Genomic DNA, 57671 nt, shown 5'->3' with positions numbered 1-57671 from the left:
GTATAACACTTATTTTAAATGCAGTATCATCTAGATCAGAAAAAGCATTTAAAATAATAGGATTTAGAAGTTACGTAGTATTATCAGGAAGTATGGAACCAACATTTTATCCAGGGGACTTAGTAGTTACACTTCATAAAGATAGAACTAATTTGAAAGTTGGAGATGTAGCTACATTTGTAAGTGATAAAGAAATAGTTACTCATAGAGTAGTAGAAAAAACAAATGAAGGATATATAACAAAGGGCGATAATAACGATGTAAAAGATATGGATATTTTAACTAATGATAATTTAATAGGAAAACAAGCTCTAATAATACCTAAAGGTGGACATATAGTTAAATTCTTATCTAATACAAAAGTAGTAGCCGCTGAAGTAATGTTAGCAGGAGCATTAGTAATACTTTATAACGTAAGAGGAAACAAAGATGAAGAAGAGGCAGAGTATGAAAAAAATACTAAGTAGACTTTTAATAATACTAGGTCTAGGAACAATAATAATTACAGCATATTTAAATCAAAACGTAAAACACAATAATGATAATATAGTAAAAAACTATGAAGAAGGAATAAATAATCCAAGTAAAAACCAAGAAGAATTAAATAAAAACATAGTAGGAATACTTCAAATAAAAAATATAGATTTAAAGGTAGCAATAGGAGAAGGAACAGATGAAGACACATTAAAATACGCAGTTGGTCACTTTACTGATACAAAAATGCCAGGAGAAGTTGGGAATTTTGCAGTAGCAGGACATAGTGCGTATACGTATAATAGATTTTTTGCAAATTTAGAAGATATAAAAATCGGGGATGAAATAGATGTAAAAACAAAAAGTGGAGATTATACATATAAGGTAAAAAGTACAGAAGTTGTAACACCTGACAAAGTAGACGTGTTAAATTCATCGGATGATAAAAAAAATATAACTCTTATAACTTGTACACCTAGGTTTATAGGTAGCCATAGACTAGTTATAAAAGGGGAAATTTAACCTTTTTTTTAAAGAATAGGTCTAATATACATAAGTATAAAAATAATGAACATAACATAATAGGGGGGATAAATCATGAAAGTTTTAATAATATCAAAATCATTTATAGTGAAAGAAGCAATAGCAGTATTGTTTAGAGATACTTTTAATATAAAATCAATAGAAATTATATCAAATTTAGAAGAGATAAAAAAAGAAGAATTAAATGAATATAATTTTATTTTTATAGAAATTGATTTAGAAAATAAAAAGGAAGCTGAATTTATATGTGATAACCGTAAATCTAGAGATGATACAAGGATTATGGCATTAGATTTATCAATAAATGAGAATTTATTTGTAAAACTTGTAAAACATGGAATAGATGGATATATAACTAATGTTTGTAATAAAGAAGAGTTTGACTTTATAGTTAAAAATATTTCAAAGGGTAAAAAATACTATGATCCTGGTCTAATGGAGTTAGCTATAAATAGTAAATCATGTATAAATCACAATAAGCTAACAAAACGAGAAAAAGAAGTTATGGAAAAAGTATCGAAAGGATGTAATAACAGAGAAGTTGCAGAAAGTTTATGTATAACAGAGTATACGGTAAAAAAACATATAAGTAGTATATTTAATAAGCTAGATTTAAGAAGTAGACAAGATATTATAATTTATGTAAAAGATAATTATAAAAAAATAGAGAATCTATAAAAGTAGAAGGCTTATAAAGTCTTCTACTTTTTATTATACCAAAGTATACCATATAACCCCCTAAAGTATTATGAAAATGGGCAAAAAAGATGGCCATTTAGGAGAATATGTTTTTTGTTAAGAATAGATTAACATATAACTATAAACACACCATAAGTATAGCATAGTGTTAAGAAATAATATAAAGGGTAATATTGGGGGGAAAGATATGAACGTAATGATTATGTCAGATTCATTTATGATAAAAGATTCATTAAGTAATTTATTTAGGAGTATATTTAAAACATCTTTTATAAACACTGTTTCAAGTGTTTCTGAACTAAATGAAACAGATTTAACAAATTTAGATTTCATTTTTGTGGATATAAAATCTAAACAGATAAATTTATTAGATAAACTTAGTGAAATAAAGAAAATATCAAATAAGTTAAAGATAATGATATTTGATTCAGGAAAAAATAAGAAAATACTTTTAAAAACAATTGAACTAGGTGTGGATGGATATATTTTAAGTATTTCAGATAAAGATGAATTTATTTATATAGTAAAAAGAATTTTGAGAGGACATAAGTTTTATGATGTTGATTTACTACCAGACGTTATTAGTTACAAATCAATAGACAAAGTAGGCAACTTAACTAAAAGAGAAAATGAGGTAGTAGAAAAAGTAGCTAAAGGAATGAACAATAAAAATATAGCAGATGATTTATATGTAACAGAGTATACAATTAAGAAACATGTAAGTAGTATACTTAATAAATTAAATTTAAGAAGTAGAAAAGATATAATAATTTATTACAAAGACAATGGATTAACTATATGATTTTGCTGATTTCAGCGAAAAATGTTGGTGAATTTTAATATCAAATGGAGGATTAGCTTGTAATGGGAGAAATTTTAGGAATGAAGGGATATTTAATAGCAGCGATAATTTTAGGACTAATAATGAGTATATTTATATTACATTTATTTGAGTATAAAGATACCAAAATTAAGAATCCAGAAGATATTATAAAATACTTAGGATTGCAAGTTTTAGGAATATTACCTTTCAATAACTTAAGTGAAAAAGATGAAATAATTGAGGCATATGGATCTGTGAGAACTAATATTAAATTTTTAGGTTCAGTTAAAAAGATGAAGACAATATTAGTAACAAGTGCTACTAAAAATGAGGGGAAAAGCTCTGTTGTTTCAAATTTAGCTTATAGCTTTGCAACACAGGGAAAAAAAGTATTAATAATTGATGGAGATTTAAGAACTCCAACTATACATAAAATTTTTGAAATTGATAATAAATTTGGGCTTACAGATGTTTTAATAGGATATAAAAAGTTTGAAGATTGCGTTGATAGGGAAAAAATCGAAAATCTACATATTCTTACATCTGGTAATGTACCACCGAATCCTGATGAGATGCTTGATTCTAATAAAATGAAATATTTTATAAATAAAATAAAATTTAAGTATGATTATATATTTATAGACTCACCGTCTATATCAAAAGTTAGAGATGCAGGGATTATTGGTAGATTAGTAGATGGAACTATTTTGGTTACCGCATCTAAAGAAGTAGATATTAATTTATTACAAAAGGAAAAAAATAAATTAAATGGTGAAGGAGTAAATATCATAGGTGTATTGCTAAATAAGCATATAACAAAAGCTAAAGCCTATACATATAGATATATTTATGCAGTTTTAACTAGAAATATGAAAATTAAAAAATATGAAAATCAACAAAAAAATCGTAAGAAGAAAAAAGAGAAAAGAAAAAGAGACATAATTAAAAAAAGAAAAAAAGATAATAAACTTAGACAAAAACAGCAGTCTGTTGGATTGGTAACTTGTATACACGATAAATAAGTCGATTAATTTCATTTATAAATTTAATCTATATAAATACAACAAATTCAATAGTAAAGGGGATTGAGTAAGATGAGAAAAAATACAATAGTATTAAAGTACAAAAATGAACATAGCAGTACATTTAAAAAAAGTGAGATAATGAATTTTGAAGAATTAAAAGATTGGGTAGAATCTATTCTAAATGGAAAACATACGATAGAAAACATGATAATAAAATTTGCAGGAAGACCCAAAATGGTATTGGTAGATAGATCAGAAATAAGACAAATTGAAATATTAGAAACTAGACAAATTGATGTTTTAGTATAAAATTACAAATTAGTAAAAATAAAACTTTTGACACGTATATTAATTTATGATAATATATGTGGAGTCAACTGAATATTAAGTAAGTCAGATAATCGCGGGCAGCATTTTGCTGCGTGAGGAAAGTCGGAGCTCCATAGAGCAAGGGTGCTAGGTAACGCCTAGTGGGAGCGATCCTAAGGACAGTGCAACAGAAAATTACCGCCACTTAATTGTGGTAAGGATGAAAAAGTGAGGTAAGAGCTCACTATGGGCTAGGTGACTAGTTTCATGTGTAAACCCCACCCGGAGCAAGACCAAGTTAGGATAAAAAGAGTGCTGCTCGTACTCTCCGGTATGGTAGGTCGCTTGAGCCTATTGGTGACAATAGGCCTAGAAAGATGATTATCTAATACAGAACTCCGCTTATAGATTTGCTTAATTTTTTAAGTTGCTAACACTAGGTGATCCTGGTGTTTTTTTTATGTATTTATTTAGTAAGTATATTTATAAACTCAGATGATACAGAGGTCATATTAGAATCTTTTAATTTTATCCACCCCAAAGTTATATTAGGCAAATCATATATATCTATATATCGACCAGTATTAGAATTACCAAAAGATAATTTTGTTTTACTATTTTTAAGTTTAAGAATAAGAGTAACAGCATTTAAAGAGTTCATTGTATAAACAAGAGCTCCATAATCAGAAACTAAAATCTTATTTTTAAATGGCAGTAATTCATTCTTAAAAACATCGCTAGAATACAAAGAATTATAATCATCATGATTGCATGTAACTAATGTATAATCAAACAAGTCATCTAAGACTATTTTTTCTTTAGAATATAAAGGATGAGTATCTAAGATATACCCTTTTAGGCATCCAGAGGTAATTGGATTAAATTCAATATTTTTAGAGTTAAATAACTTTTGCCATAAGTTAATATGTTCATCAGATATAGATACTATACCTATATCAGCATTTTTTCTAACGACATCATCTAATACCTCAAAATAATGTGAGTGTTTTATCTTAAAGTGAGTTAAGTAATTTTTATAAGAAGAATGTAAGCTTAAAAATTTATCCATAATAAATGAGAAAGACTGAGTGGATAATGAAAAGCTTACAGGTGATAAAGTATTATTATTTAAACTTATTGAATTTATATTTTCTATATTTTCATAAATTGATTGTGCGTATTTCAAAAACTCTTTTCCTTTAGATGTAACAATAACACCCCTAGGTATTCTTTCAAATATTTTAAAACCAACTTCATCTTCTAAATTTTTCATAGAAGCACTTAAGTTAGGTTGGGTTAAGAGTAGGTTCTTTGCAGCTCTTGATATAGAACCGACACTAGCAATTTCTAATGCATAAATGACTTGTTCAAGTTTCATTTTAAGCCTCCTTAAATTATATTAATAAATTACATATAAAGAATATTTATGGATATATATAAATATTATAGATTTTTAAAATAATTCAATCGATAGTAAAATTTAATCATACAATAAGTATAACTCAAATTAAAATTAATTAAAGATTATATGACTTATAAATCTAGGAGGCAAAATTGTGTTAGAAAGTGCAAAGAAATTAAATGATTATATGATGAAATGTAGAAGAGATTTACATCAAATACCAGAGATTGGGTTAAATTTATATAAAACAATAGAATATATTAAGAATGAATTAACTAATATGAATATAGAATTTAAAGAGTTTAAAAATTGTACAGGTATTAGTGCTATTATAGGAAAAAATATAAATGGAAAAGTAATAGCGTTAAGAGCTGATATGGATGCATTACCTATAAAAGAACAAACTGATGTTGAATTTAAATCAAAAAACGGAAATATGCATGCTTGTGGTCATGATGTACACACAGCTATGTTACTTGGAGCAGCTAAAATTTTAAAAGAAAAAGAAGAAGAATTAAACGGAAGAGTTAAACTTATATTTCAACCAGGAGAAGAAACTGGGGATGGAGCTAAGTGTATGATAGAAGAAGGAGTTCTAAAAAATCCAAAAGTAGATGCAATGATTGCACAGCATGTGATTATGATGCCAAATTTAAGAGCAGGTCAACTCGTAGTTAAAAAAGGTGGTATGATGGCATCTTCAGATAAATTTTATATAAAGATAATAGGAAAGGGAGGGCATGCATCAACTCCTGAATTAACAAAGGACCCTATATTTATGGCAAATCAAGTTATGAATATGATTCAAGGAATATTGACTAGAGAAAATGACGTACAAAATCCTATTGTTTTAAGTATATCAAATATTAAGAGTGAGCAACCTAAATCTGCTGTTTCAAACATAATTCCTAATTACGTTGAAATAATCGGAACAGTTAGATGCTTGGAAAATTATTCTAGAAACTTTATAAAAAAAAGACTAGAAGAAATTATTAAAGGCGTTACAATAACTATGAATGGAAGATATGAATATAAATATAGTTTTGGACATCCAGCTCTTTATAATGATAATGAAATGACAGATATGATTATAAATACATCTAATAATATACTTGGAAAAAATTCTATTATAGAAAATTCTAAAGGTGCTATGGGAAGCGAAGATGCAGCGTACTATTTTGAAAAAATTCCAGGAGTATATTACGCAATAAATACTATATATGAAAATGAAACAATATATCCTCTTCATAATTCAAAGGTACATATTAACGATGAAGTATTATACAAAGGATGTGCAGTGATAGCTCAAGGAGCTATAGATTTTTTAAATAAATAATTTAAAAATAAATAATATAAATCCATGAAATAGCTTAAATAGTAATTTCATGGATTTTTTATATTTACGATAAAATTTTTATTTGGATTTTGTGGTATAATAAGTAGATGTAAAATGAAAAGTAGTTAAAAAATATAAAGAAATATGATATATTAAGTTGATAAAACTTAAAAATGGAGGAAAGATAAAAATGACAGTTAAAAAGGCGATAATACCAGCAGCAGGGCTTGGGACAAGATTCTTACCAGCAACAAAATCTCAGCCTAAAGAAATGCTTCCAATAGTAGATAAGCCAACTTTACAATATATAATAGAAGAAGCAATAAATTCAGGAATAGAAGAAATACTTATAATAACAGGTAGAAATAAAAAATCGATAGAAGATCATTTTGATAAATCTGTTGAATTAGAGTTAGAATTAGAGCAAAAAGGAAAAACAGAAATGTTAGAAATGGTAAGAGACATATCTAACATGGTAAATATACATTATATAAGACAAAAAGAACCAAAAGGTTTAGGTCATGCAATATACTGTGCAAAGAGCTTTATCGGAAATGAGCCTTTTGCAGTTTTACTAGGAGATGACATAGTAGATTCACAAACACCTTGTTTAAAACAACTAATAAATGCATACGATGAATACAAGACTTCAATACTAGGAGTACAAGAAGTAGCTAAAGAAGACACATGTAAGTACGGAATATTAGATGTAAAGCACATAGAAGATAAAGTATATAAAGTAAAAGATATGATAGAAAAACCAGCAGTAGAAGAAGCTCCATCAAACATAGCAATATTAGGAAGATATATAATAACACCAGAAATATTTAATATATTAGAAAATCAAGAACCAGGAAAAGGTGGAGAAATACAATTAACAGATGCACTAAAAACTCTAGGAGAAAGAGAAGCAATATATGCATATAACTTCGAAGGAAGAAGATATGATGTTGGAGATAAACTAGGATTTTTAGAAGCAACAATAGATTTTGCATTAAAAAGAGATGAGTTAAAAAATGAACTAATGGAGTATATGGAAAAAGTAGTACAAAAAAATATATAATGTCTAATATAAATAGTAAGTATTATAAACAATAAGATAAAAAACAATTTAAAAAGCAGAAAGAAGGGAAAGATATACTATGGCAGTGTTAGTAGCTGGAGGGGCAGGATATATAGGAAGTCATACTAGTATAGAACTTTTAGAAGAAGGATATGAAGTCGTAATAGTAGACAACCTTTGCAATAGTAATAAGGAAGTAATAAGTAGAATAGAAGAATTAACAGGGAAAAAAACGAAATTTTACGAAATAGATATAACAGATAAAGAAAAATTAGATATTGTATTTAAAGAAAATAAAATTGACTCTGTAATACATTTTGCAGCATTAAAAGCAGTAGGGGAGTCTGTTACTAAGCCATTAGAATATTATAGCAATAATTTAATTAATACATTAGTTTTATTAGATTTAATGAAAGAGAATAACGTTAAGAAGTTTGTTTTTAGTTCTTCAGCAACAGTATATGGAGATCCACATACTTGTCCAATTTTAGAAGATTTTCCATTATCAGTGACAAATCCTTATGGAAGAACAAAACTTATAATAGAAGACATGTTAAGAGATATAGCTAAAGCAGATAAAACTCTTGATATAGCTATCTTAAGATACTTTAATCCAGTAGGAGCGCATAAAAGTGGTAGAATTGGAGAAGAACCAAATGGAATTCCAAACAACTTAATGCCATATATAACAAAAGTTGCAATAGGTCAATTAAAAGAATTAAGTGTATTTGGAGATGACTATAATACTCATGATGGTACAGGAGTAAGAGATTACATACATGTGGTTGATTTAGCATTAGGTCATATAAAAGCATTAGAAAAATTAGAGCAAAATCCAGGGTTAGTTACTTATAACTTAGGAACTGGAAATGGATATAGTGTACTTGATTTAGTAAAAGCATTCTCAAAAGCAAGTAATAGAGAAGTTCCATATAAGATAGTAGAAAGAAGAGCAGGAGATGTAGCTATGTGTTATGCAGACCCATCTAAAGCTGAATTAGAACTAGGATGGAAAGCAAAATATGGAATAGATGAAATGTGCCAAGACTCATGGAAATGGCAAAGTATGAATCCTAATGGATATGATGAAAAAATAAATAACGAAGTAGCAGTAGATAAAGAGTAGATATAATATTGTGATTTCGCTCAGTCTGAAATAAAATATTTCTTTCATGTAGGCAAAAGGCGCCTACAAATGAAAGGAATATTTTTTTTTCATACTTTCGCTAGCTTACAATTTAATATTTTGGGGAGTAAAAAATAAATTTAGGTAGAGTTATTGACTTAGTTAACTATTTTGATTAATATAAATATAATTATAATTATATTTAAAATAAAAATTTATGTAATTATATAAAGCACTTCAATTTGTAATACAGAGTAAAAATAAAAATTTTGGGGGACTGACAAATGAATAAAAAGCAAAAAAAGGCAATAGCTATAAGTGCAGTAGTTGCAATAGGAGCAGGAAGTTTACCTGTATCAACATTTGCTAATGAGACAGACACAGTAAATGATGTTAAATTAGCAGGTGAAGACAGATACGAAACAGCAGTAAATGTAAGTGAATATGGATGGGATAAATCTGATGAAGTTGTACTTGTAAATTCATCATCAATAGCAGATTCTTTAAGTTCAACAGCACTTGCAGCTCAAAAGAATGCTCCTATACTTTTAACAAGTAATGGAAAGTTAAATGAAAAAACAAAAAAAGAAATAAAAAGATTATCAGCTAAAAAGGTATATATAATAGGTGGAGAAAGTGCTATAAGCAAATCAATAGAAAAAGAATTAAATTTATTAAAAATAACTATAGAAAGAATATCAGGAAAAGATAGATATGAAACTTCTTTAAATATAGCTAAAAAAATAGATGAAAAGAAAGCTATAAAAAAAGTAGCAATAGTAAATGGAATAAAAGGATTAGCAGATGGAGTTTCAATAGGTTCTATTGCAGGTATGGAAAATATGCCGATAATTTTATCTCAAAAAGATAGCTTAGGTGATAGTGAAAAGTGGATTAATTCAAAATCTATAGATAACGCATACGTAATAGGTCAAAATGGAGTTTTATCTGATATTTTACAAAATAAATTACCTAATTCAAAAAGATTAGGTGGTCAAGATAGATACGATACTAACGCTAAAATAATAGAAGAGTTTTATAATAATCAAAATTTAGAAAACGTATTTATAACTAAAGGTGGTATGAATAAACAAGATGAACTTATAGATGCATTATCAGCAGGAGCATTAGCTGCAATCAAAAAAGCACCAATAGTATTAGCAGGAAATGCATTAAGTGATAATCAAAAATTCATACTTTTAGACAAACAAAAAGGTAACATAGTTCAAGTTGGTGGAGGAATAAGCCAAACTTGTGTAGGTGAAGCTAAGAGGATAGGTTCTAAAGAAGACAAAATAAAGATGAAACTAGATGAAATTGAAAAAATAAATGACAAAATAAAAAATAATAATAGATCAGAAAAAGCAAATAGTGAAACAGTAGACAAAGCTATAAAAGTAATAGATACAGGCTTGAGAAATTCAGGAATACAAAGAGAGATAGGTTTACAAACTTATGAAATAGAAAAAGAAGCTAGAGAAGCTGTAAAAGTAGCTCCAACTAATATGGTTTTATCAAGTAGTTTAGATAAATTAGTAAATACTATATCAATTGGAAAAGATGGCGAATACAGAGTAGATAGACTTGAAAGAGCTTTAGTTATAGCAAGTGAAGCTCAAACGATAATAGATAGTATGGATGATGGAGATAAAAAGGAAAGCTTAACAAAATCAATAGAGAATATTAAAACACAAATAGATAAATTAATTTTAATAATAAATAATACTGAAGCTACAATAAATAAAATTGATTTATTAAGACAACAATTAGAAGCTTATAAAGGTGGATTATTAAATACTGATCAAATGGAAACGCTATTAACTCAAATAAGTCAAATGGCAGAGAATATACCATTAGATAAAATAAAAGAAGATTTTGAAAAGATAATGACAAAAGTAACACCAATGATAGAGACATTAAAAAAAGCAAAAGATACAATAGATGGAATATCAAATAAAGTAACTGAAATAACTGCTACGTTAGATGCAATAAATCAAAAAGTTAGCGAACTTAAAGGATTATTAGATAAGTATAGTAAGGGAGAACTTACAAAAGAAGAAGCATTAAAGGTAATGAGTGATATAAATAATAAAATTAATAGTTTACCAGAAGGAACAGATAAGGCAAATTTACAAAAATTATTAAAGACAATACAAACTGTTATTTCACCTTTAATGGTATAAAGTTTCGACAAAAAACGACTAACAAGATTGTTGCAAAATCAAATAATACAGGAAAATATCTAGATGCAATTGTCGAAAAAAGAAGAATGAATTTTATTGTGTAAATTCATATTTGAAAATATAATTGAAACATAGAAATCACACGTGTAAATACATAGATAGATGTATCTTAATGATTTTTGCTGGGGAGTAAATAATCTTAGGGAAATAAAATTTGAACGAAACGAAAACTATGATAAAAAGAAGTTACCTTAATAAATAGCTAAGAGCTATTTAATATAGGTAACTTCTTTTTTTATATTAGCATATATGATATACTAAAAAATGTTGAAAAAACTTGTATAAGGAGGTTTAAATGACACTTTTTGAGAAGTATAAAGAGACGATACTTTATTTAGTTTTTGGAGTATTATCAACTATAGTTAATATAGTAACATACTTATTTTTTACAAGAATAATAAGGTTAGATGTCTTAGTAGCAAATTCTATAGCATGGCTTGTAGCAGTGTTATTTGCATATATAACAAATAAATTTTTTGTGTTTGAAAGTAAGGAAACAAATTTTAAATTCCTTATAAAAGAATTCACATCATTTGCAAGTTGTAGAATATTATCTGGAGCTACAGAGATGGGGCTTATGTATGTAATGATAGATTTAATGGCTATAAACGATTTTATAGTAAAAATAACTACTAATGTAGTTGTAGTAGTACTTAATTTTATATTTAGTAAATTAATTATTTTTAAAAGTACGGTAGATAATAAATTAAATGTAGATAATAAGTTAGATAAAGAAGGGAGATAACTATGAAAAAAATAGCTGTTTTAGTACCTTGTTATAATGAAGAACTTACAATAAAAGCAGTTGTAGAAGATTTTAAAAAAGTAATACCTCAAGCGGATATTTATGTATATGATAATAATTCAAAAGATAATACAGCTCAAATAGCAAAAGAAGCAGGTGCAATAGTAGTACCAGAATATCGTCAAGGAAAAGGCAACGTAGTAAGAAGTATGTTTAGAGATATAGAAGCAGACTGCTATATAATGGTTGATGGAGATGATACATATCCAGCAGAAGATGCTTATAGAGTTGCAAAAGTCGTATTAGAAGGAAAAGCTGATATGGCGATAGGAGATAGATTATCAAGCACTTATTTTGAAGAAAATAAAAGACCATTTCACAACTTAGGTAATAAATTAGTCAGAATGCTTATTAACAAAATATTTAAAAGTAATATAAAAGATATAATGACAGGATGTAGAGCTTTTAATAGAACATTTGTAAAATCTTTCCCTGTTTTATCAAAAGGATTTGAAATAGAAACAGAAATGAGTATTCATGCATTAGATAAAAAGTTTTTAATAGGAGAAGTTCCAATAGCATATAGAGATAGACCAGAAGGTAGTGAATCAAAATTAAATACATTTGCAGATGGATTTAAAGTATTAAAAACTATATTAAATTTATATAAAGACTATAAACCACTTTCATTCTTTGGAATCATATCTTTAATATTACTTTTATTAAGTGGAGGAATGTTTGCACCTATATTAATAGGATTCTTTAAAACGGGACTTGTACCAAAATTCCCAACACTTATAGTGGCAGTAGGATTCTTAGTATGTGCTTTAGTATCATTTGCATGTGGACTTATATTAGATACTGTTAAAAAACGTTCAGATCAATTTTATGAAATTGCTCTTAATATGATAGAAAGTAACAAAAATAGATAGTTAAAAATAGGAGGAAAATAATGAAACAAAATAGTAATGTATTAAAATTCACAAAAAAGAGTTTTAATTTATTTATAATATATGTATTGTTAATAGCCACTTTTTTAACTACTATGTCTATATCATATTCTATACCAAATAAAAGAATAAGATGGCATGTTGGTGAATCTTTAGAACAATTTCAAACAGAAGGAATTTATCCAAGAGTATTATCAACAAGCGTAGCAAATCAACTAGATAATTTTACAGATGCATGGATGTTAAATTTAGCATTAGCAGCAGATAATAATAGTCCTATTAAATCAGCTTTAGAAAATCCTCATACAATAGTAGGAAGACCTGGAGAAAATGATAAAATACAAAATCTAGAAAAATCTATAACAATGCCAGGACACACTACAAAAGAAAGTTATAGTAGATACTGGCATGGGTATTTAACTATTTTAAGACCGTTATTATTATTTTTTAGTTATTCAGAAATAAGATTTATTAACACTTGTGTATTATTTTTATTGTTTATGACTGTAAGTTACTTATTAAAGAAAAAACTAGATTTAAAAATCATGCTAAGCTTCTTTCTTTCCATGATGCTAGTTATGTTCTCTATAGTACCTTTATCATTACAATTTTCAAGTATGTTTTATGTAATGTTTATAGCAATGATAACCGTATTATTATTATATGAAAAAATTGATGAAAACAAGTTATCAGTATATCTATTTTTTATAATAGGTTCAGTAGCAAGTTTTTTAGATTTACTAACAGTACCGCTAATAACATTAGGCATACCACTTACTACTTATATATTGCTAATACAAAAATCTAAGAAAAATAAATTAAGATCAGGAATGTCTAATTTATTAGAAATAATTAAATCTTCAATAATATGGGCATTAGGTTATGGAATAGTATGGGCGAGCAAATGGGTAATTGCAAGTTTAGTTTTAAAACAAAATGTAATTAAAGATGCTATAAGTCAAATATTAGTAAGAACATCAGCAACAGGTTCAAAAGAAGTTCTTACAACTATGGATGTAATTAAATTTAATTGGGAGTTAATATTTAATGATTTTACTATGAAAATATTTGTTGTAATATTAGTAATATGGGTAGTTATGATGATATTATTTAGAAAAGATATAGAAATGATAATAAAATGCTTACCAATTTTATTAATAGGATTAATGCCTTTTGTATGGTATGCAGTATTAAAAAATCATTCTCAACTTCATTGCTGGTTTACGTATAGGAACTTATCTGTAACAGTATTTTCGATAATATCATTTATGATGTATAGCATAGACGAAGAAAAAATAAAAAACATAATAGGAGGAAAACATTGGAATATTTAAAAATAATGTTTTTATCAATGCTTCCTGTAACAGAGTTAAGGGGTGCAATACCAATAGGTATAGCTATGGATTTAAATCCTATAGGGGTATATATAGTCAGTGTTTTAGGTTCAACGTTAATTTCGATACCTTTAATATTAACATTTAGACATATATTACAATATTTAAGAACAAAAAAGAAATTTCAAACGTTAGTTGGAAAAATTGACAAAAAAATAAAATCTGGAATAAGAAGATTAAAAAATGTATCAGTATTAGGGATAATATTATTTGTGGGAGTACCACTTCCAACTACAGGTACATGGACAGCATCTGCAATAGCATCAATTCTTAGAATGAGAATAAAAGATGCACTAATAGGTGTATTATTAGGAAATATGTTGTCGGGAGTTATAGTATCGGCACTATCACTTCATATAATATAAAATATAATTCGTTACTAAAAATTTCTTGTATCTAAAAAGGTATTAAGATATATAGTGACGAATTATTTTTTTTATAGTATTAATTTGATACTATAATGATTTAATGGTATAATTAACTCTCAATTGTAATAATTTTACAATTGATAAGTTAATAAATAACCAATTTATAATTGTTTATTAATTATTATCTTTATTAAAAAAATATAGTATATATTTTTTATGGGGGAGAAAAAATGTTTAAAAAAGTAAAACAATTTTTAACAGCCTCAATGGCTGTTTGTTTAATTCTAGGAGGGGCATCAGGTCTATCATATGCTGATAGTCAACATCTACTAGTAGTAAACTCTAAGAAAAATACAATGGGACACTATGTAAACAAAAAGCTTGTAAAAGAGTATAGAGTTTCAACAGGAAGATTGAGTTCACCAACACCACAAGGAAAAGTGAAAATAGTAAATAAAATAGTTAATAGACCTTATTATTCAGGTGGAATAGCTGGAGGAAGTCCTAATAATCCTTTAGGAAATAGATGGATGGGACTAAATATAAATGGAACACATGGAACAACATATGGAATTCATGGAAATATAAATGAAAACTCAATAGGTAAAAATGTAACTGAAGGATGCATAAGAATGCATAATAACGAAGTAAGAGAATTATATAGTAAAGTTCCAGTAGGAACAGAAGTAATAATAAACTTCAGTGATGATACAAATGCTAAAATAGCATCTAAATATGGTATAAGTATAGAAAAAATACCAGCAGGATGGAAAAAAATAAATAACGAATGGTATTATTTAAATGATAATGAAAGTTATCAAAAAAATGGATGGTCTAGAATAAGAGGAGAATGGTATTATTTCAACTCAAAAGGCGCAATACAAACAGGATGGAATAAACAAAATTCAAACTGGTACTATCTACACAAAGATGGAAAGATGGAAATAGGTTGGGAAAATATAAATAACAACTGGTATTATTTCCATAATAATGGAGTAATGGAAGTAGGATGGGAACAAATAGGTTCAAATTGGTATCATTTCAATAACAGCGGACAAGTTGAAATTGGATGGAAGATGATAAATGGAAACTGGTATTATTTCAATAACCAAGGAATAATGTCAACAGGATACCAAACTATATATCAAAATAAATACTACTTTGCTGACAATGGAATAATGGCTCATGATGTAGTTTTAGGTGATGGTTCAGTAGTTGGATCTGATGGTATAATAAAATAGTAAATTAGTAAAGAGTTAAATCTTAGATTTAACTCTTTTTTTGCTAGAAACCCTGATTTAATGCGTAATCTAACTAAAAAGCGACTAATTTTATTACAAATTTATTACAAATTAAAACATAACTTAACATATATTGTAATGACTATTTAAATGATATATAATAATCAATATATAAATAGGAAATAAATAACAAATAACATATAAAAGGGAGAAAAAGCATGATAAAGAGAAAAAAGGTTATATTGAACTTAATAGCTACAGCAATGATCGTATCTACATTTACTGTAAGTGCAAATGCAGCTTCTGTATCGAATAATTCATTAGCAGGGTCTGATAGATATGAAACAGCTATAAAAGTAAGTGAAAATGGATGGAGTAGTGCTACAAATGCAGTATTAATAAACGGGGATAAGGGATTAGTAGATGCATTAACTGCTACACCATATGCTTCATTAAATAATGCTCCAATACTTGTAACAGAAAAAAATAAATTAACAGCATCAACAAAAGCTAGATTAACTAAAATGGGTGTTAAAAATGTTACTATAGTAGGTGGAACAGCAGTTGTTTCTGATTATGTTGTTTCAGAATTAAAAGGAATGAAAATATCAGTAACTAGAATATCAGGAACAGATAGATATACAACAGCTTTAGAAGTAGCTAAAGCTATGGATAAAATATCTGACGTATCTCAAATAGCTGTAGTTAACGGAGCAACAGGATTACCTGATGCAGTAAGTATAGCTGCACCAGCTGCAAACAATAAAATGCCAATATTACTATCAGATCCTAGAAATGGAGTATCTGTAGCAAAGAGCTTTATAGATAGTGAAAGTATATCTAAATCATATATAGTAGGGCAAACATCTTCAGTATCTGATTCAATAATGAATAGCTTACCAGGAAGTAAAACAAGACTTGGTGGAAGTGATAGACATGATACTAATGCAAGAGTTATAAGTGAATTCTATACAAATAAAAACTTAAATAATATGTATATAGCTAAGTCTGGATACGTTAAAAATAATGAAGAGTTAGTAGATGCTTTAGCTGTAGGTGTTTTAGCTGCTAAAAACAATGCGCCATTAGTTATAGTTGGAAACAGCTTATCAAATAGCCAAAAATCTGTATTAGCAAATAAGACATTTACTAATGTAACACAAGTAGGTAACGGAATACCAACTCAAAGTGTAAATGATATAAAAAATACTCAAGCTGATGTAGAATCAAAAGTTTCTTCAGTATCAATGGTAAATTATAAGACTATAGAAATAAAAGGAACTGATTTAAATAAATTAAGTTCATCAAATATAACAATAAGTGGAAATTCAGTATCTTCATATACAGTAAATTCTTCAGGAACTACTGCTACAGTAGTGTTTAATAGTGCATTCTATGATGGAACTAATACTGTTAAAGTAAATAGTAACTTAGGTAATACGACTAGCCATACATTTACATATGGGGCAGCTATAACTGGTGTTGAGGCTATTACTAAAGAGATTGCTAACAATGGAGTTCAGTACTTAGAATTAACAGTAAATAATGGTCAAAAGAGAACTTTAACTGAGTTAAAGGATTTGGGATGGACAGTTGAATTTAAAGCTAATGAACCTATATTCTATAATGATGGAGTTACACCTAAATCAACTTCTTCAGATGGTAAATTAAAGACTTCTGGATTAAAAATTAATGATATATATAGTTATGAAGTTACGCTTACAAAAGGTTCAACTACATTAAAAAGTTTAAAACAATACGTTGAAGTAGTAGATAAATCGAATCAATATAAAGATATAACATCTTTTAAATTAAATAATGGAAACGTAACATTAAATGGAACTAAATTAGTTGAAGGTGAAAATGCTACTATAGTTGATGTTAAAGCTACTGATAGCAGTAATAATAACGTAGATGTAGCTAATGCAGCTATGAAAGGTGCAGATAGTAAATTTACTGTTAAATCATCAAATGTAGCAGTAGTTAGTGTAGATAGTACTGGAGCAACTAAAAATACATTAAGAGCTAATTCAACAGGAAGTGCTACAATAACTATATCTAATGGAACTGTAAATAAGACATTTACTGTTACAGTTGTAGCTGATGCTCGTGAAGCTTCTTCAATGTCTTTATCACAATCAAGTGTTGATTTAAAGAATGGAACATCTTTAAATTTAACAGCTACAGTTAAAGATCAATACGGAGATCCATTTAAAGCACATAACTTTAACATGGCTGATAAAGCTGTTATCACTACGGGAACTAATCCTCTTGAAATAGCTAAAGTGACAGCAAATGCAGATACAAATGAAAAAGGAGAAGTTAATGTTGTAGTAACATCTAATGCAATTAATGAAGGAACTTCATCAATACAATTTAAAAATGGAACGACAGTATGGTCAACATTATATATAAGTGTAAAAAAAGTAACTGAATCAACTTCATGGAAATTAGAATTAAAAGACAAAGAAAAAGATACAACTTTAGATGTTTACAGCGGAGCAACTGATGAAACTGTTACATTAAACTTAAATGGTTATAATGGATCTTATTTAGTTGAAAATATAACAACTAATTTAACTAATCCATCTACGCTTACAAATAGTGGATATGAAATAATGTCAGATGATGTTAAAATAGCTACTGTTAATAAAATATCTGGTGGGGATATAGAAATAAAAGCAATTAAACAAGGAAGTACAACTATAAAGGTATACTTTAATGGTGTTTTAAAAAATTCTATATATATAACAGTTAAAGATACTACGCCTAAAATAACAGATATGAGTTTGAAAACTATAGAGGATGTAAAAGAAGTTAATGCTACATATAATCCGATACAAGAAATATTTAATATAACTAATGATTCAGGTAAAAATATAGTAGAAGGATTAACTATAACTGGTTCAGGAGGAACTGTTCTTTATACGCCAGGAACAAGTTCAGATAAACCTAAATTTACAATAGAAAATGGTACAGGAACACTTGCTACTATAGAAATTAGTACAGACTTTGGAGCTACTATTACAAATAACACAACAGTAAATGTACCAGGAGAAACAGAAGGGCATATATTAGTTAAAGTAATAAGTGGAGATTACAAGAAAGTAATAACTATTAATGTAAATACAAAAAAATAGAAAACAATATGAAAGCTATCTTAATTTTAAGATAGCTTTTGAATTTATAAATATAATATAAAATTTAAAATAATATATTGATATATTGGAAATAAGTAAATTTTAATAAATTATGGAGAAATATGTTATCTATAATATAAAAAAATGTCTTTAAATAGAAAAAAAGCTAAAACAAATAGGATTTAATTCTATTTGTTTTAGCTAAATTGTGAGAAATACGTTAAAGAGATGTTTTTTAATTCTCATAACGTAATTAATATTATACAGTAATGTCGAAAAAAAATGAATAGGAAAATAAAAAAATAAATTAGATTTTTCTGGAATGAATAAAATGTTTTAAAAAGGTAGGAAAATGTTGTAAACAAAAAGGATTAAAAACATATTTTTAAAAACAAAAATGCTAAAAATATACTTTATTAGCGAAAAATGTCGAAATGTGTAGGAAAAAAGTAGCAAGAAAATTGTATAAAATGATTGAAATTAAAATTATAATATATTATCATAAAGGAGTGAGAAATACGATTATAACGGTTAATTTACATATAAGAGATGTAATTAATATAATATAGGGGAGGAAATACAATATGTTAAAGAAAAAAAACATAGCAATGGTTATGGCTGCTGCTACAGTTGCAACTACAGTTGCACCAGCATTCGCTGCTAAACTTGACACAGAAACAGTTACAGATGAAGCTAAATTAATAGCTGAGGTACAAGAAAAATTAAACACTAGATACACAAATTCAAGAGAAGATGGAGAAAATGGTAGAGCTACAGAAGACTTCCAAAACTCTGTTTACAAAATAACTGCAAATGGAACAACTGTAATAGAAAACGTATCTCAATTAAGAACTTTAATAGAAAATAATAAAGTTGATGGTGTTGCTTTAACTTTATCTATAGTAGATAAAGGACATAAAGTTTTATCAAACGGAGATATAGTTGCTACAGAAGAAAATCAACATGTTAAATATACTCCTGCTGAATTAGCTGGTTTAACATTTGCTAATGCTAATATAGCAACAGTAGCTCATGCTACTAGTTCAGCTACTATAACATTAACAAACACTGATGTAGATCCAATAGAATTAACTACAGATGATTATAAATTAGACTTAACTCAACCAGTAGATAAAGACGGAAATAAAGTTTCTGCAGATGCTAACGCTGAAGTTGGTAAAAAAGTTGTTGGATTCAAAACTTTAGAAACTGGTAAAGTTGTAGAAAATGATATACCATCTGAAGAAATAGCTAAATATGAATTCCATGGAAATGGAACTACTACAGAAAAAGATGCTTCTGCATATATAACTGATGGAATATACACTGTAGAAGGTGAAGATTTAGTTAACACTATAGTAAAAGCTCGTAATAATTCAAATACAACTGAATATACTGCAAATGGTAAAACTTATGTAGTAACAATTGATGCAAATACTGTATCAGCTATAGAAGTTGTTAAAGCTGGTGGATACAAGCTTACTGTTAACTTTACAGTTAAAGAAAAGAATGCTGCAAGTAGTGTTAAAGCTACTAATGTTACAATAGTAATAAAATCTAATACTGAAAGAGAATTAAAAGATTTAAGAACTGCATTATTAGGTACTACTGAAGTAACTGCTAACAGTGGAAAATACACTATATTAGCTGGACAAGATAGATTCTCTACAGCTGTAGAAATAAGTAAAGAAGGATACGTTAAATATAACGAATCTGCAACAGCATCAAAAGACAAAGCTGGAGCAGTAGTTTTAGTTGGTGAAGATGCAATAGTTGATGGATTAGCTGCAGCTCCTTTAGCTAAGCAAAAGAAAGCTCCATTATTATTAACTAAGAAAAATTCAATATCAGCTGATACAATGACTGAAATAAAAAGAGTTGTTGACGAAAAAGCAACTATATACTTAGTTGGTGGAACTAACGTTATATCTAAAGACGTTGAAGCTCAATTAATAAAAGAAATGAATGCTAACATAGTAAGATTAGCAGGTGATGATAGATATGCAACATCTACTGAAATAGCTGACGAAATGATGAAAACTGCAGGAACAACAGCTGCAGATGCATTCGTAGTAGGTGGAGATGGTGAAGCAGATGCTATGAGTATAGCTTCAATAGCATCAGCTAAAACTGCAGGAAATGCTGTAGCACCAATAATAGTAACTCCTGCAAAAGGATTAACTAAAGATGCTAAGAACTTCTTCGAAAAACACCATACTACAACTGTAGGTGTTATAGGAGGAACTTCTAAAGTTTCTACTCAAGTACTAAGAGATTTACAAGAAGCTAATGTTACTAGCACTACTAGAACTTCTGGTGATGATAGACATGAAACTAATGCTAACGTTATAAAAAATTATAGCTCAGTTTTATCTACTGGAAATGTTTATGTAGCTAAAGATGGATATGCTGAAGGAAACGGAAAATTAATAGATGCATTATCTGTTGCAGCTTTAGCTGGTAAAAATGCTGCACCTATAGTATTAGCAACTAATGATTTAACAAAAGATCAATCTAATGCTGTATCAGGAATAGTAAAAGCTAACGGAAAATTATCTAAAGTAGGAAACGGTGTTTCTTCAACAGTAATGAGTAAATTAGTTAACTTATTAGGATTAAACAAATAATTTCTAAATTAAATTGTTTAAGTAGAATATAAAAACTCAATAAGCCTTGATTTATCAATTGATAAATCAAGGCTTATTTTTATATCATTCTATTGACAATCATAATATACCACTTTAGTATATTATATTAGAGGAATATATCAACAATAAGGAGGGGCGAAATGAAAATAACAAATAAAATTCTAATTTCGATATCATTAGTAGTAATTGTATCATTTGGATACTGTGCATATCAAGGGAGAGAACAAGTGTCTAAAAGAAAAGAAAATTATAAAATTTATGCACAAATTCAGAAATCTATAAGTACGGGTATAGAGTTAGAAAAATCAATACAAAAGATAGAAACTTTAGAAAAAGAGTATGGAGACAGTTCTGCATTAAAATTTGAAAAAGCTCAAGTATATACGTCACTAGGACAAGTAGATAAAGCTAAAGTAGAACTTGAAAATATGCTAAAGTTAAATTCTAGCTATAATAATAATGTAGGATTTTTAATTACATATGGAGAAAATCTTTATAAAAATAAAGAAAATACTAAAGCAAAAGAAGTTTTAACAAAAGCAGTTGAGTTAGGGATACCAGAACAATATCAAGAAAACGTAAACAAAATATTATCAGATATATGTTAAATATCATATTAGAGGGAGTAAAATATGTTAAACAAATATTACGCAGAAAGTAAGATAGAATTAATAAATAAGATAATTATGTTTATTTCATTATTTATGTTAGGTATTATACCTATAATAATGTATAAACATATAAGTATTAGTTATAGTCCAGTTTTTCTTAACAATTCATATGCAACAGGTGAAAAACTAGATATATTTAATTTCTATAAGACTATGACTTTATATTTAGGAACAGGAGCTATATTTACATTGTTTATGTATAAAGTAGTGGCTCTAAAAGAAGAAATAAAAGTTAATAAATTAAATATAATAGTTCTTATACTAGCAGTGGGGATAATGCTATCTTCGTTATTATCTGAATATAAAGATATAGCTCTATTTGGAAATTTTGATAGATATGAGGGTTCTTTAGCATGGTTTTGCTATTTAACTATATTCTTTGCATTATATAATATGGATATAGAAGAAAAATACTATAAATTTTTCTATTTTATACTATTTCCATTCTTAATTATAAATACAATACTAAGCGTAGTAAAAGTTTTTGGATTTGATGTACTTCAATTAAAATTTGTACAAGCTATGATAGGTGCAAATGGAGCTGCAGGTGGAGAGTTCTTTACGACTTTATATCACTTTAACTTTGGTAGTGCAGCAGGAGCTGTTATCTTTAGTGTAAGTTTTATGTATTTATTATTAGAAGAAGATAAAAAGAGAAAAATACTATTATTAGTAGGAACAGTTCTTTCATTTACTATGACTATTTCACTTATATCATCAGGTGGATTTATAACTATGTTATTAATAACACCTATTATATTAGTATTAGGATTTAGATTTACAGATGATAAAAAAAGTGTATTTAAATGGACGTGTATAATGATAGATATTAATGCAGTGATAAGTATTATATTAATGAAGATTAATTCAAAGGTATATGAAGAATCTTTTGCTATCTTAGTAAAAATGCATAAGATTTCGCCAATTATAATACCGCTAGTTATATTTATATTTGGGAGTCTTTTGATATTTATGAAATTTATAAATGAAAAAAAATTCTTTAATACTGTATCTATAGTAACTGTAGTATTTTTATCTATTTCAATATTTTTGTATTCTCATAATTTAAATAAAGAAAATAAATTAATAGAAGAAAACTCACAGACTTCTATAGTAAGAATGAGAGATAAGGAAATATTTAAAAAAATCAATGAGATGAGTACAGATCGCTTAAATATATGGACAAAAACTATAGATTTAATAAATGATAAGCCGATAGTAGGTCATGGATTTGATACTTTCCCATATGTATTTTTAAGTACAGATAAAGATGGAGGTATAAGTACATATGGAGAGGTTATAGATAAGCCTCATAACTGGTATATAAGTATGGCTTATGGGAGTGGATTAATAGGGCTTATAGGATTAATTGGAGTGATATTCTATCTTATTAGAGGATTTTATTATAATTGCATAGATAAAGAGAATGATAAATACCTTTATGTATTTGCAATAGGAATGATTGCATATGTTATACAAGGTCTGTTTAATGATAGTTTTGTAGGAACATCTATATTATTCTGGACATTCTCAGGATTATGTGCAAATAAGATTATAAGAAAAATAGATTAAATTAAATTATATAAATCGGCATAATCAAATTGTAAATACTTGGATATGTCGATTTTTGTCGTGCGAATATGTTTTTTTCTTATCGCTAATTGTTTAAATATACATAAAAATAATATAAAATATATATATTGAATAAATTACAAAATAAGAAAAATTGTTTTTAAAAAATAATTTTAAAAAAGTAAGGGAAAAAGTATGAAGGTAAGTGTAATAATACCAACTAGAAATTCAAAAGCGTACATAGAAAGTCTTTTAATTAAATTAAATAACCAAACTGTATCTCCTCATGAAATTATAATTATAAATACTAAATCGCAAGACGATATAGAAAATATATGTAAAAAATATAAAAATGTTAAATTTATAGAAATATCACAAAATGAGTTTGATCATGGTGGCACTAGGAATAGAGCTGCAAAAAAGGCTGTAGGAGATATTTTAGTTTTTATGACTCAGGATGCGTATCCTAAAAACAATAAATTTATAGAAGAAATAGTAAGTCCTTTAGGAAAGGAAAATATAGTTTGTTCTTATGGAAGACAGTTGCCAAGAGAGGATTCTGGAGTTGTTGAATCATTTTCGAGAAGTTTTAATTATCCTGATAAAGATATAGTTAAATCTAAAGAAGATATAGATATGTTGGGGGTTAAAACATTTTTCTTCAGTAATGTTTGTTCAGCTTTTATAAAAGATGAATTTTGGAGAATTGGAGGATTTCCTGAGGAAACTATAATGAATGAAGATATGATTATAGCATCAAAATTTATATTTGATAATAAAAAATCATATTATGCGTCTAAAGCTATGGTTATTCATTCTCATAAATATAGTTATATTCAACAATTTAAACGTAATTTTGATATAGGTGTAGTATTTGTTGATAGTAGGGAATATTTTAAGGAAATTAAATCAGAATCTGAGGGAATTAAATTTGTGAAAGAAGCTATTAAATATTTAATTAATAATAAAAAAGCTTATTTAATACCACATTTAATAATAGAAACTGGATTTAGATTTTTAGGATATAAGGTAGGACAGCATTATAAAAAAATACCGTTAAAGTACGTTAAGAGAATGAGTATGCATTCTTTTTATTTTGACAAAAAACAAGTTCGGAGTGATTTAGATGAAGATATTAATAACAGGGGCGAAGGGTCAATTAGGAAAGCAAATTAATAAAGAAATAAGTAAAAATAAACAATGTAAAGTTATAGCAGTTAATAGAAAAGAGCTAGATATAACTGATACAAATAGTGTTAATCAACTTATTTTAGGTAATGAGCCAGATGTAGTTATTAACTGTGCAGCTCATACAGCGGTAGATTTATGTGAAGAAGATATAGACAATGCATATAAAATCAATGCATTAGGAGTTAAAAATTTAGCAATAGCATGTGAAAAAATAGGAGCTAAATTTGTACAAGTATCTACTGACTATGTATTTAATGGAGAAGTAAATATTCAATACAAAGAAGATGAGATTACTTGCCCAAATTCAATATATGGAAAAAGTAAATTATTAGGCGAAAAATTTACTAAAGAGTTTTGCTCAAGATATTTTATAGTCAGAACAGCCTGGCTATATGGAGAAGGAAATAACTTTGTAAGAACCATGATTAATTTATCAAAAACAAATAATGAACTTAATGTTGTAAATGATCAATATGGAAGCCCAACAAGTACTGTAGATTTGGCAAAAGCGATAGTGTCATTAATTTATACAGAGTACTATGGAACGTATCATGCAACTTGTGAAGGAAGTTGTACTTGGTATGATTTTGCTAAAAAGATATTTGAGATAAAAAATATAGATATAAAAGTTAATCCAGTAACTAGTGAAGAGTTTAAAAGACCAGCACCAAGACCTAAATATTCTGTTCTTGATAATTTTATGCTTAAATTAGTTGGACTTAATTCATTTAGAAACTGGGAAGAATCACTAAAAGAATACTTAGAGGGGGAAATGTAACAATGAAAGGTATTATATTAGCAGGAGGATCTGGAACAAGATTATATCCAATAACAAAGGCAGTTTCAAAACAAGCCTTACCTATATATGATAAACCAATGATATATTATCCAATGTCAGTTCTTATGCTAGCAGGAATAAAAGATATATTAATAATATCGACTCCAAGAGATATAACGTTGTTTGAAGAAATGTTTGGAGATGGGTGTCATTTGGGTCTAAATATACAATATGCTATACAAGAAGAACCAAAGGGATTGGCGGAAGCATTTATAATAGGAGAAGAATTTATAGAAAATGATAAAGTAGCTTTAGTATTAGGTGATAACATATTTTATGGATATGGATTCACAGAAAGATTACAAAGAGCAGTACAAAGGGACGAAGCTACAATTTTTGGATATCATGTAGTAGATTCGAGTGAATTTGGAGTTGTTGAGTTTGATAAAGACTTTAATGTTTTATCAATAGAGGAAAAACCTAAAGTACCAAAATCTAATTATGCAGTACCAGGGTTATATTTTTATGGTAATGATGTAATAGAGATTGCTAAAAATGTTAAGCCATCAGATAGAGGAGAACTTGAAATAACAGCTGTTAATAATGAATACTTAAGAAGAGGAAACTTAAAAGTAGAATTGTTTGGAAGAGGTATGGCTTGGTTAGATACAGGAACACATAGAGGTTTATTAGATGCATCTAATTATGTAGAAGCCGTTCAGACAAGACAAGGACTATACATAGCATGTTTAGAAGAAATAGCATATAGACAAGGATATATAAATAAGGAACAATTATTAGAGTTAGCTAAACCTCTTATGAAAACAGACTATGGAAAGTATCTTCAAAAGGTTGCTAAGGAAGTAAATCAAGATGAAGAAGATGTTAAATTGATTAAGGTGGTGTAATATTTGGGAAATTTTAATTTTATAAAAACTAAAATAGAAGATTTATATATAATAGAGCCTAAAGTATTTGGAGATGAAAGAGGATACTTTATGGAAACTTACAATAAAAATGATTTTTTTGAGGCTGGACTTAGAATGGAGTTTGTTCAAGATAACGAATCTAAATCTAAAAAAGGTGTTTTAAGAGGAATGCATTTTCAAACTAAACACACTCAAGGGAAGTTAGTTAGAGTAACTGAAGGTGAAGTTTATGATGTTGCAGTTGATTTAAGGAAAGGATCACCTACTTTTGGTAAGTGGGAAGGGGTTCTTTTAACTTCTGCAAATAAAAGACAATTTTATGTTCCAGAGGGATTTGCACATGGTTTTTTAGTTGTTTCAGATGAAGCAGTATTTAACTACAAATGTACAGATTTTTATGCACCTGAATATGATAGTGGTCTTTTATGGGATGATGAAGATGTTAATATTAAGTGGCCATTAGAAAACATAGAAGAAATAATATTATCGGAAAAAGATAAAAAACAAAGAAAATTAAAGGAATTAGAGATACCTTTTGAATATAGAGGAGAGTAATTTATGAAAAAAATACTAGTGACTGGAGGAGCTGGTTTTATAGGTGGAAACTTTGTTCATTATATGGTAAACAAATATCCAGAATATAAAATAGTAAATCTAGATTTGTTAACATATGCAGGCAATTTAGAAACACTAAAAAATGTAGAAGACAAAGAAAATTATAAGTTTGTTAAAGGTGATATATCAGATAGAGAATTTGTGTTTAAGTTATTTGAAGAAGAAAAATTTGATATAGTTATAAACTTTGCAGCTGAATCTCATGTTGATAGATCAGTTACAGATCCAGGAATATTTGTACAAACAAATGTCTTAGGAACTCAAGTATTACTAGATGCATCTAAAGAATTTAAAGTTAAAAGATATCATCAAGTGTCTACAGATGAAGTATATGGAGATTTACCTATTGATAGAAATGATTTATTCTTTACTGAAGAAACTCCCCTAAACCCAAGTTCTCCATATTCAGCATCTAAGACTAGTGCGGATTTATTAGTACAAGCTTATCATAGAACTTATGGATTACCTACAACAATATCTAGATGTTCTAATAATTATGGACCTTATCATTTTCCAGAAAAGTTAATACCATTAATGATATCAAGGGCATTGAATGATGAAAGTCTTCCGGTGTATGGAAATGGAGAAAATGTAAGAGATTGGTTACATGTTTATGATCATTGTACAGCTATAGATTTAATAATACACAATGGTAAAGTAGGAGATGTTTATAATGTTGGTGGTCATAATGAAAGAACTAATCTAGAAGTGGTTAAGACAATACTTAAATCATTAGATAAGCCAGAAAGTTTAATAACTTATGTAAAAGATAGACCGGGTCACGATTTAAGATATGCTATTGATCCTACTAAGCTAGAAAATGAATTAGGATGGAAGCCTAAGTACAATTTTGATATTGGAATAAAGGAAACAATTCAGTGGTATTTGGATAATAAGAAGTGGTGGCAAAATATAATTTCTGGTGAATATCAAAAGTATTATAAGAATCAATATGATAATAAACAGTCTTAGAATGGAGTAATTAGTATGTCATTAATAAAGGAATTATATAGAAACAAAGGACTGATATTAAATTTAGCTAAAAATGACTTTAAAACTAAGTATGCTGGTTCATATTTAGGTGTATTTTGGGCATTTGTACAACCAGTAATTACAGTTTTAATTTATTGGTTTGTATTTCAAGTTGGATTTAAGTCGGCACCAATAGATGATTTTCCATTTGTATTGTGGTTAGTTACAGGAATAGTACCGTGGTTTTTCTTTTCAGATGCAATATTAAATGCAACAAATAGTTTGATAGAATATAGTTATTTAGTTAAAAAAGTAGTATTTAAAATTAGTATCTTACCTATAGTAAAAATTATATCTGCGTTATTTGTTCATGTATTTTTCATTGGTTTTACAATATTTTTATACTGTTTATATGGGGAAATACCAACAATACATATAATACAAGTTATATATTACTCTTTCTGTGCATTTTTCCTGTCATTAGGAATGTCTTATGCTACAGCATCGATAATACCCTTCTTTAAAGATTTTGGGCAAATAATAAATATATTTCTTCAAATAGGAATGTGGATGACTCCTATAATGTGGAGTTATAATATGATATCACCTAAGTACCAATGGATATTAAAATTAAATCCTATGTATTATATTGCAGAAGGATATAGAGATACATTAATAAATCATATTTGGTTTTGGGAGAGATATAACCAAACTATGTATTTTTGGACGATATCTATTTTAATATTTGGTGTAGGTATTTTTCTATTTAAAAAATTAAAACCACATTTCTCAGATGTGTTATAGAGAGGTGAGTAAATGAGTAATGTAGCTATAAAAATTAATCATGTTAGTAAAATTTACAAATTATATGATAAGCCTATAGATAGGTTAAAAGAGACATTAAGTCTATCAAAAAAAAATTATCATAAAGAGTATTATGCTTTAAATAATATAGCATTTGAGGTTGAAAAGGGAGAAGTTGTTGGTATAATCGGTACAAATGGATCTGGAAAATCTACACTATTAAAAATGATAACATCAGTATTAACACCTACATTAGGGGATATACACGTTAATGGTAAAGTTTCAGCATTATTGGAATTAGGAGCAGGATTTAATCCTGAGTACACAGGTGTAGAAAATATTTATTTAAATGGAACAATGATGGGATATAGTAAAGAGGAAATGGATGCAAAAATAGACTCTATCAAAAATTTTGCAGATATAGGTGACTTTATAACTCAACCAGTAAAAACATATTCTAGTGGTATGTTTGCTAGGCTTGCATTTGCAGTAGCTATAAATGTTGATCCAGACATACTTATAATAGATGAAGCATTGAGTGTAGGAGATATAAGATTTCAACAAAAATGTTATAGGAAGATTGAGGAATTGAAAAAAAATAAAACAGTATTAATAGTAAGTCATGACATTAATACGATTACTAAATTTTGTGATAAGGTTATTTGGATAGAGCAAGGTAATCTTATGGGAATAGGAAATCCTATAGAAATAGGTAAAAAATATCAGGCATATGTAGTAGACTCCAAATTAGAGAAATATTGCAAAAATAAAGATATAAACACAGATGAAAAAATTGAGAAGATTTCATTGAATGAAATTAGAACTGATATTGAACTTTTTGGTGACAAGAAAGCTATAATAACAGGAATTGGTTTATTTGATATGGCATCTAATCAAATGATAGAATCAGTATTACCTAATACTAAAGTAAGACTAGTTATAAGAATTAAATATAATGAAAAAATACTAAATCCAATTGTTGGTTTTACTATAAGTGATAGATTAGGAAATATTATACTACAAAGTAATAGTAACATATTAAACAAGTATATAGACTCAGATAATGAAGTTGATCATTATGCATTTGAATTTATTATGCCAGAGTTAAATGAAGGAACGTATACTATATCACCTGCAATTGCATCAGGAACAATAGATAATCACATACAACATAATTGGGTACATGATGCATATGTTTTTAATATTATTATAAAGAAAATACATAGATTACAAGGAATTCTAAACTTATCAGAAATGGAATTTTCAATATTAGATAAATAGTGATAAGGAGACAAAAAATGGATTTTACAGGAGAAAGATTTATTCCAAATAATGGAGAAAATGAATTAGCTATAGAACATTTTCAAAGATATGAATTTGCGAAAGAGATTACAAAAAATAAGGTAGTACTAGATGCGGCTTGCGGTGAAGGTTATGGAACAAATATATTATCAAAAGAAGCTAGTAAAGTATATGGGATAGATATATCAAAAGAATCTATAGAACATGCTAAGAAAAAATATGAGAGTAAAAATATAGAATTTACTGAAGCGAGTATAGAGAAGTTACCATTTGAAGATAATTCATTTGATGTTATTGTTTCATTTGAAACAATAGAGCATGTAAACATAAACATACAGAAAAAGTTTTTGAGTGAAGTAAAAAGAGTCTTAAAAAAAGATGGAATATTCTTAGTATCAACACCAAACAAAAAAGTATATTCGGATATATTTAAATATAAAAATGAATTTCATGAAAAAGAGTTTTATAAAGAAGAGTATATAAAATTTTTAAAAGAATATTTTAATTATGTTGAATTATACTCACAGTACTTTGAAGTGAGTTCAAATATAGAAAATATAAATAGTAAATTAGCTATTAAGGAAAGTGAATTCTTAGAGGATAATGCTAAATATTTTGTAGCTGTATGTAATGATAAAGGAAAACAACATAATATAAAGTCATCTGTATATGTAGATAAAAATAATAGATATAATCAAGTTATGAATAGAATATTGAATTTACAAGATGAAGTTGAAGAAAAAAATAACCATATATTTAAATTGAACAGTGAATTATCTAATTGTGATAAAGAAATAAAAAGATTAAATACACATATAGAAGAAATTTCATTGTGGGCAAAAGGTCTTGATAGTAATAAAGATAGATATGAAAAAGAAAAAAAGATTATAAAGAACAAACTCAGCTATATAAAGATGAGATAGAAGAATATAAAAAAGAAATAGAAAAGCATAATATATTTTCAGGAAAGGACAGAGAAGAACTTGAAAAAATATATGAATCAAATGGATGGAAAGTGTTAGTTAAGTTGTATAAGATTAGAGATAAGGCATTACCTGAGGGGAGCAAGAGAAAGTTTTTAGCGAGGCTATTAAAAAAAGCAATAAAAAACCCAAAAGTGTATTTTAATAAATTAAATAAAGATAATATAAAAAAGCTAAAATACTATATGAAAAATGAAGATTTAGAACGTATAAATGAGAGGTTAAATAATTTTGATGAAAAGTATATAAAAATAACTGATCAAACAATCAAAATAACAGAAGTAGAAGAAGGAACATACGAAAAAATTATATTTAATAAAAGTGAAAAGCCGTTAGTTTCTATAATAATTCCAGTATATAATCAATGGCATTATACATATAGTTGTCTTAAATCTATTAAGGATAATACTAATGGTATTGATTATGAAATAATAATTGCTGATGATGTATCAAATGATTTAACTAAAGATGTCGAATCATATATTGAAAACATAACTGTGATAAGAAATGAAGTGAATTTAGGATTTCTACTAAATTGTAATAATGCTGCAAAACATGCAAAAGGTAAATATATTCATTTTTTAAATAATGATACAAATGTTCAGCAAGATTGGTTATCTAGTTTAGTTGAATTAATCGAAAAAGACGAAAAAATAGGAATGGTAGGGTCTAAACTTGTTTATTCAAATGGAAAACTACAGGAATCTGGAGGCATAATTTGGAATGATGCAAGTGGTTGGAATTATGGACGTTTAGATGATCCTTTCAAATCAGAATACAATTATGTTAAAGAGGTTGATTATATTTCTGGAGCAAGTATAATGATTAAAAAATCATTATGGCGAGAAATTGGAGGTTTTGATGAAAGATATGTACCTGCATATTTTGAAGATTCAGATTTAGCATTCGAAGTTAGAAAAAGTGGATATAAAGTTATGTATCAACCTAAGTCAATAGTTGTTCATTTTGAAGGAATATCTCATGGTACAGATGAAAATGCAGGAATTAAGAGTTATCAAGTTAAGAATAAAGAGAAATTTATTGAAAAGTGGAAAGATGTATTAAATAAAGAGCATTTTAATAACGCAGAGAATGTATTTTTAGCGAGAGATAAAAGTGGCAAAAAAGAAACTGTAGTAGTAATAGATCACTATGTTCCTCACTATGATAAAGATGCTGGAAGTAGAACAACATATCAATATTTAAATTTATTAATTGATATGGGATTTAATGTGAAATTTATAGGGGATAATTTCTTTAAACATGAACCTTATACAAATACATTACAACAAAATGGAATAGAAGTTTTATATGGAGAACAATACTATAAGAATTGGACTAAGTGGATTAAAGAAAATAGTAAGCATATAGATTATATATTTTTACATAGGCCTCATATTGCTTCAAAATACATTGACTTTATGAAGAAGCATACTAAAGCTAAGATAATATATTATGTGCATGATATACATTACTTAAGAGAGTTAAGAGAGTATGAGTTAACACACAACGAGGAAACATTGAGACTGTCAAATGAGTGGAAAGAAAAAGAGTTAGATATTATGTCAAAATCAGATGCAGTTCTTACTCCAAGTGTGGATGAAAAAGTAATTATAAGTAAAGAGATAGAACCTAATAAGGCATTTGCTACACCGATATTTTATTATAAAAAATTTGAAGAGTTAGATAGAGATTTTAAATCAAGGGAAAATCTTTTATTTGTTGGTGGTTTTGGACATAAACCAAATGAAGATGGAATGTTATGGTTTATTAATGAAATATGGCCGCTAGTAGTTAAGGCTTTGCCGGAAATAAAGCTTACAATAGTTGGTTCTAATCCTACAAAAAAAATAAAGTCATTAGAATGCGATAATATAAATGTCACAGGGTTTGTTTCTGATGAGGAACTTGAAAATTATTATGAAAAATCTAGAATAGGTATAATACCTTTAAGATATGGTGCAGGAGTGAAAGGAAAAACAATAGAAGCTATGTATAATAATATACCAATTGTATCAACTGGTATAGGAATTGAAGGACTAGAAAATATAAATGAGTATATAAAAGGATATGATAATGCTTTAGACTTTGCAAATGAGATAATTAATTTGTATAATGATGAACAAAAAATGATGAATATGTGTTCAAGTTATAATAAATATTTAAAGAAGTATTTTTCACACAAAGGTGCTAAAGAGTTATTTAGCAGTATTTTTACTAAATAGAAAAAGATTATCTGAAAGGAAAATAGCATTATGATAATAAAATCAAGAGCACCGTTAAGATTAGGTCTAGCAGGTGGAGGTACAGATGTTTCTCCATATAGTGATAATTATGGAGGGTATGTACTTAATGTAACCATTGATATGTACGCTTATTGCATAATTGAACCAACAAATGATAATAAAATTGTATTTAATGCTACAGATAGGAATGAAACATTTGAGATTGATTCACAGCCAAAGATAGATGCTACGGGGGACTTACTTTTACATAAGGGAGTTTACAATAAGATTGTTGAAAAATTCAATAGTAAAAAACCACTTTCATTTAAGATGACTACATATTCTGATGCACCTGCAGGATCAGGTTTAGGATCCTCATCAACAATGGTTGTAGCAATAATTAAAGGATTTGTGGAATGGTTAAATTTACCGTTGGGAGAATATGATATAGCAAGTTTAGCTTATGAAATAGAACGAGAAGATTTAAAACTATCTGGAGGAAAACAAGATCAATATGCTGCAACATTTGGAGGATTTAACTTTATGGAATTTTATGAAAATCATAGAGTTATAGTAAACCCTCTTAGAGTCAAAAAATGGATAAAAAATGAATTAGAGAGTTCATTGTTATTATATTATACAGGTACATCAAGAGATTCTGCGAAGATAATAGATGAACAGGTAAGACACACAAAAAACAAAGATGACAAAACCTTAGAAGCAATGCATCTTTTAAAAGAAGGTGCATTAACAATGAAAGAAGCTATATTAAAAGGGAACTTTGAATTACTTACACAGTGTATAAAGGATAGTTGGAAAGCTAAAAAAAATACAGCATCAGTAATTAGTAATCAGAAAATAGAAGAGGCTTATGACTTTATAATTGAACATGGAGGTAAAGCTGCTAAAATATCAGGAGCAGGTGGAGGAGGATTTATGATGATAATAGTAGATTCGACTAAAAAGCATTCTTTATATAGAAATCTTGTTAAAAGAGATGGAAAGGTATTTTCTATAAATATAGTTGAAAATGGAACAGAAGCATGGACAATATATTAAAAGAGGAGTATATGAGTATGAAGGAATACATAAAAAAACAGATTATAAATTCATATGAACCTAAAATGAACATTTTAAGGGATGAAAATTTACTTTACACTATAGAATGTGTTGCTAAGGAAATAATAAAGTCCTATAAAAATGGTAATAAAGTTTTAGTTGTTGGAAATGGAGGTAGTGCAGCTGATTCGCAACATATGGTTGGGGAATTGGTAAGTAAGTTTAACTTTGATAGACCTGGATTACCAGCTATATCTTTAACTACTAACACATCAATTATAACAGCTATAGGTAATGACTATGAATATAATCGAATATTTAGTAGACAAGTTGAGGCTAATGGAAATAATGGAGATATTTTATTTGCAATATCGACATCTGGAAATTCAAAGAGTGTTATAGAGTCAATAAATTCAGCTAATAAAAAAGGAATTACAACTATAGGTTTAGTAGGTGCTAAGAATTGTGATATGGATAATTTATGTGACTTTATAATAAAAGTTCCATCAAATGAAACACCTAGAATACAAGAATCACATATAATGATAGAACATATAATATGTGGTATTGTAGAAAAAGAACTATTTGAGGATAAATAGTATGGAAGCAATAATACTAGCAGGAGGTTTTGGTACAAGACTTAAAGATGTAGTTAGTAACGTACCAAAACCAATGGCGCCAATAAATAATATACCATTTTTAAAATATATACTCGATTATGTTTATAAAAATGGTGTAAATAGAGTTATATTAGCTGTAGGTTATAAACATGACATAATAACGAATTACTTTGGAAACAAGTACAAAGGAATGGATCTGATCTATTCTATAGAGGACAAACCATTATTTACAGGTGGAGCTATAAAAAAAGCTTTAAATGTTTGTAAAAATAAGAATGTATTAGTTGTAAATGGTGATACATACTTAGATGTTAGATTAGAGGACATGATGAAGTTTCATGATATTAATAATGGAGATATAACGGTAGCCATTAAACATATGGAAAATTTTAATCGATATGGAACTGTAGAATTGAGTAATATAAAGATTATACAGTTTAATGAAAAGCAACAAAGAGAAAGTGGTTTTATAAATGGAGGAATATATATATTAAATAAATCACTATTTAATAATATAAGAGAAAATAAATTCTCTTTTGAAAAAGATATTATGGAAAAACTTATTTTAGATTTAAATATATTAGGATTTATAACTAAAGGTTACTTTATAGACATAGGTATACCAAGTGATTATTATAAAGCACAAAATGATTTTAAGTATTATACTGAAAAGTAATTAAAAAACTTACTTAGAAAATTCAATTAGAAGGTGGAAAATAAATGAGGGAATTTAAAGTTAAAGGCTTAACATTTGAAGTTGACATGCAGACAAGCGCATATGATATAAATAAATTGATTGAACTTTATTGGAAATCTCATCCTAGATTTAATTACTTTAAAAACTGTAAAAAAAACTCTGAATTTTTAGATATAGGATGTAGTGATGGAGGTCTTATTTTTTGGAAGGATTGGATTGATCCAATTAGGAATGATATAAAATTACATGGTGTAGATATATTTGAAGGATTGTATACAGATAGATTACAATCGTTTAATATATGTAATCTGGAACAAGATAAATTACCACATTGTGATAATACATTTGATTCAGTATATATATGCCATGTGCTAGAACATTTAAAAAATCCTAAAAAAATCGTTGATGAGATATATCGAGTTTTAAAAACAAAGGGAACTGCATATATAGAAATTCCTGGAGAAAATTCACTGAATTTACCAACTATGTCTGATTTTGAAGAAGTAGGATTAAAAGTATCAACAATGAATTTTCATGATGACAAAACACATATTAAGACATATGAAGTAGAGGAATTAGTAAATTTATTTAATGAAGATAAAAAATTCAATATTATTCAATCAGGAAATATAAGAGATGAATATTTAGCAGATTTGCTAATATCATCAGGATTTGAAGCTAAAAATCAAGAAATAACAACATATGGTCTGTGGTTAAAATTTAGATGGTCAAATTACATTATATTAGAAAAGAAATAAGATATAAAATTACTGGAGGATTTAAATAGTATATGAATAAAGCTGTATTTTTTGATAGAGATGGAACTATAAATGTAGAGAAAAATTATCTTTATAAAGTAGAAGATTTTGAATTTATAAAAGGAATACCTCAAATTATAAAAAAATTTAATGATGATGGTTACAAAGTTATAGTTATAACTAATCAAGCCGGTATAGGAAGAGGTTATTATACAGAAGAAGATATGCATAAACTTCATAAACATATAGATTCAGAGTTGAAAAAATATGATGCTCATATAGATGCATATTATTTTTGCCCTCATCACCCTGTGCATGGTATAGGAGAGTATAAGTTAGATTGCAATTGTAGAAAGCCAAAAACAGGAATGTTAGAAAAGGCCATAGATGATTTTGATATAGATGTTAAACAATCTATTTTATATGGAGATAAACCATGGGATATAGAAGCAGGAAAAAATATAGGAGTAAGCAGTTACTATATAGATGAAATACTTTAAGTATAGAAAAATATCTTACAAGGGGAGCAGAATATGAGTCAAAAAATATATTTACAATGGACGCGACTGTGTAATTATTTAAAGAAAGAAAAGACATTTAAATTATCAATGTTTATAATTATTTCCTGTATAATAGTACCGATGCTAGTTACAGGGATAATTTGCAATGATGAACTTCAATACAGATTTTGGAGTTATCAAGGATTTATTGAATTTATAAAACATTTTATGAGTGAACAAATCCTTGATAAAGGTAGGGCGTTAAGTGCAATGCCGTTTTCAATTGCTACATACTTAGGGTTTGTTAGTCAAAATTTATTTGTATTTAAATTTGTAAGTATAATAGTTATTATTTCTAATATTGCAATGTTTAGTTATTTTATAAATAAGTTATTCAAAAATAAATGGTTTGCTATATTTACCTTTATTATGGCATTGATATTTTTACCAATAAGTTTTGAATTAACACCACCAAATGCGTATTTAACTCAATATAGTATAGCATTTAATTTATTATTAATATCATTTATATTATTTATTGATTATATGAAAGAAAATAAGAAAAAAACATTAATCGTATCTATGATATTATTATATATTGGGCTTATAAGTTATGAAACATTTATAACGTTCACACCAATATACCTTATTTTATGTATTATATATACACCTAAACAACATAGAAATATAAAAGAGATAGCAAAAAAATTATCTGCTCCAGTATTAGTATCTGTTATTTACTTAGGCTTATATATTGTTATGGGAAAGATATTCGTATCAAACTATGATGGAAATAAATTAACTTTTGTATCATTTAAAAATTCATTTGATATAATTTTACAATTATTTAAATCAAGTTTGCCAGGATATTTTTTATTTAATAAAAAATATCAATATTTAATTAGTATATTTATTAGTGGGAAAAATATTTTTGAAATATTCAATTTAAGAATTATTATACTAATACCGACATTGTTTATAACATTAAAGTATATTTTTAAAAATATTGATAAAGGTATAAAAGAAAATAGTAAAGATAATTCAGCATTAACTTCGTTAATACTAGCTTTATTAGGATGCATATTCATTATAATGCCACATATTCCAATAGCATTAGCTAAATCATATCAAGGAGTTGTAAATGCAGAACAAGTTATGGCATTACCAACAAGTTATTTTAGCTATTTTTCAGCTATATTTGTAATAAGTTACATTTTATTCAAAATAGTAGAAAAATTAGGTGGAAAAATAATTGTAGTTTTAGCCTCTTTAGCAATTGTTTTTTATATGATACCTATTCAGGGAATGAACGATATAATTTCTAAAGAACAAAATAGAAATTATAATAGACTAATTAATATAGAAAATATGTTTGATACAAATATAATAAGTAGTTTAAACAACCAAGAAATAACAGCTAAGGATTTATATAAAACGGTAAATGCGATGGGAATTCATGATGGATATTGGTCTAATTTTGCAAAGTTAAAGAAATTAGATATACAAATTTTAAATGAAGTAAAATCAGAAAAGAAGTTTAATATTTATTACCAAGATGATGAATTTTTTGTATTATCAAAAGATAATGATATTACAGTACTATCACCTAAAATATTAATTGGATTTTATCCTGTAAAAATAAATGATGATAATTATAAATCAATGGAATTTAAACAATATATAAAGGATGGAAAATTATATATATACAATTTTAAGTAGGGCGATAGATTTGGTAGTTAACAAATAACTTAGCAAAAGGAATAAAACAAATAGGAGTAATATATGCAAAAACTATCTATAATAATACCGATGTATAATGAAGAAGAATCTTTAAGTTATTTATATGAAAGATTGTTATCATTAAGTAAAAAACTTGAAAACTATGAATTAGAAATATTGTTTGTTAATGATGGTAGTACAGACAATTCATTAGAGATAGTAAAGAAATTTAGAGAAAAAGATAAAAGAGTATGTTATATAAATTTATCTAGAAATTTTGGAAAAGAAATTGCTATGGGAGCTGCCTTTGATTTTGTAACAGGAGATGCTGTTGTAATTATGGATGCAGACTTACAAGATCCACCAGAATTAGTTCTTGAAATGTTAAAACATTATGAGTGTGGATATGATGACGTGTATGCTAAGAGAAAAAGTAGAAATGGAGAAACTTTTTTAAAAAAATTCACATCAAAAGTATTTTATAAGATATTACAATGTATAGCAAGTGTAGAAATTCAAAAGGATACAGGAGATTTTAGATTATTAAGTAGAAGAGCGGTAGATGCATTGAGATCATTCCCTGAAAAGCAAAGATATACAAAAGGGATGTTTAGTTTAATAGGATTCAAAAAGAAAGCAGTATATTTTGATAGGGATCCTAGAATAGCAGGAACAACAAAATGGAACTATTTTAAACTAATTGATTTGGCTATTGAAGGAATATTGTCATTTACAATAGTACCACTTAGACTAGCTAGTTTTACAGGAATAATGTTATCTTTTATATCTTTCATATATATGTCTATAGTATTTGGAAAAACGATTATATGTGGAGTTGAGACTCCAGGATATGCTAGTATTATATGTATTATGTTATTTTTAGGCGGAATACAATTGATATTCTTAGGGATAATTGGAGAATATTTAGGACGAATATTTATTGAAGTCAAGCAAAGACCACTATATTTCGTTGAAGAATACTGTGGGAGTGAAGAAGTAAAAATAAAAGATAAAGTAGTGAATTTATAATAATAAATTATACTTATTTTATGTTTGTATCATAATTATATAAAAGTATATATAAAGACTTTATAATAGAAAAGGTGCAACAATGATAAAAGAAAATCAAAAGTTTCTAAACAAACTTCAAATAATAATCGATATGCTAATAGTAGCAATAGCATTCTTAATTGCCTATTATATAAGATTTTTCATACTAGACGGATCAGTATCAATGGGTCTAAAACAATCATTTATTCCAGTAATACTATCAATCCCAGTATATTTTATCTTATACAACATATTCGATTTATATACACCAAAAAGGACAAAAACAATACATAAAGAAATAGAACAAATAATAAAAGCAAACGCATTAGGAGCACTTGTATTAATACTAGGACTATTTCTATTTAAATTTATAAACTTCTCCAGATGGGTCTTAGTATTCTTCATAATACTAAATACTATAGGTATAATATCCAGTAGAATAATATTAAGATACACTCTAAGAAAATATAGAAGAGAAGGATTTAATCAAAAGCATTGTATAATAATAGGAATAAATGATACATCTTTAGATTTAATATCGAAAATCAAAAACAATCCTCAATGGGGTTATAACATAGTAGGATTTATAGATGAAAAAAGAAAAGAAGATTTTTGTGGATTTCATGTCATAGGTAAGTTTAAAAACATAGACGAAATACTATCAAAAAAACATATAGATATAGTATTTATAACTATAAATGAAGCTGATCTTAAAGACATAGGAAATATAATCAACAAATGTGAAAAAGCTGGGGTTAAAACAAACATAGTTCCTTACTATTACAAATATGTTCCAGCTAAACCATATATGGATGATTTAAATGGACTACCAATTATAGATACTAGACATGTACCTTTAGAAAACTTTGTAAGTAATATATCGAAAAGACTATTAGATATAGTATTTTCATTATTTGCAATAATAATAACTTCACCAATAATGATTTTATCAGTAATAATGATAAAGCTAACTTCACCAGGTCATATCATATATAAACAAGAAAGAGTAGGATATGGTAGAAAGAATTTTTATATGTATAAATTTAGATCTATGAAAATACAAACAGAGCAAGAAGAAAAGATTCAGTGGACTACTCAAAATGACCCTAGAAAAACCAAATGGGGTGCATTTATGAGAAAAACAAGCATAGATGAACTTCCTCAGTTCTTTAATGTATTAAAAGGGGATATGTCTATTGTAGGTCCTAGACCAGAAAGACCATTCTTCGTAGATAAATTTAAGGATGAGATTCCTAGATATATGATTAAGCACCAAGTTAGACCAGGTATAACGGGGTGGGCGCAGATAAACGGTTATAGAGGCGATACATCAATTGAAAAACGTATTGAATGTGATTTAGAATATATAGAAAATTGGACGTTTTTATTTGATATAAAAATAATATTTTTAACGGTATTTAAAGGATTTGTTAATAAAAATGCTTATTAAAGTATTTTACATATTTTTATACACATAGCAAAAAACATTTGTATATTTTAGTTGCATTTTTATTATATTAATAATATACTATTAATGAGATGATTCTACTCGTAGAGCACGAGTAGGGTAAAATAAAAAAAGCTCAATGGATGATTCTACTCGTAGAGCACGAGTAGGGTAAAATAAAAAAAGCTCAATAGATGACAATGATGCCCCTTATTCAAGGGGCTAATTTTATTATGGGGGAAAATATATGTCAAAATCAACAAAAGAAATAAAACTTATTTTTCTATCAAGTGAGTTTTATAGTGATTACCCAAAAAGAAATTATTCTGAAATTTTAATAAAACATGATAGACCCTATATTATGTTTAAGGTAACGATTGATGATATAGATTTTGCAATTCCATTTAGATCAAACATTCCTCATAAAAATGCATTTTTTACAGATGAAAAAAATAAATGTGGAATAGACTATTCTAAATCAATTGTTATAAAAAAGCCGATCTATATAAATATATCGGAGCAACCAACTATTAGAGCTAATGAATTTAAAATATTTAAATCAAAAGATTATATAATAAAAAATGAATTTAAAAAGTATCTTAAAGAATATAAGAAAGCTGCTAAAAAACAAGATGTTAAAAGAAATAAAGATTTCTGTCAATTTTCATCGCTACAGTATTTTCATTCAGATATTGGGTTATAGATATGATACGTACAAACATGTGAAAGTATTTATAAAATATAATTTGAATATTAAAAGAGGGACTGAAAATTCAGTCCCTCTTTTATGTGAGAAATACTTAAATAATAAAGAGATGTTTATTTTTTAAGTATGATAATTATACAATAAGTAAATTGAAATGTCTAGGAAATATGATTTTGAATAAAGATTTTTTCTTGTATTTAAGGTATAATATAATCAGTAAAGTACATTAAGGAGGACTTAATAATGTCAGTATTAGATAAAATAATGAGCAAAGCTGATGATGCAGAAATCAAGATATTAAATAGAATAGTAGATGATATAGATAGATTAGAAGAAAGTATACAAATATTAAGTGACGAAGAATTAAGAAATAAGACAAATGAGTTTAAAGAAAGACTAAATAAAGGTGAAACTTTAGATGACATACTAGCAGAAGCATTTGCAGTTGCAAGAGAAGCATCAAGAAGAATTCTTGGTATGCGTCAATATAGAGTTCAATTAATCGGTGGTATAGTACTTCATCAAGGTAAGATTGCAGAGATGAAGACTGGTGAAGGTAAGACTTTAGTTGCCGTAGCACCAGTTTACTTAAATGCCCTATCAGGTAAAGGTGTTCATGTAATAACAGTTAATGACTACCTAGCAAAACGTGATAAAGAAATAATGCAACCTGTTTATGAATTCTTAGGTATGTCTGTTGGTGTTATAGTAAACGGACAAAATCCTATTGAAAGAAAAGAACAGTATAAATGTGATATAGCATACGGAACTAACAATGAATATGGATTTGATTATTTAAGAGATAATATGGTAACAAGAAATATGGACAAGGTTCAAAGAGAATTAAACTTTGCTATAGTTGATGAGGTTGACTCTATACTTATAGATGAAGCTAGAACACCTCTTATAATATCAGGTACAGGAGATGAGAGTACTAACTTATATCAAATAGCTAATACATTTATAGAAACATTAAAAGAAGAAGATTATGAAAAAGATGAAAAAGAAAATACAGTAACTCTTACAGAAGAAGGATTAAAAAAGGCTGAAAGTTTCTTTAGTATAGATAATATAACTAGCATAGACAATATAGAAATATATCACCATATAAATCAAGCTTTAAGAGCTAATATATTAATGGAAAAAGACGTAGATTATGTGGTAAAAGAAAATGAAATAATGATAGTAGATGAATTTACAGGAAGAATAATGGATGGAAGAAGATACTCAGATGGTCTTCATCAAGCAATTGAAGCTAAAGAAAGAGTAGAGATTCAAAGAGAATCAAAAACTTTAGCAACAGTTACTTTCCAAAACTTCTTTAGAATGTATGCTAAATTATCAGGAATGACAGGTACAGCAAAAACTGAAGAAGGTGAATTTGAATCTACTTATAGTATGAACGTGGTTCAAATACCTACAAATAAGCCTATATTAAGAGTTGATTTACAAGATAAGGTATTTAAGACTGAAGATGCTAAATACAAAGCAGTAGTTGAGGAAATTAAGAAAATACATGAAACAAAGCAACCTATATTAGTAGGTACTGTTTCTATAGAAAAGTCAGAGCTATTATCTTCTATGCTTAAAAAAGAAAATATAAAGCATGAAGTATTAAATGCGAAAAACCATGAAAAAGAAGCTGAGATAGTTAAAAAAGCTGGTAAGTTAGGATCATTAACAATAGCAACTAATATGGCAGGTCGTGGTACTGATATATCTTTAGGTGATGGAGATAAAGAAGAAGAAGCAAAGATAAAAGATTTAGGTGGTTTATACGTAATAGGAACTGAAAAACATGAAACTAGAAGAATAGACAATCAGTTAAGAGGTCGTTCAGGTCGTCAAGGTGACCCTGGAACATCTAGATTCTTTGTAAGTTTAGAAGACGAAGTTATAAAGCTATATGGTGGACACAGTATAGAAAAAATTATGAAAAGAGTAAGCTCTAAAGATGATGAAGCTATTGAAAATAAAAATTTATCAAAAGCTATAGAAAGAGCTCAAAAAGGAATCGAAGGTAAAAACTTTGAAATAAGAAAAAATGTACTTCAGTACGATGATGTAATAAATGAACAAAGAAAAGTTGTATATAATGAAAGAAATAAAGTTTTAGACAATAAAGATGTTTCTGAAGAGATACAAAAAATAGTTAAAAATGTTATAAGTTCAGCAGCTCAAAAGTATATCAAGAAAAACAGAGATTATATAGGATACTTAAAAAGTTTATATAGTTCATTTATGCCAGTAGATACTTTATTAATACCAGGAATAGATAAGATGAGTGTAGATGAATTAGTTGAATATACTTATGACATATCTACAAGGGTTTATGATATGAAAAAAATGGTAGTAGGTATTGATAAGCTTAAGGAATTAGAAAAAAGAGTTCTTTTAGAAGTTGTTGATACTTATTGGATAGACCATATTGATGCAATGGATCAGCTAAGACAAGGTATAGGTCTTAGAGCATTAGGACAAAAAGATCCTGTTAAGGAATATGCTGTAGAAGCATATGACATGTTTGAGGAATTTAATAAAAATATAAGAGTTGAAACAATTAAATATCTTTATAAATTTTAGTGAAAAGAGGAAAGTGGAATCACGTTTGTACCCATGCGAGATAAAGGGCATCTCGCAAATGGTTACGGCACTGTGATTCACACGTTCCTCTTTTTTAGGTGGTGTTTGATGTTTTTGCAAAAAATAAAAGACCCTGGATATATATCCAGGGTCCTTTAATGTGAGAAATACGGAAAAGAGATGTTTTAAAAATTCTTTTCCTTTAATAAAATTATACAATAGAATGAGTTAAAAGTCGATACATTATAGGGGAAAATAAAAAAAATATAATTTATTTACATATAAAAAAATAAAAATACAGTTTTTGATAAATGAAAAAAATAAAAATAAAAGTCGAATGAGTAAAATCTGATTATTGAACTTTACAAGAAATATGAAAAAAAAGGAGAAAAAGTAAGAAAACTAACAAAAAAGGCTATAAAAAATTTTACTTTGTTGGAAAAAGAAGAACGAAAAACAGGTCGAAACTGTTGAAAATGCTGTATAAATAAACTAACATTAACTGTGTGAGAAATACGAAATTTAAAATGGTACCAATATATTTATTAGTACATAAAAAAAGAGATGAAAGTTTTATATTATACTATTGGGAGGAAGATATAAAATGAGTAGAAGAAGAAAATTATCAGTTGCTATGGCAGGGGCTATGGTAGCGACTGCAGTAGTACCAACATTCGCAGCAACAATAAATGATGCACAAAGTAAGTTTGATAAAATTAAGGAAAAAACTATCTCATCTGAGGATAAAGAGATAGATGATTTTTATGATGATTTAAAAGATATTTTAGAACCAGAATATGATGAAGATGATTTAACAACAGACTTACAAGAAGAATCTGTATTTGAATTAGAAGTTAAAGTTAAATATTCCGATTCAAGTAAAGATAATGATTACAAAGAATTTACTAAGATAGATAACGAAGCTGCTTTAGAAAAATTAGTAAATAAATTGAAAAAAGGTGACAAAGTAGTAGTTAGAGTTAAAGATAATGGACATATAACTAAAAATGGAGATATATTCTCAACAGACACTCAATATAGTTCTGAGTACGAACAAGAAGTTGCTGATGATGTAGAATTAGCACAAAAAGCTCCGGGATATGGTGAAAAATATACATTAAAAGTTTCTGGAGATAAAGTTACAGTTACATTTAATGAAGAAAAAACACCAGAACCACCAAAGGTTAAAGAAGCTACTACTGATACAGTAACTACAGATGGAAAAGATACTGAAAAACCAACTGATGGAAAAGATACTGAAAAACCAACTGATGGAAAAGATACTGAAAAACCAGCTGAAAAACCAAAAGACTTTACTGTTACAGTTAGAGAAGGTTCTAATAGATTAGACTTTACTAAGTTAAATAATAAAAATGATGGATTTGAAAAATGTGGAGAAAGAAAAATAGCAGAATCTTATTCTGATGAAGTTACTATAAACAGTTCTGATGAAATAAGAGTAGATATGGATAAAATATATGATGGTTTAATGTTAAATTTAGAAGGAAGTAAATTAACTGATTTATTAGTTGATAAAATCGGTGATGAAATACATGACGGTATAGAAGATGATGGATATGTTTATGTAGCTGATAAAAATTCTGTAAGCCTTGATGAAGGTGATAAAGAAATAACATTAGAAATACAAAGACGTAAAACTAAAGACTCTAATAAAGAAGATAATTATAACTTATACAAAACATTAGTTATAAAAGGATCTGATAAAGGTCAATTAAGAGATTTGACAGAAATATTAAAAGCTAGAGGAGATCACAAAGTTAAGCTTCTTGGTGGAGAAAGCAGATTCGAAACAGCTATAAAAATAGCTAAAGAAGGTGTAGACCAAAAGATATACAATGGAGAAAGTATAGTATTAGTTAGCTCAACTTCTATGGTAGATGGTTTAACTGCTGGACCACTAGCTGCAGCTAAAGAAGCTCCAATATTATTAACTGAAAAAGGTAATCTTACAGATGCTACTGCAGACTATATAAGAGATTTCAGTGATACTACAGATGGTAGATTAAAAGACATGACTGTTTATATAGTTGGTGGAGAGTCAGTTATATCTAAAGATGTAGAAAAAGACTTAAATAAAATAGGTGTTAAAGTTGAAAGATTAGGAGGATCTGATAGACAGGAAACTTCTATTAAGGTTGCTAAGAAAATAGATAAAGATTTTGATGATGTATCAAAAGTATTTGTAGTTGGTGCAAATGGTGAAGCAGATGCTATGTCTGTATCTCCAGTAGCTTCAAATAAAGATTTAAATGATACTAAACAAGTAGCTCCTATATTAGTATCAGGAGTTAAAGATATACCAGATAATATGTTAGATTTCATAGATGATGAAATGGAAGTTGAAATAATAGGTGGTACTAGTGCCGTAAGTAAAGAAGCTGAAAAGAAATTAGAAAAAGCTGCTAAGGATGAAGAAATTAACAGAGTTAGTGGTAAAGATAGATTTGAAACTAACAGAAGTGTATTAGGTGAATACTATAGCCAAAAATCTACAACTTTTGCTGTTGCTAAAGATAGTTACAATGGTAAAAACAATGAAGAATTAGTAGATGCTTTAGCTGCTGGACCATTCCTAGCATTACAAAAAGAATCTCCAAATGCATTCTTAGTATTAGCTAGTGATAAATCTAGAGTAGAAGGAAGAATGGAACAAGCAGTAGAAAATACATTAGCTAAAGATATAGATGAAAAATCAGAAGCTGTACACAAAAAAGCTAAATTATTCCAAATAGGAGCAGGAGTTAAATCTGCTGTAATAGAAATATTAGCTGATAAAATAGGCTTAAATAAATAGTATTGATTTAAATAAAAATAAAAAGAGGCTCCTCTAAAAAGGAGTCTCTTTTTAGATTAACACTCAAAATAAAAACACACGAGGGATGTATTATGAAAATACCAAAGACAATAATTTTATTATTAACAATAGGAATGATTTTAGCTCCATCTACATCAGAAATATCATATGCAGACAAAAATGAAGTTGATAGTAGAAAATTAGTTGGAGAAGATAGATTTGATACGGCAGCTAAGGTAAGTAAAGATGGTTGGACAAGTTCTAGTGAAGCTATAATAGTAAATGACTCATCTGTAGTAGATGCTTTATCAGCAACACCATTTGCAAAAGCTAAGGATGCTCCAATACTACTAACATCAAAAAATGAATTAAATAATAAAACTAAATATAGATTAAAATCTTTAGCAGTAAAAAAGGTGTATTTAATTGGAGGAACTTCTGTATTATCTTTAGATATAGAAAATCAACTTAAAAAAGAAGGCATAAGTGTAGAGAGAATATCAGGAGTTGATAGATATGATACATCTATAAAATTAGCTCAAAAGCTAGATGATATCGAATCAATTTCAGAAATAGCAGTAGTAAACGGAGAAAAGGGACTTGCAGATGCTGTTAGCATTGGGTGTGTTGCAGCTCAAAATAATATGCCTATAATATTAGCTAGTCCAAGTAATCAAACTCAAGTAGCTTATAGTTTTATAAATAGCAAAGAAATAGATAATACCTATATTATAGGCGGGGAGTCAGTTATATCTAATGATATTGAAAATAAATTACCAAACACTATAAGACTAGGTGGAGAAAATAGAAATGAAACTAATGCTAAGGTTATAGATGAGTTTTATGAAGACACTAATTTAAAGAGTGTATATGTGGCTAAAGATGGAAGTCAAGGTGATAATCAGCTTATAGATGCACTTTCAGTAGGAGTATTAGGTGCTAAAAATGAATCACCAGTTATGCTAGTTTCAGATAAATTAGTAGAAAGTCAAAGTCATATAGGAAATATTAAAAGTTTTACTACTGTAACTCAAGTTGGTGGTAATGGCAATGAAGAAGCATTTGAACAATTATTAAAGACTCAGGAAAAAACTACTTTTAAAGTTAAGACAGTTAAAGAATTAAAAAAGACTTTAAAAGAAGCTAAAGCAAATGACATAATTGAGTTTAGACCTGATGATGATATAGATGAAGATTTCTCTATAAAAAGTGACTATGCTGTAAATGTTATTTTAGAAGATGGAATATATGATTCAAAAATAGATATAGACATGCCAAATGGTTCATTTACTAATAAAGGTGAAGTAGAAGATATTAACATAGATGAACTTAGAAAAGGAACAATTACAAACTCAGGTAAAATAGAAACTATGACAATAAACAGTAAAAATGAGTACAAGTTTGTTAATACTAGAAGTGGAGAAATAGAAACCTTAGTAATTGATAAAAAGTCTAAAGAATCAATTATTGAAAATAGAGGAAAAATTACTACACTTGAAGTTAATGCTGAGGATGTAGAAGTTAAAAACTTAGGTTATATAGAAAATCTAGAAGGTAGTGAAACTCCAGAGATAACTGGAAATAAACCTTTAAGTGAAAATTTAAAAACAATGCCAGTATCAGAAATTATGATTAAAGGTGATACAACTGTGAAAGTTGTATTTACTAAACCAATTATAGGTTTAGATTTTAAGTGGGATGGAAAAATCTTAGATAAATCAAAAGTATATTCATCTATAGATAAAAAGACATACACTTTAACAACTCCATCAATTGGAAGTTCATCTCATACAATGACTATTATAAAATATGGATATGAAGATTATAAATCAAAAAATATAACTTATTCAAAATCTGAAGATTTAAGAGGGTATTTAGAAAGTACAAATTCTTTAATTACTAGTACGTATACAATGACAGAAAATACAGATTTAGCAAATATAACACTTGGAAAAAATAAGACAATAAATTTAAATGGAAATACTCTTACATTTAAAAACAGAGTTGATTTTAAAGTTTATAAAATAACACTTAAGGGAAATGGAAAAATTGTGTTTGATAGTAATTCTACATTAATTGGAGATGGATACAAAAATGTATTTATGGATAAGCTCATAGGATCTAAAATAGATTCAAATAGTCCAAAAGGATATCATTGGACTTTAATAAAAGGAGAATTGAAAAAAGATAAAAATTAGTATCATACTAAGAATTTCTTAAACGTATACTAGTAACAGTAAAAGTGTAGCTACATGTTATTTTAGAATATGGGGGTATGAAAATGAAAATTCCAAAACGAGTAGCAGTGTTATTATCGCTAACACTAACGATAGGCTCAGTATCATTAGACATATCAAGTGCACAAAGCAAAAATACAACAAGTGAAGGTTTAGTAGGGACAGGTAGATGGGAAACGGCAATAAAAGTTAGTTCAAATGGATGGAGTAGTGCAACGGATGCAGTAATAGTAAATGATTCATCAATAGCAGATGCCTTGTCAGCAACGCCATTTGCAAAAGCTAAAAATGCACCTATACTTTTGACATCTAAAACAAGTCTAGATTCTAGAACGAAAGCAGAGTTAAAAAGATTAGGTGTTAAAAATGTATATTTAATAGGTGGAAAATCTGCATTAAATGATAATGTAGAAAATCAATTAAGAGCAGAGGGAATAAGTATAGAGAGAATATCAGGTATTGATAGATATGAAACATCATTACAATTAGTAAAAAAATTAGATGCTATTAAGAGTATTAATGAAATAGCAGTAGTAAATGGAGAGAAGGGACTTGCAGATGCAGTAAGTGTTGGAGCTCCAGCAGCACAAAATAACATACCTATAATTTTATCCAGCCCAACAAAAGGAACTCAAGTAGCAGATAGTTTTATAAAATCTAAGTCGTTAAAAACATCGTATGTAATAGGTGGAGAGTCTGTAGTATCTAAAGAAGTAGAAAATAAGTTACCTAATAGAGTAAGACTTGCTGGAAATACTAGAAATGAAACTAATGCTAAAGTAATAGAACAATTTTATTCAAATGCAGATTTAAAAAATGCATATGTAACTAAAGATGGAAGTAAAGGAGATAATCAACTTATAGATGCATTATCAGTAGGAGTGTTGGCAGCTAAAAATAATTCACCTGTTGTGTTAGCAGGAAGTAGCTTAAATTCACAACAAAGAAATTTATTAAATACAAAAAACTTTGATAAAATAATTCAAGTTGGAGGCGGTGGTAATGAAGCTGCTTTCAATGATTTGAAAAAAGACCAAACAAAGAACACGTATAAAGTAGAAGATGTAGATGAATTAGAGGATGCTTTAAAAAAGGTAACAGCAAATGATGTTATTGATTTTGATGCAGATGATGATGATATTGATGAAAATTTTGCTATAAGAACTGATAAAGCAATAACAGTTAATTTAGATGGTAAGTTTACAGAGAGAATAACTATAAATATGCCAAATGGTGATGTAACTAATGATGGAGAAATAGAAAAGTTAGTTATAGAAAATCTTAAACAAGGTAAATTTACTAATGATGGAGAAATAGAAACCCTTATAATAGAAAAATCTGAAAATGTAGATATATTAAATGGAAGAAATGGAGATATAGATACATTAGAAGTAGAAAGTGATGCAGATGATGTTAAGATAGAAAACAAAGGGGATATAGATACACTTAGAAATGATGCAAGTGGAACTAAGTTAGATGATTCTGGAGATATAAATCGTAAAACAGGAAAAAGGGATTTAGATGATGATGACGATGATGACGATGACGACGATGATGATGACGATAGAGTAACTAGTGTAGAAATAAAAGGTCCAGATGAAATTCAAGTTAATGAAGACGAAGAGTATGATGTTAGGGTAAGAGGTAAAGGCAGTTACTCTAAGAAGGTTAAATGGTCTATTAAGAGTGGTGAATCAAAAACAAAAGCAGAGATAACATCAGATGGTGTTTTAACTGCTGAGAAAACAGGAACAGTAGTTATTAAAGCTGTATCAAAGAGTAATTCTAGAAAATATGATACATTAGAAATAGAAGTAGTAAATGAGAAGAAATCATCAGTTAAGAACGTGGAAGATAAAATAAAAGCATTGCCAGATGTAAAAGACTTAACTTTAAATGATGAATCAAAGGTTAATGAAGCTGAAAAGGCTTATAATGATTTAGGTAACGATAAAGGTAAGGTAAGTTCAGAAAATACAAAGAAACTAAATGATTCAGTAGCTAAAATAAAAGAGTTAAAAAATGACAAAGAAAAAGCAGATAAAGTAAATAAAATGATAGAAGCATTACCTAAAGTTTCAGATTTAAAAACAGCAGATAAAAAACATGTAGAAGAAGCTAATGATGCTTACAAAGATTTGACAGATAGCCAAAAAACATTTATAAGTAAGGAGAATAAAACAAAGCTTGAAAATGCATTGAGTAAAATAAAAGATTTATAAGAAAGTGAAAAATAAAAAAATTAAAAAAATTTTATATCTTATTTAAAAGGGTGGTTCTATTAATATTGAATCATCCTTTTATTTTTTGAAATAACAGTTAAAAAGCATCTTGTAAGAGTTTGACTTCTGAATAAAAATGTCGAATGATGTAGAAAAATGACTTATTAAATTCATTGATATAGCATAAAGTCGAAATGTATAATATATAGTAACATAAAAAAGTTATTAAACTAACTTTTTCGTACTGAAACGATTTTTAATTTTACATAAATGCATGGGAGAAGTGACATGAATATACCAAATAAAATAGCAACACTTTTAGTGATAACTTTAGCATTAGGAATGACACCTATAGATATAGTTAATGCTAATACAAAAGAAACAACATCAGTGAACTTAGTAGGAGAAGATAGATTAGAAACTGCTACTAAAATAAGTAAAAATGGGTGGATAAGTTCAAATGAAGCTGTTATAGTGAATGATTCATCAATAGTAGATGCTTTATCAGCAACTTCATTTGCAAAATCAAAGGATGCACCAATACTTTTAACATCTAAGGATGAGTTAAGTAGTAAAACTAAATACAGATTAAAATCTTTAGGAGTAAAAAGAATATACTTAATAGGTGGAACTTCTGTTTTAAGTAAAAATGTAGAAGAAATGCTTAAAAAAGAAGGTATGAGTGTAGAAAGAATTGCTGGTAATGATAGATATGATACTTCGTTACAATTAGCTAAGAGAGTAGACTATATAGAAAGTATAGATGAAATAGTAGTTGTTAATGGAGAAAAGGGACTTGCAGATGCTGTAAGTATAGGAGCAGTAGCAGCTCAAAATAATATGCCAATAATTTTAGCTCATCCTACTAAAGGAACAGAAGTATCTGATTCATTTATAAAATCAAAATACATAAAAAATACTTATATAATAGGTGGAGAATCAGCAATATCTAAAAGTATAGAAAATAAATTACCGCACACTACTAGAATAGGTGGAACAAATAGAAATGAAACTAATGCTAGGGTAATTGAAAAATTTTATCAAGATACAGATTTAAAAGCAGCTTATGTAACTAAAGATGGAATGAAAAATCCAAATCAACTTATAGATGCATTATCAGTAGGGGTATTAGCAGCTAAAAATGAATCACCTATTATACTTGTATCTGATAAATTATCAGATACTCAAAAGGATATAGGATATTCAAAGAGTTTTGAGAGTGTAGTTCAAGTTGGAGGAAATGGAAACGAAGATGCTTTTAATCAATTATTAAAAATGCAAGAAAAAACCACATTCAAAGTATCAACAGTAAGTGAATTTAAAAATGCATTAGATAAAGCAACATCTAATGATGAAATAGAATTTAGACCAACTAAAACTATAAGAGAAAACTTTACTATAAAAAGTAAATATGCTATAAACGTAAGCCTAGAAACGGGTACATATAATTCAACTATAACTATAGATATGCCAAATGGTTTATTTACAAACAAAGCAGAAATAGATGAATTACGTATAAACTCTATTAAAAAAGGAAACTGTACTAACTCTGGAATAATAGATATGCTAAAAATTTATGATAAAAATGAATGTAAAATAGTAAATACAAGAGATGGTAAAATAGAAACTTTAATAGTAGATAAAAATTCTAAAAATGTATCTATAGAAAATAGAGGAACTATAAATACGATTGAAAATAATGTTGTAAATACAGAAATTAACAATTTAGGTTGTATAGAAAATCTTGTAGGAAGAGAAGATGCAGAAATTGAAGGGAATAAACCTCTTAATTTAGATTTAAAAGATATGTATGTAACTTCAATTGAGGTAAAAGATGCAACGACTGTTAAAGTTAAGTTTAATACAATTATGCTAGGACTGAGCTTTACATGGGATGGTAAAGAAATAGATTCATCTAAAGTGTCTTCTATAGATAGAAAGTCATATACTTTAACTGTAGATAAAATGGCAAATGGTTCTACACATAGAATTTCAATTAAGAAATTTAGATATAATGATTATACACAAAGTGGCATAAAATATGAAGAAGTAGTAAAATAAATTAGTGTAAACAGTGGATTAAGAGAATTTAAGTAATAAAATTAGGGGGATTTTAATAACAAATATGAATGATAAAATAAGTGTAAGCAAAAGAATAAAATCAATAGATATAATAAGAGGGCTATCAGTAGCACTTATGATAATAGGAAATAATCCTGGATCATGGGCTAGAAATTATCCTCAATTAAGACATTCCTTATGGAATGGAGTTACACTAGTAGACTTTGTATTTCCATTTTTTATATTGGCGATGTCAGTTTCTATTCCGATTGCTATAGAAAATAAATTTTCAAAAGAAAAATCAACAGGATTTATAATAGGTGATATTATTAAACGAAGTTTGATATTAATAATCTTTGGAATTTTATTGAATTATATATCAAATAATGATTTAAAAACTATAAGAATACCAGGTGTTTTGCAGAGATTAGGATTTGTATATTTTGTAACTAGTATTATATATATAACTATAAGAAGTTTGACGTTTAGAAAAAAACTTGAAGAAAAAAACTTTAAGGAAGATGATTATATAAAAAATTATAGATATATTATAGTAAGTTTATTGATAATAGTGCTAGCTATAGTAGTATCGTACTATTTTATAGCAAAACCATATGGATTTTTTGAAGAAGGAAATCTAGCACAAAAAGTAGACACTATGATTTTAAATGGACACTTATATAATGAAAGATTCGACCCAGAAGGTATACTTACAAACATAGTAGCAATATCAACAGGGTGTTTAGGTTGTGCTTTGGGATGTATTATAAAAAATAATAAAAAAGATGATTATAAAAAGCTATTTGAAATAATAATTATAGGTGTTGTTTGTTTAATAGGTGCATTTTTATTTGAAAGAGTTTTTCCTTTTAATAAAAGATTATGGTCAAGTTCTTTTGTGCTTTTAACAGGTGGTGCTTTTGGAGTTGTTTTAGGTATTCTTTATTTCATATCTGACATAAAGGAAAAGTATAAAATATTTACACCATTAATAGCATTAGGGAGTAGTGCTATTTTTACATATATGGCGTTAGAGATTATAGATAGAACTTTATGGATGGTAAGTATAAACTCTAAGATGTTTGAAGAACCACTAAAATTTTGCAACTGGGTTACATATACATTTATAACACCTTGGGCGGGGCAAGTTTATGATTCTTTAATTTTTTCATTAGGGTATTTGTTAGTATGGATTATTATTATGATGTTTATGTATAGAAAGAAGATTTTTATAAGAATATAATTGTTAAAAAATAAATCAGTAAATTACATCTAATTTAAAATTTTTATTTTATGATGTGATTTACTGATTTTTTATTTTTAATTTAATATGATTTTATGAGTAAAAAGTTAAGTTTGTAAATTAAAATAAAAATACTTAATATATAAAAATATACAAAAATAAAATTAGTAAAATTAAAAAAAGTTAAAAAATTCAAAGTTAATTTAATAAACTATATAAAATGTAATAATATATAAAAAACATACTTAAAATGACGAATGAAAATTAATCAATAATACTATACTAAAGTGTATAATACTATTTGGGGAATATTTTACTGAAAAATTAAATAGAATTATGGGGGATAAATAATGAACGTACCAAAGAGAGTGCTTACACTATTAACAATAACTTTAGCAATAGGAGCAAATAATGCAAATATATCAAATGCAGATACAGTATCAGCAAATCTAGTAGGACAGGGTAGATGGGAAACTGCAATAAAAATAAGTAGTGATGGATGGAAAAGTGCAAGTGAAGCAGTAATAGTAAATGAATCTTCAATACCAGATGCACTATCAGCTACACCATTTGCACAAGCTAAAAATGCACCAATACTTTTAACTCAAAATAATAAATTAGATAGCAGAACGAAATCAGAATTAAAAAGATTAGGGGTTAAAAAAGTATACTTAATAGGTGGAAGTGCAGTATTAAGTCAAGATGTAGAAAAACAAATAAAAGCAGAGGGAATAACTACAGATAGAGTATCTGGTTCAGATAGATATGAAACATCTTTAGAATTAGCAAAAAGACTAGACAATACAAAACGTATTTCTGAAATAGCAGTAGTAAATGGAGACAAAGGACTTGCTGATGCAGTAAGTGTAGGAGCTCCAGCAGCTCAAAATAACATGCCAGTGATACTAGCACATCCAACAGAGGGAACTAAGGTTGCTAATAACTTCATAAAATCAAAATCAATAAAGAAATCATATGTAATAGGCGGGGAAGCAGTAGTATCAAAATCAATAGAAAATAGTTTACCTAATGCAAAGAGAATAGGTGGAGCTACTAGAAATGATACTAATGCAAAAGTAGTAGAGGAATTTTACAAATCTTCTAGTTTAAAAAATGTATATGTAGCAAAAGATGGTATGAAAAATCGAGATCAATTAATAGATGCATTATCAGTAGGAGTATTAGCAGCTAAAAATGAATCACCAGTTATAATAGTTGGAAGTAAATTAGCTGATTCTCAAAGAAATTTATTAAAAACTAAGAGTGTAGAAAAGATAACACAAGTTGGTGGAAATGGAAACGAAGCAGCATTTGATGAATTAAAGAAAAATCAAATAGCATCAACTAAAGAAGTTAAAACAGTAAAAGAATTAAAAGATGCAGTATCAAATGCAAAAGCTAATGATGTTATAGATTTTAAACCAACATCAACAATAGATGAAAAATTTACTATAGAAACAAATTCAGCAATAACAGTTAAATTAAACGGAAAATTCACAAAGACAATAACTATAGATATGCCAAATGGTGATGTTATTAATAACGCAACAGTAGAAGACATTATTATTGAAGATGTTAAAAATGGAACATTTGTTAACAATGGAACAATATCAGCTATGACAGTTAAAGACGCTAATGGTTGTAAAATAGAGAATGGAAAAGATGGAAAAATCATTAATGTAGAGATAGTTAAAGGTGCTAAAAATGTTGATTTCAAAAACAAAGGTACTGTAGATAAGATTGATAATGATTCATCTAGTACTGATATAGATAATAAAGGTAAGATAGAAAAAGTAACTGGGGATAGAGAACCTTCTATATCAGGAACTAAACCATATAAAAATACAAGTGGAAGCTCAAGTAGTTCTTCTGGTGGAGGCGGTGGATCTTCAAGTAGTTCTACTAAGAGTTATACATTAACATTTGATGTAGATGGAGGAAGTGCAGTATCTAAAAATACTGTGAAATCAGGAGAAAAGATAACATTACCAACAGCTCCAACAAAAACAGAATCTGTATTTGAGGGATGGTATACAGACAAAGCTTGTACAATAAAATTTGATGCAAGTAAGGGAATAACATCAAATACAACAATATATGCGAAATGGACAGCTCAAGCAGAAGCAGAAAAAGTAAAAGCAGCAACAGAAGAAGTAAATGGATTATTTACAGATGAAAGTAAGAAAGCATTAAAATCAGAAGTGAATGAAGAAAAAATAGCAGGAGCAGAAGTATTAGTAAACGGATTAAAAAATGGAGAAGTAAAAAATAATTTAATAAAAGAAATAGGAGCTGCAAGAAATTTATTAAAAGCACAAGGTGAAGAAAAAGCAGAAGCAGAAAAAGTAAAAGCAGCAACAGAAGAAGTAAATGGATTATTTAC

General features: G+C 27.5%; 45 protein-coding genes and 1 other RNA gene (1 of these 46 running past the window's edge). 45 read left to right on the top strand and 1 reads right to left on the bottom strand.

The window, feature by feature from the left end; all coding sequences use genetic code 11:
- The 7 genes from CHF27_RS09140 to rnpB all read left to right on the top strand — a co-directional run.
- A protein-coding gene (locus tag CHF27_RS09140; protein WP_095406331.1) for a signal peptidase I crosses the window boundary here: on the top strand, nucleotides 1–467 show its 3' portion. The gene continues 58 nt to the left of window position 1, outside the view; only the last 467 of its 525 coding nucleotides appear in the window; its start codon lies beyond the left edge, outside the window; its stop codon occupies nucleotides 465–467.
- Nucleotides 448–996, top strand: a complete 549-nt coding sequence (locus CHF27_RS09135; RefSeq protein WP_243444984.1) for a class D sortase — start codon at nucleotides 448–450, stop codon at nucleotides 994–996. The genes CHF27_RS09140 and CHF27_RS09135 overlap by 20 nt, the downstream gene beginning before the upstream one ends.
- A gap of 75 nt (nucleotides 997–1071) precedes the next feature.
- On the top strand, nucleotides 1072–1695 hold the full coding sequence (locus CHF27_RS09130; RefSeq protein WP_095406333.1) for a response regulator transcription factor: 624 nt from the start codon (nucleotides 1072–1074) through the stop codon (nucleotides 1693–1695).
- Nucleotides 1696–1903: 208 nt separating this feature from the next.
- On the top strand, nucleotides 1904–2518 hold the full coding sequence (locus CHF27_RS09125; RefSeq protein WP_095406334.1) for a response regulator transcription factor: 615 nt from the start codon (nucleotides 1904–1906) through the stop codon (nucleotides 2516–2518).
- Nucleotides 2519–2580: 62 nt separating this feature from the next.
- Nucleotides 2581–3561 (top strand): CpsD/CapB family tyrosine-protein kinase, encoded by a 981-nt coding sequence (locus CHF27_RS09120; RefSeq protein ID WP_095406335.1) that lies wholly within the window; start codon nucleotides 2581–2583, stop codon nucleotides 3559–3561.
- Nucleotides 3562–3633: 72 nt separating this feature from the next.
- Nucleotides 3634–3873, top strand: coding sequence for a hypothetical protein (locus CHF27_RS09115; RefSeq protein ID WP_095406336.1), 240 nt, complete (start codon nucleotides 3634–3636; stop codon nucleotides 3871–3873).
- 76 nt (nucleotides 3874–3949) lie between these two features.
- Nucleotides 3950–4294, top strand: an RNA gene (rnpB, locus tag CHF27_RS09110) — RNase P RNA component class A.
- Between the two features lie 45 nt (nucleotides 4295–4339).
- On the opposite strand, the gene CHF27_RS09105 is transcribed toward rnpB, so the two are convergent.
- Nucleotides 4340–5251 (bottom strand): LysR family transcriptional regulator, encoded by a 912-nt coding sequence (locus CHF27_RS09105; protein WP_095406337.1) that lies wholly within the window; start codon nucleotides 5249–5251, stop codon nucleotides 4340–4342.
- Nucleotides 5252–5429: 178 nt separating this feature from the next.
- Between CHF27_RS09105 and CHF27_RS09100 the strand changes: the two genes are divergently transcribed.
- From CHF27_RS09100 to CHF27_RS08915, 38 genes are all read left to right on the top strand, one after another.
- Nucleotides 5430–6611: a M20 metallopeptidase family protein gene (locus CHF27_RS09100; protein WP_243444983.1), complete on the top strand. Its 1182-nt coding sequence runs from the start codon at nucleotides 5430–5432 to the stop codon at nucleotides 6609–6611.
- A gap of 190 nt (nucleotides 6612–6801) precedes the next feature.
- Nucleotides 6802–7674 carry a UTP--glucose-1-phosphate uridylyltransferase GalU gene (gene galU, locus CHF27_RS09095; RefSeq protein WP_199533652.1) on the top strand — a complete coding sequence of 291 codons (873 nt, stop codon included), beginning with the start codon at nucleotides 6802–6804 and terminating at the stop codon, nucleotides 7672–7674.
- Between the two features lie 79 nt (nucleotides 7675–7753).
- Nucleotides 7754–8800 carry a UDP-glucose 4-epimerase GalE gene (gene galE, locus CHF27_RS09090; RefSeq protein ID WP_115976110.1) on the top strand — a complete coding sequence of 349 codons (1047 nt, stop codon included), beginning with the start codon at nucleotides 7754–7756 and terminating at the stop codon, nucleotides 8798–8800.
- A 284-nt stretch (nucleotides 8801–9084) separates the two neighbouring features.
- Nucleotides 9085–10983, top strand: coding sequence for a cell wall-binding repeat-containing protein (locus CHF27_RS09085; protein WP_115976107.1), 1899 nt, complete (start codon nucleotides 9085–9087; stop codon nucleotides 10981–10983).
- A gap of 355 nt (nucleotides 10984–11338) precedes the next feature.
- The gene (locus CHF27_RS09080) at nucleotides 11339–11788 is read left to right on the top strand and encodes a GtrA family protein (protein WP_115976104.1); all 450 of its coding nucleotides are present in this window, start codon (nucleotides 11339–11341) and stop codon (nucleotides 11786–11788) included.
- A gap of 2 nt (nucleotides 11789–11790) precedes the next feature.
- Entirely contained in the window at nucleotides 11791–12720 is a 930-nt protein-coding gene (locus tag CHF27_RS09075; protein ID WP_115976101.1) for a glycosyltransferase family 2 protein, read from the top strand.
- Nucleotides 12721–12740: 20 nt separating this feature from the next.
- On the top strand, nucleotides 12741–14072 hold the full coding sequence (locus tag CHF27_RS09070) for a hypothetical protein (protein ID WP_115976098.1): 1332 nt from the start codon (nucleotides 12741–12743) through the stop codon (nucleotides 14070–14072).
- Nucleotides 14060–14497 (top strand): COG2426 family protein, encoded by a 438-nt coding sequence (locus CHF27_RS09065; protein ID WP_115976095.1) that lies wholly within the window; start codon nucleotides 14060–14062, stop codon nucleotides 14495–14497. The genes CHF27_RS09070 and CHF27_RS09065 overlap by 13 nt, the downstream gene beginning before the upstream one ends.
- Nucleotides 14498–14730: 233 nt before the next feature.
- Nucleotides 14731–15741, top strand: coding sequence for a L,D-transpeptidase (locus CHF27_RS09060; RefSeq protein WP_115976092.1), 1011 nt, complete (start codon nucleotides 14731–14733; stop codon nucleotides 15739–15741).
- A 218-nt stretch (nucleotides 15742–15959) separates the two neighbouring features.
- Nucleotides 15960–18881 (top strand): cell wall-binding repeat-containing protein, encoded by a 2922-nt coding sequence (locus tag CHF27_RS09055; protein ID WP_115976089.1) that lies wholly within the window; start codon nucleotides 15960–15962, stop codon nucleotides 18879–18881.
- Between the two features lie 584 nt (nucleotides 18882–19465).
- Nucleotides 19466–21508 carry a cell wall-binding repeat-containing protein gene (locus tag CHF27_RS09050; protein WP_115976086.1) on the top strand — a complete coding sequence of 681 codons (2043 nt, stop codon included), beginning with the start codon at nucleotides 19466–19468 and terminating at the stop codon, nucleotides 21506–21508.
- 161 nt (nucleotides 21509–21669) lie between these two features.
- Complete coding sequence (locus CHF27_RS09045; protein ID WP_095406853.1) at nucleotides 21670–22137, top strand: tetratricopeptide repeat protein; 468 nt, start codon at nucleotides 21670–21672, stop codon at nucleotides 22135–22137.
- 24 nt (nucleotides 22138–22161) lie between these two features.
- Entirely contained in the window at nucleotides 22162–23772 is a 1611-nt protein-coding gene (locus CHF27_RS09040; protein WP_095406852.1) for an O-antigen ligase family protein, read from the top strand.
- A 195-nt stretch (nucleotides 23773–23967) separates the two neighbouring features.
- Nucleotides 23968–24948 (top strand): glycosyltransferase family 2 protein, encoded by a 981-nt coding sequence (locus tag CHF27_RS09035; protein WP_095406851.1) that lies wholly within the window; start codon nucleotides 23968–23970, stop codon nucleotides 24946–24948.
- Nucleotides 24899–25741 (top strand): dTDP-4-dehydrorhamnose reductase, encoded by an 843-nt coding sequence (gene rfbD / locus CHF27_RS09030; RefSeq protein ID WP_095406850.1) that lies wholly within the window; start codon nucleotides 24899–24901, stop codon nucleotides 25739–25741. Before CHF27_RS09035 ends, rfbD begins: the two co-directional genes overlap by 50 nt.
- A 2-nt stretch (nucleotides 25742–25743) precedes the next feature.
- Nucleotides 25744–26649: a glucose-1-phosphate thymidylyltransferase RfbA gene (rfbA, locus tag CHF27_RS09025; RefSeq protein WP_095406849.1), complete on the top strand. Its 906-nt coding sequence runs from the start codon at nucleotides 25744–25746 to the stop codon at nucleotides 26647–26649.
- A 3-nt stretch (nucleotides 26650–26652) separates the two neighbouring features.
- A complete protein-coding gene (gene rfbC, locus CHF27_RS09020) occupies nucleotides 26653–27225 on the top strand; it encodes a dTDP-4-dehydrorhamnose 3,5-epimerase (RefSeq protein WP_095406848.1) in 573 nt (190 codons plus the stop codon).
- A gap of 3 nt (nucleotides 27226–27228) precedes the next feature.
- Nucleotides 27229–28257 carry a dTDP-glucose 4,6-dehydratase gene (gene rfbB, locus CHF27_RS09015; RefSeq protein WP_095406847.1) on the top strand — a complete coding sequence of 343 codons (1029 nt, stop codon included), beginning with the start codon at nucleotides 27229–27231 and terminating at the stop codon, nucleotides 28255–28257.
- Nucleotides 28258–28272: 15 nt separating this feature from the next.
- Nucleotides 28273–29061 carry an ABC transporter permease gene (locus tag CHF27_RS09010; RefSeq protein WP_095406846.1) on the top strand — a complete coding sequence of 263 codons (789 nt, stop codon included), beginning with the start codon at nucleotides 28273–28275 and terminating at the stop codon, nucleotides 29059–29061.
- Nucleotides 29062–29073: 12 nt separating this feature from the next.
- On the top strand, nucleotides 29074–30342 hold the full coding sequence (locus CHF27_RS09005) for an ABC transporter ATP-binding protein (RefSeq protein WP_095406845.1): 1269 nt from the start codon (nucleotides 29074–29076) through the stop codon (nucleotides 30340–30342).
- Nucleotides 30343–30359: 17 nt separating this feature from the next.
- Nucleotides 30360–31286: a class I SAM-dependent methyltransferase gene (locus CHF27_RS09000; RefSeq protein WP_095406844.1), complete on the top strand. Its 927-nt coding sequence runs from the start codon at nucleotides 30360–30362 to the stop codon at nucleotides 31284–31286.
- Nucleotides 31287–31378: 92 nt separating this feature from the next.
- Complete coding sequence (locus tag CHF27_RS08995; RefSeq protein WP_095406843.1) at nucleotides 31379–33571, top strand: glycosyltransferase; 2193 nt, start codon at nucleotides 31379–31381, stop codon at nucleotides 33569–33571.
- 30 nt (nucleotides 33572–33601) lie between these two features.
- Nucleotides 33602–34630 carry a GHMP family kinase ATP-binding protein gene (locus tag CHF27_RS08990; RefSeq protein WP_095406842.1) on the top strand — a complete coding sequence of 343 codons (1029 nt, stop codon included), beginning with the start codon at nucleotides 33602–33604 and terminating at the stop codon, nucleotides 34628–34630.
- Between the two features lie 17 nt (nucleotides 34631–34647).
- Entirely contained in the window at nucleotides 34648–35229 is a 582-nt protein-coding gene (locus CHF27_RS08985; protein ID WP_095406854.1) for a D-sedoheptulose-7-phosphate isomerase, read from the top strand.
- Between the two features lies 1 nt (nucleotide 35230).
- Nucleotides 35231–35926 carry a nucleotidyltransferase family protein gene (locus tag CHF27_RS08980; RefSeq protein ID WP_095406841.1) on the top strand — a complete coding sequence of 232 codons (696 nt, stop codon included), beginning with the start codon at nucleotides 35231–35233 and terminating at the stop codon, nucleotides 35924–35926.
- A 44-nt stretch (nucleotides 35927–35970) separates the two neighbouring features.
- A complete protein-coding gene (locus CHF27_RS08975; protein ID WP_095406840.1) occupies nucleotides 35971–36705 on the top strand; it encodes a class I SAM-dependent methyltransferase in 735 nt (244 codons plus the stop codon).
- A 32-nt stretch (nucleotides 36706–36737) separates the two neighbouring features.
- Nucleotides 36738–37205 (top strand): D-glycero-alpha-D-manno-heptose-1,7-bisphosphate 7-phosphatase, encoded by a 468-nt coding sequence (locus CHF27_RS08970; RefSeq protein ID WP_095406839.1) that lies wholly within the window; start codon nucleotides 36738–36740, stop codon nucleotides 37203–37205.
- Between the two features lie 33 nt (nucleotides 37206–37238).
- On the top strand, nucleotides 37239–38924 hold the full coding sequence (locus tag CHF27_RS08965) for a hypothetical protein (protein ID WP_095406838.1): 1686 nt from the start codon (nucleotides 37239–37241) through the stop codon (nucleotides 38922–38924).
- A 63-nt stretch (nucleotides 38925–38987) separates the two neighbouring features.
- Nucleotides 38988–39953 carry a glycosyltransferase family 2 protein gene (locus CHF27_RS08960; protein ID WP_095406837.1) on the top strand — a complete coding sequence of 322 codons (966 nt, stop codon included), beginning with the start codon at nucleotides 38988–38990 and terminating at the stop codon, nucleotides 39951–39953.
- Nucleotides 39954–40035: 82 nt separating this feature from the next.
- A complete protein-coding gene (locus tag CHF27_RS08955) occupies nucleotides 40036–41424 on the top strand; it encodes an undecaprenyl-phosphate glucose phosphotransferase (RefSeq protein WP_095406836.1) in 1389 nt (462 codons plus the stop codon).
- A gap of 244 nt (nucleotides 41425–41668) precedes the next feature.
- The gene (gene tenpIN / locus CHF27_RS08950; RefSeq protein ID WP_095406835.1) at nucleotides 41669–42124 is read left to right on the top strand and encodes a type III toxin-antitoxin system TenpIN family toxin; all 456 of its coding nucleotides are present in this window, start codon (nucleotides 41669–41671) and stop codon (nucleotides 42122–42124) included.
- A gap of 246 nt (nucleotides 42125–42370) precedes the next feature.
- On the top strand, nucleotides 42371–44710 hold the full coding sequence (secA, locus tag CHF27_RS08945) for a preprotein translocase subunit SecA (RefSeq protein WP_115976083.1): 2340 nt from the start codon (nucleotides 42371–42373) through the stop codon (nucleotides 44708–44710).
- A gap of 604 nt (nucleotides 44711–45314) precedes the next feature.
- Nucleotides 45315–47525 carry a cell wall-binding repeat-containing protein gene (locus CHF27_RS08940; protein WP_115976081.1) on the top strand — a complete coding sequence of 737 codons (2211 nt, stop codon included), beginning with the start codon at nucleotides 45315–45317 and terminating at the stop codon, nucleotides 47523–47525.
- Nucleotides 47526–47617: 92 nt separating this feature from the next.
- Complete coding sequence (locus CHF27_RS08935; RefSeq protein WP_095406028.1) at nucleotides 47618–49723, top strand: cell wall-binding repeat-containing protein; 2106 nt, start codon at nucleotides 47618–47620, stop codon at nucleotides 49721–49723.
- 83 nt (nucleotides 49724–49806) lie between these two features.
- Complete coding sequence (locus CHF27_RS08930; protein WP_158534741.1) at nucleotides 49807–51984, top strand: cell wall-binding repeat-containing protein; 2178 nt, start codon at nucleotides 49807–49809, stop codon at nucleotides 51982–51984.
- A gap of 288 nt (nucleotides 51985–52272) precedes the next feature.
- Complete coding sequence (locus CHF27_RS08925) at nucleotides 52273–54045, top strand: cell wall-binding repeat-containing protein (RefSeq protein WP_158534740.1); 1773 nt, start codon at nucleotides 52273–52275, stop codon at nucleotides 54043–54045.
- Between the two features lie 64 nt (nucleotides 54046–54109).
- Complete coding sequence (locus CHF27_RS08920) at nucleotides 54110–55288, top strand: acyltransferase family protein (RefSeq protein WP_095406031.1); 1179 nt, start codon at nucleotides 54110–54112, stop codon at nucleotides 55286–55288.
- 350 nt (nucleotides 55289–55638) lie between these two features.
- The coding region (locus tag CHF27_RS08915) for a cell wall-binding repeat-containing protein (protein WP_199533651.1) at nucleotides 55639–57671 on the top strand (2033 nt) is incomplete at its 3' end.

Origin of the sequence: Romboutsia maritimum (assembly GCF_002251085.2) — a bacterium.
GTDB classification, from domain to species: Bacteria; Bacillota; Clostridia; order Peptostreptococcales; family Peptostreptococcaceae; genus Romboutsia_B; species Romboutsia_B maritimum.
The sequence above is the reverse complement of the archived record's forward strand: the minus strand, read 5'-3'. Positions and strand labels throughout refer to the sequence as shown.

Bases quoted from the DNA above. Each gene is read 5' to 3' on its own strand.
- CHF27_RS08980 (WP_095406841.1), top strand. From the start codon at position 35,231: ATGGAAGCAATAATACTAGCAGGAGGTTTTGGTACAAGACTTAAAGAT.
- CHF27_RS09120 (WP_095406335.1), top strand. From the start codon at position 2,581: ATGGGAGAAATTTTAGGAATGAAGGGATATTTAATAGCAGCGATAATT.
- CHF27_RS08985 (WP_095406854.1), top strand. From the start codon at position 34,648: ATGAAGGAATACATAAAAAAACAGATTATAAATTCATATGAACCTAAA.
- secA (WP_115976083.1), top strand. From the start codon at position 42,371: ATGTCAGTATTAGATAAAATAATGAGCAAAGCTGATGATGCAGAAATC.
- CHF27_RS09060 (WP_115976092.1), top strand. From the start codon at position 14,731: ATGTTTAAAAAAGTAAAACAATTTTTAACAGCCTCAATGGCTGTTTGT.
- CHF27_RS09070 (WP_115976098.1), top strand. From the start codon at position 12,741: ATGAAACAAAATAGTAATGTATTAAAATTCACAAAAAAGAGTTTTAAT.
- CHF27_RS09050 (WP_115976086.1), top strand. From the start codon at position 19,466: ATGTTAAAGAAAAAAAACATAGCAATGGTTATGGCTGCTGCTACAGTT.
- CHF27_RS09125 (WP_095406334.1), top strand. From the start codon at position 1,904: ATGAACGTAATGATTATGTCAGATTCATTTATGATAAAAGATTCATTA.
- tenpIN (WP_095406835.1), top strand. From the start codon at position 41,669: ATGTCAAAATCAACAAAAGAAATAAAACTTATTTTTCTATCAAGTGAG.
- CHF27_RS08975 (WP_095406840.1), top strand. From the start codon at position 35,971: ATGAGGGAATTTAAAGTTAAAGGCTTAACATTTGAAGTTGACATGCAG.
- CHF27_RS08920 (WP_095406031.1), top strand. From the start codon at position 54,110: ATGAATGATAAAATAAGTGTAAGCAAAAGAATAAAATCAATAGATATA.
- CHF27_RS09055 (WP_115976089.1), top strand. From the start codon at position 15,960: ATGATAAAGAGAAAAAAGGTTATATTGAACTTAATAGCTACAGCAATG.
- CHF27_RS09105 (WP_095406337.1), bottom strand. From the start codon at position 5,251: ATGAAACTTGAACAAGTCATTTATGCATTAGAAATTGCTAGTGTCGGT.
- CHF27_RS08955 (WP_095406836.1), top strand. From the start codon at position 40,036: ATGATAAAAGAAAATCAAAAGTTTCTAAACAAACTTCAAATAATAATC.
- CHF27_RS09005 (WP_095406845.1), top strand. From the start codon at position 29,074: ATGAGTAATGTAGCTATAAAAATTAATCATGTTAGTAAAATTTACAAA.
- CHF27_RS09085 (WP_115976107.1), top strand. From the start codon at position 9,085: ATGAATAAAAAGCAAAAAAAGGCAATAGCTATAAGTGCAGTAGTTGCA.
- galE (WP_115976110.1), top strand. From the start codon at position 7,754: ATGGCAGTGTTAGTAGCTGGAGGGGCAGGATATATAGGAAGTCATACT.
- CHF27_RS09135 (WP_243444984.1), top strand. From the start codon at position 448: ATGAAAAAAATACTAAGTAGACTTTTAATAATACTAGGTCTAGGAACA.
- CHF27_RS08930 (WP_158534741.1), top strand. From the start codon at position 49,807: ATGAAAATTCCAAAACGAGTAGCAGTGTTATTATCGCTAACACTAACG.
- rfbD (WP_095406850.1), top strand. From the start codon at position 24,899: ATGAAGATATTAATAACAGGGGCGAAGGGTCAATTAGGAAAGCAAATT.
- rfbA (WP_095406849.1), top strand. From the start codon at position 25,744: ATGAAAGGTATTATATTAGCAGGAGGATCTGGAACAAGATTATATCCA.
- CHF27_RS09130 (WP_095406333.1), top strand. From the start codon at position 1,072: ATGAAAGTTTTAATAATATCAAAATCATTTATAGTGAAAGAAGCAATA.
- CHF27_RS09040 (WP_095406852.1), top strand. From the start codon at position 22,162: ATGTTAAACAAATATTACGCAGAAAGTAAGATAGAATTAATAAATAAG.
- galU (WP_199533652.1), top strand. From the start codon at position 6,802: ATGACAGTTAAAAAGGCGATAATACCAGCAGCAGGGCTTGGGACAAGA.
- rfbB (WP_095406847.1), top strand. From the start codon at position 27,229: ATGAAAAAAATACTAGTGACTGGAGGAGCTGGTTTTATAGGTGGAAAC.
- CHF27_RS08935 (WP_095406028.1), top strand. From the start codon at position 47,618: ATGAAAATACCAAAGACAATAATTTTATTATTAACAATAGGAATGATT.
- CHF27_RS09115 (WP_095406336.1), top strand. From the start codon at position 3,634: ATGAGAAAAAATACAATAGTATTAAAGTACAAAAATGAACATAGCAGT.
- CHF27_RS08960 (WP_095406837.1), top strand. From the start codon at position 38,988: ATGCAAAAACTATCTATAATAATACCGATGTATAATGAAGAAGAATCT.
- CHF27_RS09045 (WP_095406853.1), top strand. From the start codon at position 21,670: ATGAAAATAACAAATAAAATTCTAATTTCGATATCATTAGTAGTAATT.
- CHF27_RS09075 (WP_115976101.1), top strand. From the start codon at position 11,791: ATGAAAAAAATAGCTGTTTTAGTACCTTGTTATAATGAAGAACTTACA.
- CHF27_RS09080 (WP_115976104.1), top strand. From the start codon at position 11,339: ATGACACTTTTTGAGAAGTATAAAGAGACGATACTTTATTTAGTTTTT.
- CHF27_RS08970 (WP_095406839.1), top strand. From the start codon at position 36,738: ATGAATAAAGCTGTATTTTTTGATAGAGATGGAACTATAAATGTAGAG.
- CHF27_RS08940 (WP_115976081.1), top strand. From the start codon at position 45,315: ATGAGTAGAAGAAGAAAATTATCAGTTGCTATGGCAGGGGCTATGGTA.
- CHF27_RS09010 (WP_095406846.1), top strand. From the start codon at position 28,273: ATGTCATTAATAAAGGAATTATATAGAAACAAAGGACTGATATTAAAT.
- CHF27_RS08965 (WP_095406838.1), top strand. From the start codon at position 37,239: ATGAGTCAAAAAATATATTTACAATGGACGCGACTGTGTAATTATTTA.
- CHF27_RS09035 (WP_095406851.1), top strand. From the start codon at position 23,968: ATGAAGGTAAGTGTAATAATACCAACTAGAAATTCAAAAGCGTACATA.
- CHF27_RS08990 (WP_095406842.1), top strand. From the start codon at position 33,602: ATGATAATAAAATCAAGAGCACCGTTAAGATTAGGTCTAGCAGGTGGA.
- CHF27_RS08925 (WP_158534740.1), top strand. From the start codon at position 52,273: ATGAATATACCAAATAAAATAGCAACACTTTTAGTGATAACTTTAGCA.
- CHF27_RS09000 (WP_095406844.1), top strand. From the start codon at position 30,360: ATGGATTTTACAGGAGAAAGATTTATTCCAAATAATGGAGAAAATGAA.